50 protein-coding genes and 1 riboswitch (2 of these 51 running past the window's edge) are annotated in these 57,671 nt (G+C 35.6%); of the genes, 45 read left to right on the top strand and 5 right to left on the bottom strand.

Going from position 1 to position 57,671, the window contains the following annotated elements:
- From BM157_RS01610 to BM157_RS01530, 17 genes are all read left to right on the top strand, one after another.
- Positions 1-185, top strand: partial view of a GNAT family N-acetyltransferase gene (locus BM157_RS01610; RefSeq protein ID WP_055175119.1) — the end only. It extends 340 nt beyond the left edge of the window; 185 of the gene's 525 nt are visible here — the last part of the coding sequence; the start codon falls outside the window, past its left edge; its stop codon occupies positions 183-185.
- Positions 186-270: 85 nt separating this feature from the next.
- Complete coding sequence (locus BM157_RS01605; RefSeq protein ID WP_318255733.1) at positions 271-2,526, top strand: GNAT family N-acetyltransferase; 2,256 nt, start codon at positions 271-273, stop codon at positions 2,524-2,526.
- 147 nt (positions 2,527-2,673) lie between these two features.
- A complete protein-coding gene (locus tag BM157_RS01600) occupies positions 2,674-4,326 on the top strand; it encodes an ABC transporter ATP-binding protein (protein WP_090139721.1) in 1,653 nt (550 codons plus the stop codon).
- A 92-nt stretch (positions 4,327-4,418) separates the two neighbouring features.
- Positions 4,419-6,146, top strand: a complete 1,728-nt coding sequence (locus BM157_RS01595) for a diguanylate cyclase domain-containing protein (RefSeq protein WP_055306346.1) — start codon at positions 4,419-4,421, stop codon at positions 6,144-6,146.
- Between the two features lie 272 nt (positions 6,147-6,418).
- On the top strand, positions 6,419-7,678 hold the full coding sequence (gene codA / locus BM157_RS01590) for a cytosine deaminase (RefSeq protein ID WP_090139699.1): 1,260 nt from the start codon (positions 6,419-6,421) through the stop codon (positions 7,676-7,678).
- Positions 7,679-7,858: 180 nt separating this feature from the next.
- Positions 7,859-9,040 (top strand): PucR family transcriptional regulator, encoded by a 1,182-nt coding sequence (locus tag BM157_RS01585; RefSeq protein ID WP_022502757.1) that lies wholly within the window; start codon positions 7,859-7,861, stop codon positions 9,038-9,040.
- A 322-nt stretch (positions 9,041-9,362) separates the two neighbouring features.
- Positions 9,363-10,715: a Na+/H+ antiporter NhaC family protein gene (locus BM157_RS01580; RefSeq protein WP_070101457.1), complete on the top strand. Its 1,353-nt coding sequence runs from the start codon at positions 9,363-9,365 to the stop codon at positions 10,713-10,715.
- A 63-nt stretch (positions 10,716-10,778) separates the two neighbouring features.
- Positions 10,779-11,411: a cytidylate kinase-like family protein gene (locus tag BM157_RS01575; protein ID WP_022502755.1), complete on the top strand. Its 633-nt coding sequence runs from the start codon at positions 10,779-10,781 to the stop codon at positions 11,409-11,411.
- Between the two features lie 105 nt (positions 11,412-11,516).
- Positions 11,517-12,530, top strand: coding sequence for a J domain-containing protein (locus BM157_RS01570; RefSeq protein WP_090139696.1), 1,014 nt, complete (start codon positions 11,517-11,519; stop codon positions 12,528-12,530).
- Between the two features lie 14 nt (positions 12,531-12,544).
- A complete protein-coding gene (locus tag BM157_RS01565; RefSeq protein ID WP_022502753.1) occupies positions 12,545-12,943 on the top strand; it encodes a C-GCAxxG-C-C family protein in 399 nt (132 codons plus the stop codon).
- A gap of 482 nt (positions 12,944-13,425) precedes the next feature.
- On the top strand, positions 13,426-13,632 hold the full coding sequence (thiS, locus tag BM157_RS01560) for a sulfur carrier protein ThiS (protein WP_090139719.1): 207 nt from the start codon (positions 13,426-13,428) through the stop codon (positions 13,630-13,632).
- 68 nt (positions 13,633-13,700) lie between these two features.
- Entirely contained in the window at positions 13,701-14,474 is a 774-nt protein-coding gene (locus BM157_RS01555; RefSeq protein WP_022501877.1) for a thiazole synthase, read from the top strand.
- 32 nt (positions 14,475-14,506) lie between these two features.
- Entirely contained in the window at positions 14,507-15,739 is a 1,233-nt protein-coding gene (gene thiH / locus BM157_RS01550; protein ID WP_022501876.1) for a 2-iminoacetate synthase ThiH, read from the top strand.
- 24 nt (positions 15,740-15,763) lie between these two features.
- On the top strand, positions 15,764-16,330 hold the full coding sequence (locus BM157_RS01545; protein WP_022501875.1) for a thiamine phosphate synthase: 567 nt from the start codon (positions 15,764-15,766) through the stop codon (positions 16,328-16,330).
- Positions 16,331-16,573: 243 nt separating this feature from the next.
- Positions 16,574-16,969: a Fur family transcriptional regulator gene (locus BM157_RS01540; protein WP_090139694.1), complete on the top strand. Its 396-nt coding sequence runs from the start codon at positions 16,574-16,576 to the stop codon at positions 16,967-16,969.
- A 119-nt stretch (positions 16,970-17,088) separates the two neighbouring features.
- Positions 17,089-17,637, top strand: a complete 549-nt coding sequence (locus BM157_RS01535; RefSeq protein ID WP_055175846.1) for a rubredoxin-like domain-containing protein — start codon at positions 17,089-17,091, stop codon at positions 17,635-17,637.
- A gap of 336 nt (positions 17,638-17,973) precedes the next feature.
- Positions 17,974-19,332, top strand: coding sequence for a GGDEF domain-containing protein (locus BM157_RS01530; protein WP_090139692.1), 1,359 nt, complete (start codon positions 17,974-17,976; stop codon positions 19,330-19,332).
- A 141-nt stretch (positions 19,333-19,473) separates the two neighbouring features.
- Here the strand turns inward: BM157_RS01530 and pdxR are convergent, their stop codons facing one another.
- On the bottom strand, positions 19,474-20,949 hold the full coding sequence (gene pdxR, locus BM157_RS01525; RefSeq protein WP_090139690.1) for a MocR-like pyridoxine biosynthesis transcription factor PdxR: 1,476 nt from the start codon (positions 20,947-20,949) through the stop codon (positions 19,474-19,476).
- Between the two features lie 174 nt (positions 20,950-21,123).
- Here pdxR and BM157_RS01520 point away from each other — a divergent pair, with 174 nt between their 5' ends.
- The 11 genes from BM157_RS01520 to BM157_RS01470 all read left to right on the top strand — a co-directional run bounded on the left by BM157_RS01520 (position 21,124) and on the right by BM157_RS01470 (position 33,003).
- A complete protein-coding gene (locus tag BM157_RS01520; RefSeq protein WP_090139688.1) occupies positions 21,124-22,011 on the top strand; it encodes a DegV family protein in 888 nt (295 codons plus the stop codon).
- 127 nt (positions 22,012-22,138) lie between these two features.
- The gene (locus tag BM157_RS01515) at positions 22,139-23,239 is read left to right on the top strand and encodes an aldo/keto reductase (protein ID WP_318255728.1); all 1,101 of its coding nucleotides are present in this window, start codon (positions 22,139-22,141) and stop codon (positions 23,237-23,239) included.
- A gap of 122 nt (positions 23,240-23,361) precedes the next feature.
- On the top strand, positions 23,362-23,961 hold the full coding sequence (gene thrH / locus BM157_RS01510) for a bifunctional phosphoserine phosphatase/homoserine phosphotransferase ThrH (protein ID WP_055175941.1): 600 nt from the start codon (positions 23,362-23,364) through the stop codon (positions 23,959-23,961).
- Positions 23,962-24,027: 66 nt separating this feature from the next.
- A complete protein-coding gene (gene trkA / locus BM157_RS01505; protein WP_055175831.1) occupies positions 24,028-25,413 on the top strand; it encodes a Trk system potassium transporter TrkA in 1,386 nt (461 codons plus the stop codon).
- A gap of 21 nt (positions 25,414-25,434) precedes the next feature.
- A complete protein-coding gene (locus tag BM157_RS01500; protein WP_090139683.1) occupies positions 25,435-26,904 on the top strand; it encodes a TrkH family potassium uptake protein in 1,470 nt (489 codons plus the stop codon).
- An 89-nt stretch (positions 26,905-26,993) separates the two neighbouring features.
- Positions 26,994-27,446, top strand: coding sequence for a D-aminoacyl-tRNA deacylase (gene dtd / locus BM157_RS01495; protein ID WP_055175825.1), 453 nt, complete (start codon positions 26,994-26,996; stop codon positions 27,444-27,446).
- Positions 27,447-27,549: 103 nt separating this feature from the next.
- Positions 27,550-27,664, top strand: a riboswitch (FMN riboswitch).
- A 232-nt stretch (positions 27,665-27,896) separates the two neighbouring features.
- Complete coding sequence (gene ribD / locus BM157_RS01490) at positions 27,897-29,012, top strand: bifunctional diaminohydroxyphosphoribosylaminopyrimidine deaminase/5-amino-6-(5-phosphoribosylamino)uracil reductase RibD (protein ID WP_439655298.1); 1,116 nt, start codon at positions 27,897-27,899, stop codon at positions 29,010-29,012.
- The gene (locus BM157_RS01485; protein ID WP_090139681.1) at positions 29,013-29,735 is read left to right on the top strand and encodes a riboflavin synthase; all 723 of its coding nucleotides are present in this window, start codon (positions 29,013-29,015) and stop codon (positions 29,733-29,735) included.
- 12 nt (positions 29,736-29,747) lie between these two features.
- Positions 29,748-30,941, top strand: a complete 1,194-nt coding sequence (locus BM157_RS01480) for a bifunctional 3,4-dihydroxy-2-butanone-4-phosphate synthase/GTP cyclohydrolase II (protein WP_055306357.1) — start codon at positions 29,748-29,750, stop codon at positions 30,939-30,941.
- Between the two features lie 103 nt (positions 30,942-31,044).
- Complete coding sequence (gene ribH, locus BM157_RS01475; protein WP_022501861.1) at positions 31,045-31,512, top strand: 6,7-dimethyl-8-ribityllumazine synthase; 468 nt, start codon at positions 31,045-31,047, stop codon at positions 31,510-31,512.
- A gap of 93 nt (positions 31,513-31,605) precedes the next feature.
- Positions 31,606-33,003: a sensor domain-containing diguanylate cyclase gene (locus BM157_RS01470; protein ID WP_318255727.1), complete on the top strand. Its 1,398-nt coding sequence runs from the start codon at positions 31,606-31,608 to the stop codon at positions 33,001-33,003.
- Between the two features lie 37 nt (positions 33,004-33,040).
- Here the strand turns inward: BM157_RS01470 and BM157_RS01465 are convergent, their stop codons facing one another.
- Positions 33,041-33,688: an ECF transporter S component gene (locus BM157_RS01465; RefSeq protein ID WP_055175810.1), complete on the bottom strand. Its 648-nt coding sequence runs from the start codon at positions 33,686-33,688 to the stop codon at positions 33,041-33,043.
- A gap of 629 nt (positions 33,689-34,317) precedes the next feature.
- Between BM157_RS01465 and BM157_RS01460 the strand changes: the two genes are divergently transcribed.
- From BM157_RS01460 to BM157_RS01450, 3 genes are read left to right on the top strand one after another with little or no spacing between them, the layout of a single operon-like run.
- Positions 34,318-36,630: an ABC transporter ATP-binding protein gene (locus tag BM157_RS01460; RefSeq protein WP_090139679.1), complete on the top strand. Its 2,313-nt coding sequence runs from the start codon at positions 34,318-34,320 to the stop codon at positions 36,628-36,630.
- A 2-nt stretch (positions 36,631-36,632) separates the two neighbouring features.
- A complete protein-coding gene (locus BM157_RS01455) occupies positions 36,633-38,483 on the top strand; it encodes an ABC transporter ATP-binding protein (protein WP_090139677.1) in 1,851 nt (616 codons plus the stop codon).
- Between the two features lie 3 nt (positions 38,484-38,486).
- Complete coding sequence (locus tag BM157_RS01450) at positions 38,487-38,771, top strand: DUF1294 domain-containing protein (RefSeq protein WP_090139675.1); 285 nt, start codon at positions 38,487-38,489, stop codon at positions 38,769-38,771.
- Between the two features lie 162 nt (positions 38,772-38,933).
- Here the strand turns inward: BM157_RS01450 and BM157_RS01445 are convergent, their stop codons facing one another.
- On the bottom strand, positions 38,934-39,797 hold the full coding sequence (locus BM157_RS01445) for an undecaprenyl-diphosphate phosphatase (RefSeq protein WP_090139672.1): 864 nt from the start codon (positions 39,795-39,797) through the stop codon (positions 38,934-38,936).
- Between the two features lie 317 nt (positions 39,798-40,114).
- On the opposite strand from BM157_RS01445, the gene BM157_RS01440 reads away from it, so the two are divergent.
- From BM157_RS01440 to larC, 9 genes are all read left to right on the top strand, one after another.
- A complete protein-coding gene (locus tag BM157_RS01440; RefSeq protein WP_090139670.1) occupies positions 40,115-41,323 on the top strand; it encodes a VanZ family protein in 1,209 nt (402 codons plus the stop codon).
- 55 nt (positions 41,324-41,378) lie between these two features.
- On the top strand, positions 41,379-43,718 hold the full coding sequence (gene feoB / locus BM157_RS01435; protein WP_022501853.1) for a ferrous iron transport protein B: 2,340 nt from the start codon (positions 41,379-41,381) through the stop codon (positions 43,716-43,718).
- A gap of 310 nt (positions 43,719-44,028) precedes the next feature.
- A complete protein-coding gene (locus BM157_RS01430; protein ID WP_022501852.1) occupies positions 44,029-44,586 on the top strand; it encodes a manganese efflux pump MntP in 558 nt (185 codons plus the stop codon).
- A 39-nt stretch (positions 44,587-44,625) separates the two neighbouring features.
- On the top strand, positions 44,626-45,591 hold the full coding sequence (locus BM157_RS01425; protein WP_022501851.1) for a calcium/sodium antiporter: 966 nt from the start codon (positions 44,626-44,628) through the stop codon (positions 45,589-45,591).
- A 103-nt stretch (positions 45,592-45,694) separates the two neighbouring features.
- Complete coding sequence (locus tag BM157_RS01420; protein WP_022501850.1) at positions 45,695-46,039, top strand: LytTR family DNA-binding domain-containing protein; 345 nt, start codon at positions 45,695-45,697, stop codon at positions 46,037-46,039.
- Between the two features lie 239 nt (positions 46,040-46,278).
- Positions 46,279-47,244: a putative ABC transporter permease gene (locus BM157_RS01415; RefSeq protein ID WP_022501849.1), complete on the top strand. Its 966-nt coding sequence runs from the start codon at positions 46,279-46,281 to the stop codon at positions 47,242-47,244.
- A gap of 80 nt (positions 47,245-47,324) precedes the next feature.
- A complete protein-coding gene (locus BM157_RS01410; RefSeq protein WP_022501848.1) occupies positions 47,325-47,684 on the top strand; it encodes a DUF3783 domain-containing protein in 360 nt (119 codons plus the stop codon).
- 2 nt (positions 47,685-47,686) lie between these two features.
- The gene (gene trxA, locus BM157_RS01405; RefSeq protein ID WP_055175797.1) at positions 47,687-47,998 is read left to right on the top strand and encodes a thioredoxin; all 312 of its coding nucleotides are present in this window, start codon (positions 47,687-47,689) and stop codon (positions 47,996-47,998) included.
- 422 nt (positions 47,999-48,420) lie between these two features.
- Positions 48,421-49,689, top strand: a complete 1,269-nt coding sequence (gene larC / locus BM157_RS01400) for a nickel pincer cofactor biosynthesis protein LarC (RefSeq protein WP_022501839.1) — start codon at positions 48,421-48,423, stop codon at positions 49,687-49,689.
- A 260-nt stretch (positions 49,690-49,949) separates the two neighbouring features.
- Here larC and BM157_RS01395 read toward each other — a convergent pair whose 3' ends face one another.
- On the bottom strand, positions 49,950-50,555 hold the full coding sequence (locus BM157_RS01395) for an ATP-binding protein (RefSeq protein WP_022501838.1): 606 nt from the start codon (positions 50,553-50,555) through the stop codon (positions 49,950-49,952).
- Between the two features lie 620 nt (positions 50,556-51,175).
- Between BM157_RS01395 and BM157_RS01390 the strand changes: the two genes are divergently transcribed.
- From BM157_RS01390 to BM157_RS01375, 4 genes are all read left to right on the top strand, one after another.
- Complete coding sequence (locus BM157_RS01390; RefSeq protein WP_022501837.1) at positions 51,176-51,874, top strand: Crp/Fnr family transcriptional regulator; 699 nt, start codon at positions 51,176-51,178, stop codon at positions 51,872-51,874.
- Positions 51,875-52,105: 231 nt separating this feature from the next.
- Positions 52,106-54,358, top strand: coding sequence for a formate C-acetyltransferase (gene pflB, locus BM157_RS01385; protein ID WP_055175785.1), 2,253 nt, complete (start codon positions 52,106-52,108; stop codon positions 54,356-54,358).
- A 288-nt stretch (positions 54,359-54,646) separates the two neighbouring features.
- Positions 54,647-55,525: an MATE family efflux transporter gene (locus BM157_RS01380; RefSeq protein WP_090139667.1), complete on the top strand. Its 879-nt coding sequence runs from the start codon at positions 54,647-54,649 to the stop codon at positions 55,523-55,525.
- Between the two features lie 21 nt (positions 55,526-55,546).
- Positions 55,547-56,845, top strand: coding sequence for a zinc ribbon domain-containing protein (locus BM157_RS01375; protein ID WP_090139665.1), 1,299 nt, complete (start codon positions 55,547-55,549; stop codon positions 56,843-56,845).
- A gap of 145 nt (positions 56,846-56,990) precedes the next feature.
- Here the strand turns inward: BM157_RS01375 and BM157_RS01370 are convergent, their stop codons facing one another.
- Positions 56,991-57,233: a helix-turn-helix domain-containing protein gene (locus BM157_RS01370; protein WP_090139663.1), complete on the bottom strand. Its 243-nt coding sequence runs from the start codon at positions 57,231-57,233 to the stop codon at positions 56,991-56,993.
- Positions 57,234-57,499: 266 nt separating this feature from the next.
- Here BM157_RS01370 and BM157_RS01365 point away from each other — a divergent pair, with 266 nt between their 5' ends.
- A protein-coding gene (locus BM157_RS01365) for a P-loop NTPase family protein (protein WP_090139661.1) crosses the window boundary here: on the top strand, positions 57,500-57,671 show its 5' portion. Its footprint extends 890 nt past the window's final position; 172 of the gene's 1,062 nt are visible here — the first part of the coding sequence; it begins with the start codon at positions 57,500-57,502; the stop codon falls past the right edge of the window.

Genomic DNA, 57,671 nt, shown 5'->3' with positions numbered 1-57,671 from the left:
AAAACTTAATATCATATGCTAAGTTAGAAAACATTGAAGCCATTCATCTTGATGTAATAGATAAGAACACACTAGCTGACAAGTTATATATCAGAGCTGGCTTTAAATATGTAAGTACTGAAAACATATTTTATGAGGTGGTTGGAAACAGGCAGTTTAGAATGTATGAGTATGTGATTGAGTAGAAAGTATTAGATATGCACATATAATGAGCATTATCTACCTTACAGCAAGCTATAATGAAAAAATCATAGTAAAGAAGGAACGATTGTGAATATAAGATATGCAACAATGTCTGATTTAGATGATATTGTATCGGTTGAATCCGAGTGCTTTCCTGTTTTAGAGGCAGCAACTAAAGAAGAATTTGAGCAAAGAATAAAGTATTTTGGAAATCACTTCTGGCTTATGTTTGATGAGGGTAAACTCATTGCGTTTGTAGATGGTTTTGTTACAGATGAGGCCAATCTTACAGATGAGATGTATGAAAATGCATCAATGCATAATGAGAATGGCACATGGCAGATGATTTTTGGTGTAAATACTCTTCCTGAATATCGCAGATGCGGATATGCGAAAGAGCTGATTAAGAAGGCCATCTTAGATGCCAGAGAACAGAACAGGAAAGGACTTGTATTAACCTGTAAAGAAAGCCTTGTTCCATATTATTCCAAGTTTGGATTTGTTGATGAGGGGATAACAGATAAATCTACTCATGGAAATGTCCTGTGGCACCAGATGAGATTGGATTTTAAATTAAGAAATAATGGAGTAAATCCTTCAGATAACAAAAAAGTGACCGCAAACAAGAAATTTGCAGCCGACAGAATACTATCATATTTTAAAGAAGAGTGGAAGGTACTGCTTATAATAACAGTTTCAGGTCTTATATATAACTTTGGACTTTTGCTTGGCCCTTGGTTTGAGGGTAAGATGACAGGATGTCTTATAGATATATTAAGCCAAAATGCTGTATACAAGGATATGCTTATACTTGTAGTGTCATATATTGTATCTATTGCAGTTGTTCAGATATCAAGATATATAAAGCGTTTCTATGTAAGAAGATTTGCGAATAATGTCAACAGAAGAATGAAGAAGATATTGTATTGGACGCTTGTGTTAAAGAGCAAGACAGAACTTGAAAGTGAAGGTATGGGTGATATTATGACAAAGGCAATCCTTGATGTTGATGATTGTGCTGAGGGCATGAGAAAGTTCACAACAGAGGTGTTTGATACAGGAGTTGCTCTGGCTGCATATGCAGGAATGCTGCTTGTATATGATGTAAGGCTGGCACTTATTGCAATGATATTTCTACCGATATCTTATCTGCTTGCAGAAAAGATGAAGATTATCGTACAGAGAACAGGTGCAGAATATAAAAGACAGTCAGGAATATTAAGCAATGCCACACTAGACAGAGCTTCTAATGCCATAACTTACAGGGTATACGGAAGGGAAGAGGACAGAAGAATTGCATACGAAGATAATCTTTCATCATATGAGAAAGCTGCTATCATGGCAAATATATGGAATTCTTCAATGACACCCTTATACAGGATTATATCAATGACAGGTATAATATTTATATTATATTTCGGCAGTAAAAATGTACTTGGAACGGGGTGGAAAAGCTGGGATATCGCGGCATTTACGACATTCCTTGCCTGTTTTATAAAGTTATCGGATAAGTCTTCAAAGGCGGCAAAGCTGTTTAATGCAGTTCATAAGTCACAGGTTTCGTGGAAACGTATTAAACCGCTTATGGTTATTCAGGATAAAGATACAGATTGTAAAAATCAGACATCAGGAAAGCTTGAAGTAAAAAACTTAAGTTTTACATATCCAGATGGAAAAACTGTATATAATGATATTTCCTTTACTGCAGAGCCGGGGGAGATTATAGGCGTTACGGGTCCGGTTGCCTGCGGTAAGTCAACATTTGGAAAGACCTTCCTTTGCGAATGTCCATATAAGGGAAGTATTAAGTATAATGGAAATGAATTAAGCAGTGTTGCTGATAATGTAAGGTCGGGAATAATAAGTTATCTTGGACACGACACAGAGCTTTTTAATGACTCTATTAAGAATAACGTGCTTCTTGGTGATGATTGCAATGTATCAGAATACCTCAAGGATGTATGTATCGATAAAGAAGTTGCACAGATGGAAAATGGAGTTGACACACTTATTGGTAATGGTGGTGTAAGACTGTCAGGTGGACAGGCACAAAGAATAGCACTTGCCAGAACGCTTTGTCATAAGAAGCCGGTACTTGTGCTTGATGATCCATTTTCAGCACTGGATATAAGCACTGAGAAAAAGATATATAACAACCTTTGTGATATAGCAAAGAATAATATTGTAATTATTATGACACATCGTCTGTATATGTTCCCTAAGATGGATAAGGTTATATGGATGGATAATGGAAAGGCAATAGTTGGAACACACGAAGAGATTATGTTACAGTGTCAGCAGTACAGGAAGTTGTATGAAAATGTCAGCACACAGATGAGGTAGACGTGGCTGAACATACAGAAAAAGGTACATTACAAAATAAAAATACCAACGAAAATAAGAAAAAGGAGTTGGATAATATTGAGTAGTAATAATGTAAACAGCACAGAAGCCAATAATTATAATATTAATAACGTTGATAATAAGAAAATGAATAACAAGAATTCATACAACGTAGTTTCAATAATATTACATACTATAATAAAGAGAAAATGGCTTTCTCTTGGAATTATAATTTCAGTATGTGGTGCGGTTATAACAGCTCTTTATCCACCACTTGTACTTGGAAAAATAGTAGATACACTCACAACAGGAAGTCAGATGCCTGTATATCTTGTATTTCTTTATATGGCATTTACAGTTATTACAGGTCTTATGGAAGCCACAAGAGAAGGGCTTCTTACAGTATTTGGGCAGAAGATAACACACGCACTTAGAAGTGGACTTATGGAGCATTTTGTAAGACTTTCTACTGACTCACTTAATAAGCAGGAGCCAGGTGCTGTTGTATCAAGGTTTGTAGGTGATGTTGATACAGTTGAGAACCTTTTTACATCGGGAATTGTAAGTATGTTTGCAGATGCGTGTAAGATAATAAGTATTCTTGCAGTTATCTGGTTCAGAAATAAAGGACTTGCAACAGTGCTTATGGTGCTTCTTCCATTTTTATTCTGGTTTACAAGACATATACAGAAGAATATGCTTGATGCCCAGTTAAAAAATAGACGAGCAGTAAGCCGTGCTTCAGGACATGTACCTGAAACACTTCACAATATCCGTACGATCCATAATCTTGGCAAGGAGAAGTATATGGAGAAAAGATACGATGAATATATAAGCGACAGCTACAAAGCTATGGAAAAGACCAACTTCTACGATGCCGTATATTCACCAGTTATTCTTATATTAAATGCAGTTGTAGTGGCGGTAGTTATGTTGTTTTCAGCCTCAGGCAATGCCAAAGTCCTTACACTTTTTGGTATGTCAGCAGGTACAGCAGTAGCAGTTATTAACTATATATCACAGATATTCTCACCAGTTGAAAGTCTTGGAATGGAAATCCAGACGATACAGTCAGCGATTGCGGGCGTGAGAAGAATAAATGAATTCTTTGAACTTCCAGTACTAGATAATAATGAAGAATTACAGGCAGAAAAGACATTTGATAGTAAAAATGATACACCTTATGTCCAGTTCAATGATGTAACGTTCGGATATGAGGCTGACCACACTGTAATAGCTGATAAGACATTTGTTGTAAATAGAGGAGAGCAGGTTACACTATCAGGAAGGACAGGTGCAGGTAAGAGTACAATATTCAAGCTGCTTTTAGGTCTGTATAATCCACAGAAAGGTTCTATCCTTATAAATGATATGAATTCAGCCGCGATACCAGATAACAGAAAGAGAAAAATATTCGGTTATGTTGAGCAGTCATTCCATATTGTTCCTGGAACAGTTAAAGACCAGATAACACTTTATGACAAGTCCATATCTGACGAAGCTGTTATCAAAGCGGCAAAGCTTACAGGACTTCACGATACAATTATGAACTTTGAAAATGGATACGATACCCAGTGTACGCAGGAATTATTCTCGCAGGGACAATGGCAGTTGTTATCCATAGCAAGAGCTACAGCTGCCAACCCGGAGCTGCTTTTACTTGATGAGATAACAGCCAATCTTGATGCCAATACAGAAAGAGATGTTCTTACAGCACTTAAAGGTGTATCTGAAAACAGAACAGTTATATCAATATCACACAGGGTTACGGCAAGAACAGGACGTGTAATAAACTGTTAAATACAATATTTCATAATGACAATGACGCCAGAATGTGATAATATTTTTTGTATTGGGTAATTTAATGAATTAAAGTATATCAGGTGGACAAAGTGGAAGATATTATGTATAGCATTAACAGGTTGTTAAGCATTACAATTGGAAATAATAGGTCATATTTTGATGTGCAATATGTTAATATTGCTATGTTGGTCTGGGGTTGTGTATTCTGCTTAATAGCAGGGGTGGGAATGATTTTAAGTAAGAATTTTGACCGCCGTAAGAGGCTGTGGATGATACTTTTGCAGTTTGCAACAGCTGTTCTGTTGCTCAGTGATGCAACCGCCTGTATATTCAGAGGCTGGACGGGTATATTTGGATATTGGATTGTAAGGATAAGTAATTTTATAGTATTTCTTGACAATAATATAATATTATATTTGTTCCACAGGTATGTGTGCAGTTTTATTTTTACGGAACAGGAAGAAAGAACTTTAAAAAGAGCAACATTTATAAATATACTGTGTGCCGTGGCAGTAGCTCTGGTTATTATTTCACAGTTTACAGATTTGTATTACTATTATGATGCACAGAATGTATATCATAGAAGTGAAGGTTTTATAATATCTATTTTTATACCTGTAACAGGAATGATGGTAGAGATGTCATTTTTGATAGAATACAGAAAGAAATTAAGCAATATTACAATTTCTTCACTTGGTTCATATATTATTCTTCCAATTGTAGCGGCAATAATACAGTTCTACTTTTATGAAATTTCGTTGATTGATATAGCTGTATGTAATTCAATGATAGTTATGTATATAACTGTTATTGGTGAACAGGACAGGAAACTTAACAATCTGGAACAGAAGCAGATTAAGACAGAGGCTGAACTTGAAATATCTATGGTGCTTAACCAGTGTATAGCAGAACTGACAACTGAAGCGGATATTAACATAGCTATACATAATCTTCTTGCAATTATTAATAATTATTTTGGTGCGGACAGATGTTATATTTTTGAAAATAATTACGATGATAATACAATGGATAACACCTATGAGTATGTTAGTGATAGTATTACAGCAAAGAAGGATAAGATTCAAAAGCTTTCAATGAATATTGTAAGTTTATGGATGGAGAATTTTAAAGAGGAAAAGCCATATTATATAGCAGATGTCAGCAAGCAAAAGGAAGAACCTGTATACAATATGTTGCATGAACAGAATGTAGACAGACTTCTTGCAGTGCCATTAAAAAGAGATGGAAATATAATTGGATTTCTTGGAGTGGACAATCCGGTTAATCATTACGAGGATATGGCATTATTGTCTTCTATACAATATTTTGTTACTAATAGTCTTGAAAAGCGTGTGCAGCAGGATAGGATGCGTTATTTAAGTTACAGGGATATGCTTACAGGTTTGTACAATCGTAACAAATATATAAGCATTGTTAAAGCGGCTAAAGACCAGATACTTAAAAATGTCGGAGTTGCTTACATAGATCTTAATGGTCTGAAAGCAATTAATGATAATTATGGACACTCTAATGGTGATAAGTTCATATGTACAGCAGCAGACACATTCAAAATGGTATTCCCGGATAATTCTTACAGGATAGGTGGGGATGAATTTGTAATTATAGAGCAGAATATTGAGCGTGATAAATATGAAGAAAGAATTACAGCCTTGAAAAATATAATGCAGGATAAACAAGTAAGCATATCCATAGGAGTTCTGTGGAGAGAGTATGTTGACGATTTAGAAGAATTATTAAAGGCGGCAGATAAGCTTATGTATAAGGAGAAAGAGATGTATCATAATAACAGAGAATAAAGTTAAAATAAAAGGGATTTGGGATACACCTTCCAAATCCCTTTTGTGTTCTTTTTGTGCTGTTAAGGGATTTATATTAAAAGTTATGATGGGTATGTATCCCCAGCACAAATACAATTATAAAATGTTGTTAAAACAGCATAAAATGCTTGTTACTTTGGAACAAATGCTTGTTGTTTGTTATATTGATTGTTATAGTCAGACCATATTAATCAATGCCATTTGATATTTGAATTCAGTGTTAATATCTTAGGCAGGAAAAGAGGTATAATATGGCTGGAAAGAAATTTATTAACGCAAAGTTAAAAGGATATAATGAATTACAGGAAATACTTGTTGAGGACGGAGTATTTAAGGCAATTGCACCACATATAGATGTAGATAGTGATTGTGAAATTGAGGATTTGGGAGGCAAGCTTACACTGCCACCATATGTTGACCCACATATTCATCTTGATTATGTATTCACAGCAAGAAAGCATGGCGCAGCTAACGGAACAGGAACATTATTTGAAGGAATTCAAAGGTGGAGTGAAACTAAATCAGATTTAACAATTGATGAGATAAAGGCAAGAGCAATAAAGGCAGTTAAAATGGAGGTGTCACACGGTGTCCAGTTCATAAGAACACACGCTGATGTAACTGACCCTAACCTCACAGCCTTAAAGGCACTTCTTGAATTAAAGGAAGAATTAAAAGATATTGTAACAATCCAGATTGTATCATTTCCACAGGAAGGAATGTATTCTTACAAAGATGGCGACAAGCTTGTTGAAGAAGGACTTAAAATGGGTGCTGATTGTGTAGGTGGTATTCCACATTTTGAGTATTGCAGGGAATTTGGTGAGAAATCAATCCATAAGGTTGTTGAATTAGCTGTGAAGTATGACAAGCTTATTGATGTACACTGTGATGAGAGTGATGACCCAATGAGCAGGTTTGTGGAGCTTCTTACAGCACTTTCAATTGTTGAAGGAATCGGACCTAAGACAACAGCAAGCCATACCTGTTCATTAGGTTCAGTAGATAACAGCTACGCATTCAGAATGATGAAGAATTTTAAGAAAGCAGGACTTAACTTCATTTCCTGCCCAACAGAGAATATATATCTTCAGGGCAGACAGGATACATATCCTAAGAGAAGAGGTCTTACAAGAGTTAAGGAATTATATGAAAATGGAATAAATGTATGCTTTGCACAGGATTCAATTCAGGATCCTTGGTATCCGGCAGGCAATGGCAATCTTATGAATGTGCTTGATAATGGTATACATATAGCCCAGATGATGTCATTTGAGGAAATGGATAACTGCCTTGACCTTATAACTGTTAATGGTGCTAAGACTATGAACATATCAGACATATATGGAATTGAGGCAGGCAAGCCAGCTAACTTTATTGTTGTCGATGCCAGGAGCGAATTCGAGGCAGTATGCGAAAGAGCCGATGTTGTTGCAAGTGTCCGTAATGGTGAATATCTGTTTAAGAAAGCACCAGTGGCTTTCGAGGCTTTGAGTGAATTTATGGCATAGATAAAGAGTGAATTATGATATAATATGACTACTTCGTAGTCACTTAGAAGTTTCTTCGAAACTTCGGATGCGTGGAAAAACAACGCAGGGCATATGATATAATGAGCACAAGAGTGCTCATCTTAAAAGTTCCTTATGGCACTATAAATAATTATAACAACATAATATAGGAGCAGCAATATGTTTCAATGTAAAGATCTTCTCACTCTCCCCTCAATGGCGAAAGCCAGAATAATAGCAGGAAAGAGTGGTTTGTCCAATAGAATAAGGTGGGTATATAAGCCTGAGAATATGAATTTTGCGAAGTGGGTAAAGGGACAGGAGCTTTTGATTATAAGCACGCCTGTTATACAGAGTAAGGATTTTGACCTGCAAGCAGTTATTAAGAAAGCTAAGAAGCTTGATATGGCAGGTGCATTGCTTCTTGTTGGTGATAAGTACATTGCCAGTATAGACAGTACAATAATATCCTATTCCAATCTTAACGATTTTCCGATATTTGTCATATCAGGTGAAATTCCTCTTGTTGACATTTTTGAAGAAATCGGACACGCTATTGCGTATAATAAAGACTCAGATGTATTAAGTGATGATATTCTTTCAGGAATTATATTTGGAAAGGACATCAATATAGAAGCATTTTCTATTAAATTTGAAGAAGCTGGCTATGACATCAATGGTAATAACCGTATGTTTATGATTAATATTCATTCAGATAATAAGATAGAGAATTTTGATTATGATTTCATTATGAATAAGCTGAGGGACAGTTTTGCACAGAATAATGGAAGTCTGATTTTATCAAGATATGCTAATAACATAGTTGGCTGTTTTAATTGTTTGGAAAATGCTGATGATACACACGGTCTTATTAATCAATCTTACGAAGCATTATCTGAATATGTGCAGGGTAGGTATACGGATATAAAGCTTGTTATGGGAATTGGACGTGAATATAATGGAATATCACATTTGCAGAAAAGTTTTACGGAGGCTTCAAGGTGTGTAATCCTTTCGGAGAAGATACAGCTTAATGGAAGTGTGTTCTGGTATGAAGAAATGGGAATATATAACCTGTTCTCTGAATTTGGAGATAAAAAGCTTATACAGGACTTTGTTGACAGTACATTAGGCATAATTATTGACTATGATAAGGAGAATAATACGAATCTTTTACAGACGTTAAAAGCGTACCTTTGGAACAATAACAGCCTGCTTCACGCTTCTGAACAGTTATTTACGCATCGTAATACAGTAAAGTACAGAATACAGAGAATAACTGAGCTTACGGGCAGGAATTTTGATGATGCGATGACACGTCTGGAGTTTATGAATGCTTTGATATGTCTTGAGGTAAGATAGACATTTGTGCTGTGAGAACAAATGAAGTAATACAAGATTGTTATTAGAAGTCATAACAATAAAATATTTATAAAAGAATGTTGAAGTATATATGTCTTAGTGATATATTCTTGAACATAGACAAGAAGCAAAGGGGCTTCTGCTAATGGTAATATTAGCGGAAGTCCCTTTTTGTGTATTAGTAAAAATGTTAATCTAACTGGCAGTAAAGGCTGAAATAGAAATTACTAAAGCACATTCATTGTTTATCTTGCGGTATATAAAATGTACCGCTGGACGCGTCAGATATTAATAAATATTTATATAACAGGAGGAAATGATTATGAGCTACGGTCTTATAGCAGTAATAATTGTAATCGGTATTGTCATAGGTGCTATAGCTACTAAGAAATGTGAGCCATTTCTTATAGGCGGTTCAATTATAGGAGCAATATTTTTATATAAGCAGGATTTTATAACCGAATGGGTTAATACACTTGAAGGTGTTATGAGTGATGAAGCATACTTAATACTTGTATGTGGTTTGTTTGGAAGTATAATAGCACTTCTTACAGCCTCTAAGGGACATTTTGGATTTGCAAAGATTGTTTCAAAGATATGTAACAGCGAAAGAAAGACTTTATTCACAACATTTATATTAGGTGTAATTATATTTATTGATGATTATCTTAATGTATTATCAATAGGTACAGCAATGAAGAAGGTATATGATAAAGTAAAAGTACCAAGAGAAGCACTTGCATATCTTCTTGATAGTACAGGTTCACCAGTCTGTGTTATGTTCCCATTCTCATCTTGGGCAGCATATTTTGGAGCTATCTTCTTCGCACAGGAGAGTGTTCAGGCACTTGGTGCAAAGACCTGGATGGGAGCTTATATTAAAGCAATTCCATTTTGTATATATCCAATAGTTGCATTACTTATTGTAATTCTTTTCTCAGCAGGTGTATTTCCTAAGCTTGGCGGAATGAAGAAGGCTTATGAAAGAGTTGCAACAACAGGTAAGGTTTACAGTGATGCAAGTAAGAAGTACAATATGGACGATGGCGAAGGCGAACAGGACGGCAACATATTCAATTTCCTTGTTCCAATGCTTGTACTTGTAGTTGTAGCCTGTGTTACAGGGAACCTTGTAGTAGCACAGATTATATGTCTTGCAGTAACACTTGTTATGTATCTTGCAGAAAAGCTGATGACATTTACAGAATACTGGGATAATTTCGTAAAAGGATTTGCAGATATGCTTCCTATTATAATTCTCCTTATAGCAGCACTTACATTCCAGACGATTGCAAACCAGATGCAGATGACAGAGTTCTTCATAGATATTACACAGCCAATATTATCAGCAAAGATTTTCCCAATGCTTGCATTTATCATTACTGGTATATTAGCATTTATGATAGCCAATGCGTGGGGCGTATGTACACTTGTTGCACCAGTTCTTCTTCCACTTGGTGCAAGTGTAGGAGCCAATGCAATACTTATAATGGCAGCAATTCTTTCAGGTTGTGCATTTGGTAATCACGCCTGCTTCTACTGTGACACAACAGTTCTTGCTTCACAGGGTTCAGGTATTGATAACTTTGACCACGCGGTATCACAGCTTCCATATGTACTTATAGGAGCTGGAATAAGTATAATTGGTTTCCTTGTATTAGGATTTGTTATGTAAAATGTGTTAGTTTTATAAAATGTATATAGGAATTATAAGAATAATTTCAGAATGGAGGCAGTTATGAGTGATAAGAAATATGTTGTTACAATAGCAAGGCAGTTTGGCAGCCTTGGACGTCCAATAGCCAAGCTTATGAGTAAGAAGCTTGGAGTTGAATATTATGACAGGGATATAGTGGAGCAGGCAGCTAAGAAGCTTAATCTTCCAGTATCACAGATAGATGAACTTGAAGAAAAGGTTAAGAAGACATCAACTAATTCATATAAGAGAATGATGTATCCTCTTGGAACACAGTCAAGCACAGAGCAGGACAGAATATTTGAAGCCCAGCAGAATATTATGAAATTCTTAGTTGAGAGAGAAAGCTGTATAATAGTTGGACGTTGTTCAGATTTTGTCCTTTCTGATGAAGAAAATGCGGTGCATATATACATTTATGCTCCATATGAACAGAGAGTTAAGAACTGTGTGAATGATCTGCATTTAAGCGAAGAAGAAGCCAAGAAGATGATAAGGTCAGTAGATGAGGCAAGAGATAATTACCATATGCACTATGCAGGATTTCTTCCATCAGACCCTAAGCACAAGACTATAATGATAGACAGCAGCTCTTTGGGCGTTGAGGGTACAGCTGAGTATCTTGTGGATTTTATTCAGAAGAAATTTGATTTAAAAACATATACGCTTAACTAAGTATGTGTTATCATATGCGTAATCTAAACATTTATGGCTTACAATAGTTAATTTAATGAGTTGATAAATGCGTAACCAATAGAAAGAGCATATCAGGATAACCCTATGAAAATGAGTGTAGAACAGGCATATAAAATATTAGCAGTATCAAAAGGCACTGATATAAAAGCGATTAAGAAAAAATATAGAAAACTGATGTTAAAGGTGCATCCCGATTCATTAAAGTCAGGGAAGAATACATATCAATATAGTGCGCAGGAGATTAATGAGGCATATTCAATTATTATTAAGAATTTATCTGATAATAAAATGTCCGGTTATTTCAATAATTCCAGCGATGATAATTATTCATCAGAGTACACATATGATGGAGAATATTATCAGGACTATAATTCATATGCTTCCGATGGCGGTAATTGGGATGCACCTGTTAATGATAATGCGTATACAAGCCGTAATATATATCATTATGCAGAAGGTGCAAGAGGAAATATTACCGGAAGCTTTGTTATAGCAAAAGGCAAATATATCTGGACGTCAGAAGAAGATTTTTCATTATTCATAAAGAGTATATCAGAAAGCAGTGATAAGCTGTTATCAGGTATAGATAACAGAAGGAAAGGAAGCATATCGGATACAAGCAGGGCAGTTATAAAAGCACAGCTTGCATACCTTTTAGCCCAGCAGTATATAGATGCAACCTACACACTTAATGAACTTATCACACCGGTAAAGCAGAATAATGCACAGACATTTTATATAGACTCAATGCTTGAAATACAAGCTAATGCCCCATTTTTACGGGCAGGTATGACACTATACCCACAATCACTTAAAAATCACCGTCTATATTTAAAGACTAAATCGGGAAATGCCGCAGGCTATATATCATTCAGGGACGACAGGCTATATTACATAATAATTCCACTTCTTGAACAAAAAAGAGCACAGGTAAAAGTCCAGATTGCCACCAGGCAGGATAAGAACAACACAAGACACAATGTGAAATACAAGAATCTTGACTTTTGGATAAAAATTTCTGATAATAATTCAGGAACATTTCCTGAAAGCATAAATATGCAGATTGAGGAAATACTTACTAAATATTCTAAAATGTAATTGGAGGACAATCAATGAATAGACATATAGATAAAGCAATGCAGTTAAGAAATGAAACCCCGATGGTAAGCAACTGTGCCCAGACAATAATGAGAGCCTACGCCGATGAATTAGGAATGACCGAACAGCAGGCAGCAGCAATAGGCTGTAACTTTGGTGGCGGAATGAAATGCGGCGGCACTTGTGGAGCAATAACAAGTGCTCTTATGGTATTAGGTGCAAAAGGAATAGACTCCCCTGCCGTAATAACAGAATTCAGAAAAAGAATAGCCGCCAACCACGATGGCTTAACAGATTGCGTAGACCTTCTAAGAAACAACGCCCGGAAAGGCGGAGTAAAGAAGGAACATTGCGATAATATGATAAAAGAGTCCATAGAATTAATAGACGAAATCACCAACAAAGAAGATTAATGTTGCAAAATATTCCAACAAGTGATATAGTAATAAACAATTAAATAAAAAACAAATAGAGTGAATTTCAAAGAGTTCACGAAGGGGAGCACCACCACCGGCGCTTCCTTTCGTGAACTCTTTTTTGCGTGAGTAGCGATGAGAATACACTAACAAAGACACTTGCCGAACTCTGCTTGCAGAAGTGAGCAAGAGGCTTTGTTAGCGTATTCGAGGAGCACCGCGACAGTGACAGAGCGAAGCTCTGGAACGCGCTACTCACGCAAAAACAGTGGAGGGACGCCACCCAGCAAACCTTATCCCCTCAGTCAGCGACCCGCAGACAGAGGAAGCGAAGCTTCCAAATGTCGTCCGACAAGGCTAATTCCCCATCCCTCAGTCAGCAACTCCCAGACAGAGGAAGCGAAGCTTCCAAATGTCGTCCGTCCTACACTCCAAAAAAAAATTCACTCTCCCAATCCCCAAAGAAAGAAGGACCAGCAATGATAACAATAAAATTCAACGGCAAACCCACCCAAATCCCTACATCAACCACAATCACCACCTTCCTCACCACCCACAACTACAACCCGATCCATGTAGTAGTCGAACTCAACGAGGTCATAATCCCGAAAGACTCCTACCCCACCACAACCCTGTCACCCGATGACACCTTAGAAATCCTGACATTTATGGGTGGCGGTCAATAACCTTCCGTCATTAACCCCACCCCACCCCCCCTACCAATAAATAACCAAAAAGAAAAGAGGACAAAACAATGAACAACAACGACACATTCAAATTAGGAAAATACGAATTTACATCAAGATTTATCTTAGGCTCAGGAAAATATTCCCTTGAATTAATAGACGCCGCCGTAAAACAGGCAGAAGCACAGATAGTAACACTTGCACTAAGAAGAGCCAACGATGGCGGAATTGCCAATATTCTTGATTATATTCCAGAAAATGTAAAGCTTCTCCCTAACACATCAGGTGCAAGAAATGCAGAAGAAGCTGTAAGAATTGCAAGACTTTCAAGAGAATTATGCCACAGTGATATGGTTAAGATAGAAGTTATAAGAGATACTAAATATCTTCTTCCAGACAACTACGAAACAGCTAAAGCAACAGAGATACTTGCCAAAGAAGGCTTTGTAGTAATGCCATATATGTATCCAGACCTTAATGCAGCAAGAGATATGCAGAATGCAGGAGCTGCCTGTATTATGCCGCTTGCAGCACCAATTGGTTCTAACAGAGGTGTATGCACTAAAGATTTTATACAGATACTTATTGACGAAATTGACCTTCCAATTATTGTAGATGCAGGTATAGGTCGTCCATCACAGGCATGTGAAGTTATGGAAATGGGTGCAGCTGCGGTGATGGCTAATACAGCTATAGCGACAGCAGGAGATATTCCAGCGATGGCATCAGCATTTAAGAATGCAATAAATGCAGGACGTGAAGCTTATCTTTCAGGCCTTGGAAGAGTAAAGAAGGACGGTGCAAGTGCATCATCTCCATTAACGGGCTATATACACGAATAATAATGCAATAGATTACAGAAACGAGGATAATTATGAGCGACAGCAAAGATATGCACATCAATGAAAGTATATTGAGTGATGAAATAAGAGAAGATTTGAAGAAAAACAGAACTAACCATATGGAATATCTTCCAGATATGGAAGTACTTGAGTCAGATATACAGCAAAAAGTTATAGATGCTATGAACAATTATGACTACGATAAATATACAGCAAAGGATGTTCTTAATGCTATCAATAAAAGCAACAGGACACCAGAGGATTTTGCTGCTCTTTTATCACCAGCTGCACTTCCATATCTTGAACAGATGGCAGAGGCAGCCAAGGATGAGAAAGAAAGACATTTTGGTAATTCTATATGCTTTTTTACACCTATATATATTGCTAATTACTGCGAGAATTACTGTATATACTGTGGTTTTAACTGCCACAACAAGATTAAGAGAGCCAAACTTAATGCACAGGAAATAGAAGAAGAGATGGAAGCAATTGCAAGGTCAGGCTTGCAGGAGATACTTATTCTTACAGGTGAAAGTAAGAAAATGTCAAGTGTGGAATACATAGGAGAAGCCTGTAAAATAGCAAGAAAATATTTCAAGGTTGTTGGACTTGAAGTATATCCTATGAATTCAGATGAGTATGCTTATCTTCATAAATGTGGTGCTGACTATGTAACTGTATTTCAGGAAACCTACAATTCAGACAAATATGAGACACTTCATCTTGCAGGACATAAGAGAGTATTCCCATACAGGCTTAATGCACAGGAACGTGCATTAAAGGGAGGTATGAGAGGAGTTGGTTTTGCTGCACTTTTAGGACTTGATGATTTCAGAAAAGATGCTTTTGCTACAGGTATGCACGCATATTTATTACAGCGCAAATACCCACAGGCAGAGATAGCATTTTCTTGTCCAAGATTACGTCCAATAATCAATAATGACAGAATTAATCCTAAAGATGTACACGAAGCACAGTTATTGCAGGTCGTAACAGCATACAGATTATTTATGCCATTTGCCAGTATAACAGTATCTACAAGAGAGTGTGCACGTGTGCGTGATAATCTTATGAATATAGCGGCAACTAAAATATCAGCAGGTGTAAGTACGGGCATAGGAAGCCATTCAGAAGATATTGAAGAAAAAGACAGAGGCGATGAGCAGTTTGAAATATCAGACGGAAGAGATGTTAAGCAGGTATATGATGACCTTGTAAAAATCGGACTTCAACCAGTTATGAGTGACTATATATACTGTGGCTGATTAAGATTAAGGAGATTAGGAATTATGCAGGACGTGATTGCAATTACTAACCGCAGGCTTTGTGACAGACCATTTTTAGAACAGATAGAAAGAGTATGCAAGCTTTATCCAGCAGCTGTTATTCTAAGAGAGAAGGATCTAAGTGATGCTGAATATGCTGCACTTGCTGCAGATGTGTATTCGGTCTGTAAGAAATATAACGTAAGACTGATATTGCATACTTATGTTGCAGTGGCAGAAAAGACTGGCATTAATGCTATACATTTGTCAATTGATAATCTAAGAAAATATCATAGTCAGCTTAAAGATAGTAATGTAGCTATAAAAGGTTGTTCAATCCATTCCGTTCAGGAAGCTGTCGAAGCGGCAGAACTTGGTGCTTCATACATTACGGCAGGACATATATATAGTACGGATTGTAAAAGAGGTGTTCCACCAAGAGGCCTGGAATTTCTGAAAGCAGTATGCGAAAATGTTAATATTCCGGTATATGCCATTGGTGGAATTAACATAGATGGCAGCCGCAGGCAGGAAGTACAAGAGTGTGGTGCAAAGGGAAGCTGTATTATGTCTGGAATGATGAAGGCATAAATAAAAACAAAGCTTGCATAATAATATTATAAAAATAATATAGTAAAAATAAGTTGACTTTTTGATAGAAAATGATACACTAATATTAGTAGTTGTTACTATTATTGGTGTATCATTTTTGATTTAAATCCAATAATGAGCGTGATTTATCAAATGGATATTATGTACATATAAAATATTAAACAAGTAACAGTATATAATGACAATATTAATTTAATGTAATTTGAATAGAGGAGTTACAATATGGCAACAGTAAAAAGAAGCAGACAAAGAGATGCAATCAGGAGCTTTTTGATGTCAAGAAAAGACCACCCTACGGCAGAGGTTGTGTATGATAATGTCAGTAAAGAGTTTCCTAACATAAGTCTTGGAACTGTATACAGAAATCTTACATTCCTTGTAGACAATGGAATGGCTATGAAAGTGCCGTGTAGTGATGGTTCGGTGCATTTTGATGGCAACGTGAACCCACATTACCATTTTCAATGTGTGAATTGTGGCAAAGTTATGGATTTGAACTTTGACTCAAGGGAAGTTGAGAAGAATTTTAATGAAGCGGCGGCAAAGAATTTTGATGGTACAATTCAGGGAAATGTGACATTTTTCTATGGAGAATGTCCTGAGTGTATAGATAAGTAAAAATATTAATAGGAATTATTACTATTTTGCTTGACAAAGGAAATAAACAGTGTTATATTAAACTCACAAACAGTAATAATTACTATTTTTAATAAATTAAACAAGAAAAGGAGATTAAGATTATGAAGTATGTATGTACAGTATGCGGTTATGTTTATGAAGGAGAGTCACTTCCAGCAGATTATGTCTGTCCAGTATGTAAGGCACCAGCAGACAAGTTCTTAGCTCAGGGAGATGACAAGGTATGGGCTGCTGAGCACGTTGTAGGAGTTGCTAAGGGAGTAAGCGAAGATATTATTGAAGATTTAAGAGCTAACTTCAATGGAGAATGTTCAGAAGTTGGTATGTATCTTGCTATGGCTAGAGTTGCTCACAGAGAAGGTTATCCAGAAGTAGGTCTTTACTATGAAAAGGCAGCTTGGGAAGAAGCTGAACACGCAGCTAAGTTCGCAGAGCTTCTCGGTGAAGTTGTAACAGACAGCACTAAGAAGAACCTTGAGATGAGAGTAGAAGCTGAAAATGGAGCTACAGCAGGTAAGGTTGACCTTGCTAAGAGAGCTAAGGCTGCTAATCTTGATGCAATCCACGACACAGTTCATGAGATGGCTAGGGATGAGGCTAGACATGGTAAGGCATTTGAAGGTCTTTTAAAGAGATACTTCGGTTAATCATAAGCTGGTATATGAGTAGTATACAGTATCAGAATTAATGGTACAGTTAATTGGATAGCTTATATTAATCAATAGATTAATAAGGTATTATTACTGCCGTCAGTATTACACTGGCGGCAGTTTTTATATAATAGGAAATTTAATGTTATAAAATTCTATAGTAAGTCCCATTAAAACATTAAATGCCAGCGTGACATTTTCTCCAATATGTGCTATTGTATATTCAATTAAGAGTTTTGTAGAAAATGGTCGAATAATAATGAAGAATAAAAGCTTGTTTCTTGCAAGTTAAACAAGTGCTGTTGGTGTACAGTGCTGGAATGGAGAACTTCAATGGAGAATGATTTAGAGCTGGAAGACAGAATACTTACAATGCTGTCAACCCAATATGAGGGGATTTATCAGATTGATATTGATAATGATAGTGTTCTATGTATTTATAATAGGGGTAATAAGTTTAAGAAAGACAGTAATGTAGAGTTAGAACAGTGGGTTCAAACAATGATTGACAGGTGTCATTATGAGGACAGAGGCAGGCTGTTGGATTTAATATCAGTAGAGGCAGTTAAAGGCTTTGGCAGTAACGATGAGTTTAATAAAAAGCTTGATGTAAGACTTATGTATGATGGTAAATATAAGTGGATATTAGTGACACTTATGTATGATAAGACATTTAACCAGATAACAGTGACAGAACGTGATGTATCACACAGATATGAATATTATGAGATAATAAAGCGTAAAAATGCTGAACTTAGAAAGCTTTTGCAGACAACAGAGCAGTATAAAGACGCACTTATGTCAGAGTCAATTGTTATGTATCAGGTTAATTTTTCAAAAGATACAATAGAAAATGGCATATATCAGCGAAAGAATAATAAAATGTATAGTGCACTTGATACAGTAGGTATTAGTACATCTAGTTCTTATGATGAATATTGCAGAAGGTGGCAGAAAAGGGTTTCCAAGGATACAATTGAAGATTATTTAAAGCTTGCGACGTCAAAGAAGATTATCGAGCTATTTAATAATGGTAATACTACTGTATCTATTGATTACAGGACAATGGATACACAGGATACGGAGATGTGGATTGATAAGTCTATATATCTGTCAAAGGACAAGCTTACAGATGATATTTTAGGAATTATAAGCTTAAGAAATGTTACAGAAAGATATAGACAGGAATATTTGAAACAACGTCTGGAAAAGCAGGCATCACTTGACCTGCTTACAGGCCTTTATAATCACGTTACTGGAGAATTGCTTATAAAGAGCAGGATTGACAACAGTGCTCATATGTATTCGGCATTTGTTATATTTGATATAGACTCGTTTAAATTAGTTAATGATACTTATGGCCATTATTTTGGCGACTGTGTTATACAATATGTTGCCAAGAGATTAGCAGAATGTACAAGGGAAGATCAGGATATAGCGATAAGGTATGGAGGCGATGAGTTCGTTGTATATATTGAATATAAAGACAGCGATAATATCGAAGATATCGTGAAGAGAATATTTAATTATGTAACAGATGAGTACGATGGTTATAAGATAAGCGTAAGTATGGGGATAAGCTTATCTGTTAATTGTGGTTTACATTATTATAATATGTACCAGTGTGCAGATAAAGCGTTATATGAAGCCAAGAAATCGGGACGTGGATGTTATAGGTTTTATTCTGAATAATAACAAGGTGTCACATAAAATGAATTATTTAATGTTAGTAAGGCAGTGAATAGTTCATTCGTGTGACACCATTATTTTTATAAGAGAATATTTATTATTATTAGATTTCTTCCACCAATATGTATTGCATTAAGTAATTATTTATAAGCATATTTCTTCAAGCAATTTCGCAGTAATAGCGACATCGTTCATAGATATTCCAGAGTAGTTGACAATTGCTATATGCGAATAATTATCAGGTGAATAGCTGTTTCCAGTTATATAGTCAGAAAGAAATGATATGAGAAGTCCTTTCTTGCTGGCTTTTTGCTTTAGCTGCTCATCAGTTAATTCTGTGTCGTATTTTAGGAGAAAATGCAGTCCCGAATTTTCCTCGTATATATTAATACGGTCTTTGATACTGCTTTTCATAAGCAGACCTATAAGATTATCCCTTATGTCACGGTAATGATTGCGCATACGGTTAATGTGTTTATCAAGAAAGCCGTCTTCAATAAAATGTGCCAGAGTATATTGTTCAAAGTTAGATACTGTACAGGCATAGAAGCCAAGCTGCTGTTTGAAGCGTTCAAGGAGCGGCACAGGAAGAACCATATAACTAATTCTTATAGTTGAGGCAAGGCTTTTTGTAAATGTATTAAAATATATTACCTTGTCTGTGGCATCGATTGAAAAGAGTGATGGTATTGGCTTTCCCTGAAGTCGGAATTCACTGTCGTAGTCGTCCTCTATTATGTATCTGCCGTGCGAGTTGTTAGCCCATTGTAACAGACCATATCTTCTGCTTATAGATGTAACTATACCAGTAGGAAAATGGTGTGACGGAGATATCTGTATTATCTGGGAATTCGCAAGTCCAATGCTGTCAGGTATTACACCTTCATCATCCATATCAAGTGCGTTGACCTTGACACCTAATGAGCGGTATATATTTACGATTTTTCTGGAACTTGGATTTTCAAGTCCGTAGGCAAGGTCACGTCCAAGAAGCTGAACGATAAGCCCATATAAATATTCAGTTCCAGCACCAATAATAATCTGCTCAGGATTTACTGTAATTCCCCTGAATTCATATAGATGATGTGCAATGGCACGGCGCAGTTTCATAACGCCACCTGTGGGTGGAACATTGAGTGCATCATCGCCCTCATATGTAAGTACCTGACGCATAAGTTTTGCCCATACTGAAAATGGAAAATTATCTTTAGGGGTGTGGCTGTATACAAGGTTGACAGCTGCATTTTCCAGGGGAGCACCAGTATTTTCCAGGGAAGCACGAGCATTATTATTCACATTGTAAGGCTGGTTACTGCTTGAAATATTATTGAAAGCGGTATTCTTAAAAGAATGATTACCTGTGGTATTGTAATTATTATTAATCTCCGATACATAAAATCCCTTCTTAGGAAGTGAATATATGTAACCTTCTGCAAGAAGCTGTCCGTAGGCATTTTCAACAGTTACGACGCTTATTCCGTGATTTTTGGCAAAATCTCTTTTGGAAGGGAGCTTTGTATCGGGTGTTAATTTGCCGGATATAATATCATCTTTAATACAGGTGTACAGGTATTCGTAAAGGCTTTTTTTGTTTCTATTATTAAAAGAATATGTAAGCATATATTTATCCTCGTTAAATAAGGCAGGTTTATGGCTGCTGACCTTATAATTAATCAAATGTTTATTAAGAATAATAATATCAGATTAAATATAATAAATCAATGGACATAAGATATGATATATAATAAAATTACTGTGTATACAAATATTTATAATATGTATGGAGGCTTAGTTATGAGTGATTATATTATTTCGTGTTGTTCTACAGCAGATTTAACAGAGGAACATTTTAATAAGAGAGATATACATTACATATGCTTCCATTATGAGCTGGATGGAGCAGCTTATATGGATGATTTAGGGAAGACAATGAATTTGGATGATTTCTATAAGGCTATGTCAGAAGGTGCTGATACTAAAACATCACAGATAAATGCGGAGGAATATGAGGCATATTTTGAAGAATTCTTAAAAGAAGGAAAAGATATACTTCATCTTACACTTTCATCAGGCATATCCGGAACAATTAATTCTGCTAATATAGCGGCGGAAACACTTAAAGAGAAATATCCAGACAGAAAGATATATGTAATTGATTCTCTTGCAGCTTCATCCGGATACGGGCTTCTTATGGACAAGGTTGCTGATTTAAAAGATGAAGGTATGGGTATAGATGAGTTAAAGGACTGGGTTATTGAGAACAGATTAAAGGTTAATCACTGGTTCTTTACGACAGATCTTACATTTTTTATAAAAGGTGGAAGAGTGTCAAAGGTGTCAGGTTTCGTGGGTAATCTTCTTAATATATGCCCACTGCTCAATGTTAATTTTGAGGGAAAGCTTATACCTAGAGAAAAAATCCGTACTAAGAAGAAGGTTATTGCAGCAACTGTTGATAAGATGATTAATAATGCCGAAAATGGACTTGATTACGATGGAAAATGCTACATATCAATGTCAGCGTGCAGAAAAGATGCAGAAGCTGTTGCAAAGCTTATAGAGGAGAAATTCCCTAAGCTTAACGGCAGGGTGGAGATTAATAATATAGGTACAACAATAGGAAGCCACACAGGACCTGGAACAGTTGCATTATTCTTCTGGGGCAATAAGAGAGTTGACTAACATTGTGGTTGTATATACGGTTATTTATAGCAATAACAGCACAATAGAATTAAGTAAAATAAGAAAAGATAAATAGTATAAGAAAATAAAATATCAAAAGAGAATTAACAATCAGGAGAGAATTACAATGAATAGATTCGGATTTGGAGCGATGAGGCTTCCGTTAATCAATCCAGATGATAAACAGTCAATTGATATGGACGAGTTAAAGCGTATGGTTGATATATATATGGAAGCAGGATTTACATATTTTGATACTGCATTTCCGTATCACGACCAGATGTCAGAAACAGCGTTAAAGGAAGCTTTGGTTGACAGATATGACAGGGACAAGTATGTATTTGCCGATAAAATGCCTACAGTGCTTATAAAATCAGGTGAGGAGTATCCGTTATATTTTAATAAACAGCTTGAAAAGACAGGCGTTGGATATTTTGATTACTACCTTATGCACAATATGGGCAGGGACAGATATTATAATACGGACAAGTGGGGTGGATTTGAATTCGCTAAGAAGATGAAAGCCGAGGGTAAGATTAAGAATTTCGGATTCTCATTTCACGATGATGCACAGTTCCTTGATATGATATTAACCAATCACCCGGAAGTTGATTTTGTTCAGCTTCAGATTAATTATCTTGATTGGGAAAATGATATTATCCAGTCAAGGTTATGTTATGAAACAGCAAGAAGGCATAATAAGCCAATAGCTGTAATGGAGTCTGTTAAGGGCGGGACACTGGCGAATCTTCCAAAGGAAGCAGAGAATATTTTAAGGGAATATAACAAGGAAGCCTCGCCAGCTTCGTATGCTTTAAGGTTTGCAGCTAATCTTGATGGTGTGTTTATGGTGCTTAGTGGAATGAGCAATTGTGAGCAGGTGCTTGACAATACTAAGATTATGGCAAGACCTCAGCCGCTTAACGATAAGGAAAAGGAGCTTCTTAAAGAGGTTGTAGCAATAATTAACAAAAGAACAGCAATTCCTTGTACTTCCTGTGGATATTGTATGGAGGTATGTCCTAAGAATATTAATATTCCAGGACTGTTTGCACTTTATAATAATTATTGCATTAATGACAATTTTTCCAATATGTATTATCAGAGGCTTATATATAATAAGGGAAAGGCTTCAGACTGCATTAAATGTCACAGATGTGAGAAGAATTGTCCACAGCACATACATATACCGGACAATCTTGAGCTTATAGCAAAACTAGCCAAATAAAGCTTATATTGTAAGCTTATATGTTAAAAGGTGTTCACCAATTAAGATTATTGTGTTATAATCCAATCTTGATATTATTTAGAAAATGTGTATACTACACGGAAATGAGGGCAAATATGAGTATGAATATAGTATGTTTAGATCTTGAAGGAGTATTAGTTCCAGAAATCTGGATTGCATTTGCAAAGGAAAGCGGTATTCCAGAGCTTACAAGAACAACAAGAGACGAACCAGATTATGACAAGCTTATGAACTGGAGACTTGGAATTCTTAAGGAACACGGTCTTGGACTTAAAGAGATACAGGAAACTATTGCAAAGATAGATCCACTTCCAGGAGCTAAGGAATTCCTTGATAAGTTAAGAGAAACAACACAGGTTATTATTATTAGTGATACATTTACACAGTTTGCAGCACCTCTTATGAAGAAGCTCGGCTGGCCGACTATATTCTGTAATACTCTTGAAGTAGCTAAGGACGGAACAATTACAGGCTTTAAAATGCGTTGTGAACAGTCTAAGCTTTCAACAGTTAAAGCACTTCAGTCTGTTGGCTTTGAAACAATTGCCAGTGGTGACAGCCACAACGATTTAGGTATGATTCAGGCTAGTAAGGCAGGTTTCCTATTCAGAACAACTGACCAGATTAAGGCAGATTATCCACAGCTTGAAGCATTTGAAGAATATGATGACCTCTTTGAGGCAATAAAGAAGGCTTTATAATTAGAGAATGGAGATAAGTGCTTAGCCATGATGGGCGTACTTTGAAAAGGCACGAATGGAGATATTATGTTTGGATTAAGTAAGAAGGAAAATGGCTTAAAAATCATAATAGTAGGCTGTGGCAAGGTAGGTGCGAACCTTGTTGACCAGTTAAGTAAAGAAGGACATGATATAACTGTTATAGATAAGAAAGCAGAGAAGATACAGGATATTACCAATACCTATGATGTTATGGGACTTGTGGGTAACGGAGCAAGCTATTCAACACAGATGGAAGCTGGTATTGAAGAAACAGATCTTATTATTGCGGTTACAGATTCGGACGAGCTTAACCTTTTATGTTGTACAGTAGCCAAGAGAGTTGGCAAATGTGCAGCAATAGCAAGAGTCCGTACACCGGATTACAGTGAGGAAACAGGCTATTTAAGAGAGCAGTTAGGTCTTGCCCTTATAATAAATCCTGAGCTTGAAGCGGCAAGAGAGGTTGCACGTATATTATATCTTCCAACTGCACTTGAGGTTAATTCATTTGCACATGGACAGGCAGAGCTTGTCAAATTCAAAGTACCAGAGGGTAATCTTCTGAATGGGCTTAGCTTAGCTTATCTTGGTAAGAATATTACTAATGATATTCTTATATGCGCAGTTGAAAGAAACGGAGAAGTATATATGCCTAACGGTGATTTCGTGCTTCAGTCAGGCGATGTAGTTTCATTTGTTTCAGAACGTCATATTGCAAGAGATTTTCTTAAGCAGATAGGCTTAGCAACCAGGCAGGTTAAGGATACTATGATTATAGGTGCAAGCAAGGCAGCATATTATCTTGCTAAAGAACTTCTTAATATGGGCATCTCAGTAAAGATTATTGAAAAGGAAAAAGAGAACTGTGAAAGCTTAAGTGTTAAGCTTCCTAAAGCTATAATTATTAATGGTGACGGCACAGACCCGGATATATTGAAGGAAGAAGGTATAGAAACAGTTCAGTCATTCATTCCACTTACAGGAATAGATGAAGAAAATATTATGCTGACACTTTATGCAAAGCAGGTATCAAAGGCTAAGGTTGTAACTAAGATTAACAGGGTTAATTATAAGCAGGTTATTAATAATCTTGATCTTGGAAGCCTTGTATATCCTAAATATATTACATCAGAAGCAATTATTGCATATGTAAGAGCCAAGAAGAATTCAATGGGCAGTAATATAGAGACTCTTTATCATATGTTTGATTCAAGGGTTGAGGCAATTGAATTCATTGTTGAGGAGAATTCAAAGGTATCTGGAGTACCTATTAAGGATCTGAAGTTAAAGAAAGATGTCCTTATCTCATTTATCAACCACAATGGACATATTATCATTCCTACAGGTAATGATGAGATTGAAGACGGCGATACAGTAATGATAGTAACTAAGAATACAGGATTTACAGGTATTGATGATATTGTAAGATAGGTGTAAGCAGGTAAAATAGATATGAATAGAACAATGATTATATACATTCTGGGTTGCATACTTAAAACAGAGGGAGTGCTTATGGCACTTCCTTGTCTTGTTGCACTTATATATCACGAAAGTCAGGGAATTGCGTATGTAATTGTAGCAGTATTAAGTCTTATTGCAGGTATGCTTCTGACAATAAGGAAGCCTAAAGATTATATTATATATCTTAAAGAGGGCTGTATAGCGACATCTTTAAGCTGGATACTTATGGGAATTGTAGGTTCATTTCCATTTATGATAACTGGAGAGATTCCATCGTTTATTGATGCTTTATTTGAAACAGTTTCAGGTTTTACAACGACTGGTGCTAGTATATTAAGTGATGTTGAGAGCCTGTCACATTGCAGTATTATTTGGAGAAGCTTTACACACTGGATAGGTGGTATGGGTGTTCTTGTATTTATTATTGCGATTGTGCCACTCAGTGGTGGTTCTAATATTAATCTTATGAGGGCAGAAAGTCCGGGACCATCAGTTGGTAAGCTTGTACCGAAGGTAAGACATACAGCAAGAATACTTTATATTATATATTTTGGACTTACATTACTGGAATTCATAATACTTGTTATGGCTAAGATGCCGGTGTTTGATGCGGTTAATACATCATTTGCAACAGCTGGTACAGGTGGTTTTGGTATTAAAAATGACAGTATAGGCAGTTATTCTGTGGCTATACAGTGGATTGTCACGATATTTATGATACTGTTTGGTGTGAACTTTAATGCTTACTATCTGCTGTTCTTTGGAAGTATTAAGAAAGCACTTAGTATGGAAGAAGTAAGGGCATATTTTGGAATTATATTAGCAGCAATTACAGCTGTCACAATTAATATTTATTCTATGTGTTCTGGTGTATGGGATGCAATTACCAAGTCGGCATTTCAGGTTGGTTCAATTATAACGACAACAGGATTTTCAACGACAGACTTTAACTTGTGGCCACAGACATCAAAAACAATACTTGTATTGCTTATGTTTGTTGGTGCATGTGCGGGAAGTACAGGCGGTGGTATTAAGGTTTCAAGATTTGTAATACTTATTAAGACAATTATTAAAGAGCTTAACTCTTATATCCACCCTAGGAGCGTAAAGAAGATTAAGGTTGAAGGAAAACCGGTTGAACACGAGGTTATACGTTCTGTAAATGTGTATATGATAACATTTATATTAACATTTGTTGTATCAGTATTCCTTGTTTCATTAGAAGGAAAAGATCTGACAACTAACTTTACAGCGGTAGCGGCTACAATTAATAACATTGGACCAGGTCTTGAACTTGCAGGTCCAACACATAACTTTGGACATTTTGGCATATTAAGCAAGATAGTTATAGTATTTGATATGCTTGCAGGACGACTTGAATTATTTCCAATGTTATTATTATTCCATCCAGTGGTAATAAAGGAAATGTTAGCGGATAAGAGAAAGTACAGAGTTAAATAGAACAGATTGTATAGTTAATCAGATATTTAATATATATAGAAAGAATATTTTAGAAATACATTTAGATACTGTTAAAATGGAGAAATATAATGAAATTCGTTATACAAAGAGTTAATTCAGCAAGTGTAAAAGTTGATGGTAATGTTATAGGAAGCATAGGCAAAGGCTATCTTATACTGTTTGGTGCAGGCGAGGGTGACACAGAGGATATGCTTGTGCCATTTGCTGATAAAATATGCAAAATGAGAATATTCGCAGATGAGAATGGAAAGACTAATCTCTCAATTAATGATGTAGGTGGAGAAATGCTTATTGTAAGCCAGTTTACATTATATGCAGATTGCAGGAAAGGCAACAGACCAAGCTTTGTACACGCCTGTGAGCCGGATCTTGCCAATGAGTTATACGAGAAATTCGTAGCATTGTGCAGGGAAAGAGTTGCAAAGGTAGAAACGGGTGAATTCGGTGCGGATATGAAAGTAAGTCTTGAAAATGACGGACCATTCACTATTGTGTTAGACAGCAGAGATTTTAAATTATAAAATATAAGCTGTAAAATTAATGTTATAAATTAAATGTTGTAAATTAATGTTCAAAAGACTATTGAATTATTAGTTCTATTGTGCTATTTTATAAAAGAATTAAATAATACTTCAGGGCAGGGTGTCATTCCCTACCGGCGGTAAAGCCCGCGAGCATTATGCACGAACTGGTGGAATTCCAGTGCCGACAGTTACAGTCTGGATGGAAGAAGTAAAGTTGATATATTTAATTAGATAATCGTTGTTAAGCATATATTAAGATAATGTATTATGATAATAATATTATTAAGCTATTATAACTGTATTAGCTATTGATATTTGCAGAATATGTATTATATAGTTATTTAAGCCCTGGGAAGATTATTCTCAGGGCTTTTTTATTGATATTTTAAGAATGAAAAGCCCATTATATACATTTATTAGAGAAAGAAGGCGGGTAATATTATGGCAATGACAGATGAAGAATATATGCTAAGGGCTGTTGAGCTGGCTAAGAAAGGAACAGGCTGGACTAATCCTAATCCGCTTGTCGGTGCAGTTATTGTTAAAGGCGGCAGGATAATAGGAGAAGGGTACCATAAGAAATATGGTGGACTTCACGCAGAGAGAGAAGCACTTGCCAGTGCAAATGAGGATGTGAGTGGTGCAACGATATATGTGACACTTGAGCCATGCTGTCATTATGGTAAACAGCCACCCTGTGTTAATGCAATTATTGAGGCGGGAATAAAAAGAGTGGTGATAGGTTCTTATGACCCTAACCCATTAGTTGCAGGGAAAGGCGTGGATATTTTAAGAGAACATAACATAACTGTTGATGACAAGCTTGTGTGTAGTGAGGAATGTAAAAGCCTTAATTATGTATTTTTTAATTACATAAAAGAAAAAAAGCCATATGTGATATTAAAGTATGCACAGTCCCTGGACGGAAAGATTGCAACGCATACAGGATTGTCACAGTGGATAACAGGGGAAACAGCAAGAAATAAAGTTCATATGGACAGGCATAGATATTCAGCCGTAATGGTTGGTGTTGAAACTGTTATAAAGGACAATCCTATGTTGACGTGCCGCAGTAAAGATATTGTTAATATCAACCAGCCGGCAAGAGTAATATGTGATACTAATCTCAGGACACCGCTTGATTGCAATATTGTACGGAGTGCGAAGCTGTACACAACATATATAGCTACAAGCTGCAAAGACGATGATAAGTGCAGGAAATACACTGAGGCAGGCTGTAAACTTATATATGTCAATAAAAATGATAATGATAATAATTCTCATATAGATATAAAAGAACTGATAATAAAGCTAGGACAGCTTGGCATAGACAGTATTGTGTGCGAGGGTGGAGCGACACTTAACTGGAGTGTTCTGGCAAGTGGTATGGTAGACAGAATACAGGCTTATATAGCACCTAAAGTATTGGGTGGTGTAAATGCTCTTTCACCAGTAGGTGGAATTGGTGTTGATACTCCCGATAAAGCATATGAGCTTGATGATTATACGGTTACAAGATTGGGAAAGGATATATTAATTGAGGGGAAAGTGAGGTGTATATAATTGTTTACAGGAATTGTTGAAGAAATCGGACATATAGTATCTGTTCAAAGACACGCATTTTCTCAGATTATAACTATAAGTGCATCAGATATTCTTTGGGGAACCAATATAGGTGACAGTATAGCAGTTAATGGCGTGTGCCTGACAGTAACGTCAATTGGCAGTAAACAGTTCAGTGCAGATGTTATGCACGAAACTATTAATAAGTCATCACTTGGAAATCTGCGGGCAGGAATGGCTGTTAATCTTGAAAGAGCAATGCCAGCTAATGGCAGATTTGGCGGACATATAGTAAGTGGACATATAGATGGTGTTGGCAGAATAACAAAGATAAGCAAGGATGATAACGCTGTCTGGTACACAATTAATGCAGGTAAAGAGATTATGCAGTTAATAGTTCCAAAAGGTTCAATAACAATTGATGGAATAAGCCTTACTGTAGCAGGGGTTAATGATGATAGTTTTAAAGTATCTGTAATTCCCCATACAAGGCAGGTGACAACATTATCACAGCGTAGAATCAACGATTGTGTCAATCTTGAGAATGATATTGTAGGGAAATACATAAAAAGATTGTTACAGACAGGCGAAAGTCTTGATGTAACAGCGGATGGACTGGGCGAGATATCCACAAGGCAGGATGTGTCAGTAAAAGCACAGTCATCACAAAGACAGAATACATCAGGGATAACAAGAGAGTTTCTTGGTAAATATGGATTTTAAAAAGGAGGATATATGTTTGAGTTTAACACAGTAGAAGAAGCAGTTGAAGATTTAAAAGCAGGTAAGATTATACTTGTCACAGATGATGAGGACAGGGAGAATGAAGGTGATTTCATATGTGCCGCTGAGTTTGCAACAACAGAAAATGTTAATTTTATGGCAACATATGGAAAAGGTCTTATATGTATGCCAATGAGTGAGGAGATAAGCAAAAAGCTATATTTCCCACATATGGTAGCAGACAATACAGATAACCACGAAACAGCATTTACAGTATCAATAGACCATGTTGATACAACTACAGGGATATCTGCAAAAGAAAGAGCCTATACAACAAGAATGGTAGTAAGTGATGATGCCAAGCCGGAGGACTTTAGAAGACCGGGACACAATTTTCCACTTATTGCAAGGAAGAATGGAGTTCTTGAAAGAAACGGACACACAGAAGCAACAGTTGATTTGATGAGGATTGCAGGACTTAAAGAATGTGGCTTATGCTGTGAGATTATGAAAGATGATGGCACAATGATGAGAAAGAACGACCTCATTGAACTTGCCAGAAAATGGAATTTAAAATTCATAACAATAAAGGCAATTCAGGAATACAGAAAATGCAACGAAAAGCTTGTAGAGTGTGTGGCAGTAACTAAAATGCCTACAAAATATGGAGAATTTGTTGCACATTGTTACATTAATAAATTAAATGGAGAACATCACGTTGCTTTAGTAAAAGGTGATGTTGGTAATGGAGAAGACCTTTTGTGCAGGGTTCATTCAGAGTGTCTTACAGGTGATGCTTTTGGTTCATTAAAATGTGACTGCGGACAGCAGTTTGCGGCGGCTATGACACAGATTAATGAGGAAGGCAGAGGAATACTGCTATATATGCGGCAGGAAGGCAGAGGCATAGGTCTTGTTAATAAGCTTAAGGCATATGCACTTCAGGACGAAGGAATGGATACGCTTGATGCTAATCTTGCCCTTGGATTTCCAGGAGATATGAGAGAATACTACATTGGAGCACAGATATTAAAGGATCTGGGTGCTAAGACATTACGTCTGCTTACCAACAATCCGGATAAGGTATACCAGTTATCTGATTTTGGAATGAAGATAAGTAAAAGAATTCCAATTAAAATGGAAAAGACAGCTTATGATGGATTTTATCTTAACACTAAGAAGATAAGAATGGGTCATATGTTATAGATTTCATATGATTGAAAGTTGAAAAAATCCGACATATAGCAGTATTGATGATTTATGAAAATTGTAATGAAATTAAATTAAAAAGACGAGGAGATTAATAGTTATGAGAGTATTAGAAGGAAAATTAGTAGACAATGGAACAAGAGTAGGTATTGTAGCGGCAAGATTTAATGAATTTATTGTATCAAAGCTGGTTGCAGGTGCACAGGACGGACTTATAAGACACGGAGTAAGCGATGACAATATAGACCTTGCGTGGGTTCCTGGTGCATTTGAAATACCACTTATTGCTTCTAAAATGGCAAAGAGCGGAAAATATGATGCAGTGATATGTCTTGGTGCAGTTATAAGAGGAGCTACAAGCCATTATGATTATGTTTGTGCGGAGGTTTCTAAAGGAATAGCTAATGTATCACTTAATACAGATATTCCAGTGATGTTCGGAGTGCTTACTACAGATACAATTGAACAGGCAATTGAGAGAGCAGGAACAAAGGCAGGTAATAAGGGATTTGAATGTGCAGAGGGTGCTATTGAGATGGTAAATCTTTCCCGTGAGCTTGAAAAATAACAAATTAATTGATTTTATCATCTGTCAAGGGTATATTGAAAGTAATGATAATATGTCTGTCTGGTTATTAACCAGTGTTAAGGGGTGATACCAATGATGATGAAATTAAAGAACAGAATATTAGGAATATTACTTTTGTTTATCCTGCTTCCACTAAGCATTTTTGGTGGATTTTCAATTTACCAGACGAATAGGAAGATTGACGATATGACAGAGTGCAATCTTGCGACGGTGAGTGAGAATCAGAGAATTAATATTAAGAATTTCTGTGAGGACAGGAAGTCCGAAATGGAGATGGTTGCTAATTATGCTATGACACAGGCGGCAATCAAAGAAAGTGTAGGAGAGCCAAGTCCTTATGATGCAGGTAAAGTTGATTTAGAGTATATTAACAATGTGTTGAAGGAACGAAAGAAATATGGAGTGTTTGTTGCAAGTATATCTATATTGGACAAGGATTTCAGGGTAGTAGCCTCAAGTGAAAGTTATGAGGCAGGTGATACAAAACAGAAGAAAAGTCTTTCACATTTTGTGACTGACAGCTCTGAACGTAACAGTTTCCAGAAAGCCTGGGATGAGGTTGACCATAACAGTAACCCGGTTGGTAAAATATATTATAAATACAGGGGTGATAGTTATGTAACTTATTATTCTGATGTTGATAACACTAATTGGGGAATGAGACTTACTGAGAATCTGAGTGCACAGAGGCAGACAGGCAGGTCATACACAGTTATGTTATGTCTTGCGTTTGTATTCTTTGTCCTTGCTATATTTATTGTGCAGATATTTATTACAAAGAATGTATTAGCACCAATAGAACAGATAATGAATGTGTTTAATGATATCAAGGCTACACAGGATTATTCAAAGAGACTGCCTAAATCAAATAGTGTTGAGATGAACCAGCTTTCCGATGAAATTAATGGACTTCTCACACATATAGAAGATGAGAATATTCAGGAAAAGGAAAGGCAAAGACATTTAAGAGAACTTGCTGAGTGTGATCCACTTACTGGAATTAATAATAAAAAAGCGATTGAGCAGAAAATGCTTGCTATGGTTCAGAGTGCAACTGATAAAAAAGTGCGTATAAGTGTTGGATTTCTTGATATTGATGATTTTAAAGATTACAATACTAATTATGGACATCAGGAAGGCGATAATGTAATCAAATTTGTTGCCAATACATTAAAGGATAATTTTAAAGGTGAAGTTGGACGAAATGGCGGAGATGAATTTGTATTTGGTTATGAAGGGGATATAAGTAAAGAGGAACTTGATAGGAAAGTAAAGAAGGTCTATGATATTCTTAACAAGGGCTATAAAAGAGGCGATTTGCTAAAGAATATGTCTGTTCCTTGTAGTATAGGTATTGTAACTGCGATAGGTGGAAGCTTTGATTATGCCAAGCTGTTAAAAGAAGCAGATAATGCAATGTATGATGCTAAGATTAATGGAAAGAATACATATGTAATAAGGGAGTTATAGGAATATTATTCCTATAACTCCCTTGGTTTATATAGTTTTAAGCATTTTTTACAAGTACAGCATAAAGTGTTCTTGAAAGAATACTTGCGACAACAAAGCATACAACAGCTTCAATTGCACCCTGTGTTCCGACAAATGCGATAACGAAAGTAAATGGATTGCTTGCAGCGAATTTAGTTACATAAGTCTGAATAAAATCAGTTCTATAGAAAAGTGCAACAAGTGTACTCATAAAGAGCAGTGTGTTAAGAAGTGGGCAGGCAAGGCTTGCGATGTAGTAAGATACCTTCTGTACACTGCGGATATTATGAAGTCCCTTGAATATAAGTCCTGTAAGAAGTCCCTCAAGTGTTCTTGGAACAACTGTAAGAATAATAGTGAATACAGGGCTGATATTAAATAATGCAAATGTAAATACAGAGCCGCCAGTTACTGCCTGATAGAGGCTTGTAAGTCCGAAAGTAAGACCACATATAAGTCCACCAACAGGACCAAGAATTATAGCACCAACAGCTACTGGAATTGTCAAAAATGTGATAGTAAGACCTGGAAGTTTAATGTATCCAAGTGGTGTAAAAGCCATAATGATAATAATTGCTATCATAGCGGCAAGTTCAACCATATATTTGGTTGTAAAAGTTTTGTTGGCAGTATTATTAACTGCACTTGTCTGGTTGTTATTCATAAAATCTCCTTTTCGTCTGATAAAACGGCAATCCTGTCTTTCAGACATTTTTAATTGTAGCGTTATGACAGATGGGATAAACACGAATAAGTGTATACAGATACCAAAATATCTCATATTAGTGTAAGTACATAAATAATGTAGATATACAGACTGGTATAAATTGATATACTATATTGTATATCAATCAAAATGAAATCAGAATATTAATTCAGCATATTTAAAAGTAAAAGTTCAGAATAAAATCTTGTTACACGCCAATTGAGGTCGCACATCAATTCTTTCTTCTACCATTAAAAAACTTCCTTGAAATAATTAAATAAATAATCCAATAATTATAAACTATAAATACCAATGATTACAGGTGATAATAATTACTGGCAGCTGATACATTTTCATCCGAATAACGCTCACGCGTATAATATCATACTTGATAATACAGGGCAATACATAGATTGGTTAAAATTGTATACAATGTTTATAAAGTATTAATAAATGTTTCTTATTTCCTTAATTTACATATTTTCTCAATAATGATAAGATAAGAAAATATCGTGGCAGACTACTTTATGTTATTGCCTGATTTGAAGAGATATAGTTTATGAAGAGTTTAATAGAAAGGAAGAATTATGAGCAGAATATTGAAAAGTATTGCCCCATACTGGAAATCAATAATAATTATTCTGTTGTTACTTGTGTTGCAGGCGAATTGTGATCTTGCACTTCCACAGTACACATCGAATATTATTGATGTTGGTATCCAGAATGGTGGTATAGGACATAGTATTCCAGAGAAGATTACTAAAGATGAATATGATATAGCGAAGATGTTTATGACGGACGAAGAGATAAGCATATGGGAGAAATGTTTTGAGGAACAGGATGACTTATATGTCCGTACAGAAAATAATGATAAAAGGTTAGATGAATATGATGATACACTTGCTATGGCACTGATTATTAATAATCAGATGTCATCAGTTACAGTCACACAGTTCAAACAGCAGATGGCGGCACAGATGGGCGTTGATGTATCTGAACTTGAGAACGTTTCAGTTGCAGACCTTGGAAAGAGAATGGGTGTGGAACTTGAAACATTTACTAAGGATATTGAAGATGCTGATGGTAATGAAGTTCCAACAGAATGTGTAGATATGAGAATTATATTTAAGGTAATGTATGATAATGGTGCAATGTCTAAAGATACGTTTATATCTATGAGAGATGAATTCCAGTCAACATTTGATACAATGGGTTCAACCCTTATATCTTCAATGGGAAAGGCTTACGCTAAGTCAATGGATGCAAAGGCTGGAATGGATATGAAGGCCATACAGAAAAGATACCTTTGGATATCTGGTGCTAAGATGGTAGGAATGGCACTTCTTATTGCGGTATGTACTGTATGTGTTGCATTCTTTGCATCAAGGGTTGGTGCTGGAGTTGGACGTGATTTAAGAGGAAAAGTATATAAGAATGTAATGAGCTTTTCTAATGCAGAGCTTGATAAGTTCTCAACAGCTTCACTTATCACACGTACAACTAATGATGTACAGCAGATACAGCTCGTATGTGTTCTTATATTAAGAATGGTTCTTTATGCACCTATTATTGGTATCGGTGGAGTTATAAAGGTAATGTCAACAGGTGCTGGAATGGAATGGATAATAGCCCTTGCAGTTCTTGTAATTATTGGCTTTGTACTTTTACTTATGGCAGTTGCAATGCCTAAGTTCAAGCTTATGCAGAAGCTTGTTGATAATGTCAATCTTGTATCAAGAGAGATACTTACAGGTCTTTCTGTTATCCGTGCATTCGGTAGAGAGAAGAAGGAAGAAGAAAGATTTGATAAGGCTAATAAAGAGCTTACAAAGACAATGCTTTTTACTAACAGGGTAATGACATTTATGATGCCGGTTATGATGCTTATAATGAACTGTCTCTCAGTAGGTATTGTATGGGTAGCAGCTCACAGAATTGACAGCGGTGTTATGCAGGTAGGTTCAATGACAGCATTTATTACATATGCTATGCAGATTGTAATGTCATTCCTTATGCTTACAATGTTGTCAATTATGCTTCCAAGAGCGATTGTAGCAGCAGACCGTATAGATGAAGTTATTAATACAAAGTCATCAATAACAGATGCAGAGTCACCTAAGAGTATAAGCAATCCTAAAGGACTTTTAGTATTTGACCACGTTAACTTTAAGTATCCGGGTGCTAATGAAAATGCTCTTGAAGATATCAATTTTGTGGCTGAACCGGGGAAGACAACAGCTATTATAGGAAGTACAGGATGTGGAAAGTCTACACTTGTTAATCTTATTCCAAGACTTTATGATGCAACAGAAGGTTCAATAACTCTTGATGGTGAGAATATCAAGAATATCTCAATGAAGGAATTAAGAGATGAACTTGGTTATGTACCACAGAAGGGAATATTATTCTCAGGTACTATTGAGTCTAATATCAAATTCGGTGCACCAGAGGCTTCCATGGATATAGTAAAGGAAGCAGCTGAGATTGCACAGGCAACTGAATTTATTGAAACTAAGTCAGCAAAATATGAAAGTCCAATCGCACAGGGTGGAACTAATGTATCTGGTGGACAGAAGCAAAGACTTTCAATTGCAAGGGCTATTGCTAAGAATCCTAAGATATTTATATTTGATGACAGCTTTTCAGCACTCGATTTAAAGACAGATGCGGCACTTAGAAAGGCACTTGCTTCTAAGGTTACAGACAGTACAGTTATCATAGTTGCACAGAGAATAAGCACAATACTTCACGCGGACCAGATTTTGGTTATGGATGAAGGTAAGATAGTAGGAAAGGGTACTCACGAGGAACTTCTGAAGAATTGTGAGGTATACCAGCAGATAGCCAAATCTCAGATGTCAGCTAAGGAACTGGGAATTGACGGAAAGGAGGAAGCATAATTATGGCAGATAATAACTCATATAAGCAGACTCCAAGACGAAGAGGTCCAGGAGGCGGTATGGCTCCTGCAGAAAAAGCCAAGAATTTTAAAGGCTCAATAAGCAAGCTTATGCAGTATATTGGCAGATATAAGATTGCTATATTGGCAGTTATGATTATGGCGGCGGCTTCTACAGTATTTACAGTAATAGGACCTAAGGTATTAGGTAAGGCAACAACAGGTCTTTCAGAAGGCCTTATGAAAAAGATTACAGGAACTGGTGGAATTGATTTCTCATATATTGGAAGAATTCTTATAATTGTACTCTGTCTGTATGTGTGCAGTGCAATATTCAGCTTTATTCAGGGCTGGATAATGACAGGTGTTTCACAGAAGGTGTGCTACAGACTTCGTAAAGAGATATCAGAGAAGATTAACCGTATGCCTATGAAGTATTTTGAGAGCAGGACATACGGAGAAGTTCTTTCAAGAATAACTAACGATGTTGATACATTAGGAATGGGTCTTAACCAGAGTATAACAACAATTATTACATCAGTTGCTACAATGATAGGTGTTCTTGTAATGATGTTAAGCATTTCACCACTTATGACAATTATTGCGATAGTTATTCTTCCAATATCCGTTGGTCTTGTATCATTTGTTGTTAAGAAGTCACAGAGTTACTTTAAGACACAGCAGGAATATCTTGGACATATTAATGGACAGATAGAAGAAACATATGGCGGACATATGGTTGTTAAGTCGTTCAATAAAGAGAAGGATATGGTGGATACATTTGACAAGACTAATGCTGTATTATATTCATCAGCCTGGAAGTCACAGTTCTTCTCAGGAATGATGCAGCCTATTATGATGTTTGTTGGTAACCTTGGTTATGCAGGTGTTGCACTTTCAGGTGGTATGCTTGCTATCAATGGAGTTATCACAATTGGTGATATTCAGGCATTTATACAGTATGTTAAGAACTTCACACAGCCAATAACACAGATTGCACAGGTTATTAATCAAGTACAGTCTATGGCAGCAGCTTCTGAGAGAGTATTTGAATTCCTTGAAGAAGAGGAAGAAGAACAGATAGCTGCCAATCCAGTACCTACAGATAATATCAGAGGTGAAGTTGAGTTTAAGCACGTTAAGTTCGGATATAAGGAAGACCAGATTATTATTAAGGATTTCTGTGCCAATGTTAAGCCAGGACAGAAGGTTGCTATCGTTGGTCCAACTGGTGCAGGTAAGACTACAATGGTTAAGCTTCTTATGAGATTTTATGATGTTAATTCAGGAGAAATCCTTATTGACGGACATAATATCAAGGACTTTAACAGACGTGAATTAAGAGATGCATTTGGAATGGTTCTTCAGGATACATGGCTTTATAAAGATACTATTATGGAAAATATCAGATATGGAAAGCTTGATGCTACTGATGAAGAAGTAATCGCTGCGGCTAAGGCAGCACACGCACATCATTTTATAGAGACTCTTCCGGGTGGATATAATATGGAACTTAATGAGGATGCAAGTAATGTGTCACAGGGACAGAAGCAGCTTCTTACTATTGCAAGAGCTATTCTTGCTGACAACCCAATCCTTATCCTTGATGAGGCGACAAGTTCTGTAGATACAAGAACAGAGATTCAGATACAGAATGCTATGGATAATCTTATGAAGGGCAGAACGAGCTTCGTAATTGCCCACAGATTATCAACTATAAAGGATGCTGATATTATACTTGTTATGAAAGAAGGAGATATCGTAGAGCAGGGCAATCACGAAGAATTACTTGCTAAGGGTGGTTTCTATGCTGACCTTTATAACTCACAGTTTGAGGAGGCAGAAGCATCTTAAGCTATGAGAGATACATTTATAGAATGGCTTATTTTAATCAATATAATAACATTTGTTATATATGCACTGGATAAATATAAAGCAGTACATCATCTTTGGAGAATACCTGAAAAGACGCTTATATTCTTAGCAGTTATAGGTGGTTCTCCAGCGGCACTACTTGCTATGTATACAATAAGACATAAGACAAGGCATATTAAATTCACACTGGGTGTACCAGTTATACTTGTTATTCAGATAATCGTGCTTTATATTCTTTATACAAGATATGGTATATTTACAGGGTGAATATGAAGATTAAAGAAGTAATATGTTAAAAAAGTATAGATATAATATAGGACTGTAAATAAAAAAATCTGGGTTTTACGATTAACATACCGTTATGTGAGTTGATCATAAAATCCAGATTTTATTAATTGAAATTATATAATAAGTATTATAAGCGTCTGATTATCCAATAACGCCAACTAATCCGCATATCAGCACGATTATACCAAGTACAATTCTGTACCAGCCGAACACCTTGAAATCGTGTTTCTTAATGTATCCCATAAGAAATCTGATAACGAAAAGAGATACAACGAAAGCTACAAGCATACCAACAAGGAGAATTATTCCTTCCTGTGAAGTCATTGAGTTATGAAGAAGGAACTTAACACCCTTAAGAAGGCTAGCTCCGAACATAACGGGTACTGCAAGGAAAAATGTATACTCAGCGGCAACAGTTCTTGAAACACCAAGAATCAAAGCGCCAACAATAGTTGCACCAGAACGTGATGTTCCAGGGAATATAGCAGCGATAAGCTGGAAAAGACCTATATATGCAGCAAGCTTGTAATCAATGCCTTCAATAGTTCTCACCTTGGCTTTCTTGCCGTGGTGCATAGTCTCTACAATAATAAATGCAATACCAAAGATTATAAGCATAATGGCTACAGTTGTGTAGTTATAGAAGAGTTCTTCAAGCTTTTCATCAAATAATACGCCAATAATTGCGGCAGGTATGCACGAAACAAGAATGTGAAACCAGAGCTTGAATATATCACACTTGATATAAGCACCTGCACCCTCAGATGAGAGTGGTTCTTTATTATTGTTCTTTCCAAATGGCCATAACTTGTTCCAGAATAGTATAACAACTGCCATAATAGCACCAAGCTGGATAACTACCTCAAACATACTATAGAATGCATCAGATACTTTTAATGGCATAATTTCATTTAAAAGTATCATATGTCCTGTGCTGCTTATAGGAAGCCATTCAGTGATACCTTCGACAATACCAAAAAGTATCGCTTTTAAAATCTCTAACATTATTCCTCCAATCGGATACGGATATTGTATCATAAATATATGTATAAAAAATCTGTAAAATTCTTATATCCGTTCACTTTATTTTTTCTTAGAATTAATAATATGTTGTGATTATAATTCTGTTTCAGTTAGTATTCTCTCATTGCATAGAGATACTGTCAACTGTGAATTATCTAATTTACAACAAATTTTTATAAATTTCACTTTACACCGGTTATTGATAAAAAATATTGATAAGAGCCAATATGCGTGTTAAACTTATTCGGATATTTGATAATTACTAAAGCATATTTAATAAGATAACAAGGAGTCAGTTAATGGAAGTATATTTAAAACCAATAATATCAGCCTGCTATGTGTTTCCTATACTTGCTGTAATATTTACAATACCTTACATATTATATGAGTATCACAAATATGGTTCAATCCTTATACTTAGAACGGGGATTGTATATACATTTATATTCTATATGCTGACATCATATTTTATGACAGTGCTTCCACTTCCTCCAAGAAGCTCGGTTACACCAGATACTGCGAGTGTCCTGCTTGTTCCGTTTGATGCAATAAGGAGAATTATAGCTACAGCCAATGTCACTTTGTCACAGCCATCTACATATGTTAACCTGTTTAAATGTTTTGATTTCTGGCAGGCTGCATTTAATATACTGCTGTTATTTCCGTTTGGAGTATATCTTAGATATTATTTTAAAAGACCCTGGTGGCAGGTGCTTATATTTTCATTTGGGTACAGCCTGTTCTTTGAATTGACACAGATTTCAGGACTGTATGGAATATACAGATATCCATATAGGTATTTTGAGGTTGATGACCTTATATGTAATACATTAGGTGGAGTATTAGGTTATGTATGCACACCGCTTATAGTGTTTATGCTTCCGAAAAGGGATAGACTTGATGAGGCTGCATATAAGAGAGGGCAGATTGTATCTGAATTCAGGAGAGGTGTTGCGTGGATAATTGATATGGTAATTATAATGATTCCAGTGCTGGCGGCTATGCTGTTGCTTTGGCACGAGCATATAATTACCAGGAAAATGGTGCTGGGTTCGGTATATGATGTGAGATATGTAGTTATTTTATCGCTGTATATCGTTATTGTGTTCACACTTGTGACAAAGCTTACAAGAGGGCGGACAATAGGCAAGGCACTGGTTAATATACGTCTTATAGACTGCAAAGATACTGTTCTTAATATTAATAAAGTTCCACATATAAAAATGTATAAGCTGTTTATAAGATATTTTATAATATATACAATAAGTGTACCCTCATTACTATATGCGTATAACTTTTATCGTATGGCGATTGAACTTGAAGGGGTAAAATTATGGGCAGTTACAGCAGGATGTGTGATATGTATTTTAATTACAATATATATGGCATTTGATTTATTATTGTGTCTGTTTAGCAGCACAAGAAATATGCTATATGACAGAATAACAGGAATTACGCATAGAAGTGACATAATAAGCAGACAGGATAATACAAATTTAACAAGTTAAAGATAATATTTAGCCGAATAAGATACATTTCGAATATATAACAGGAGGTACGATTGTGACAATAAAAGATTTGCCAGCAGGTAAAAGTGCTACAATATTAAAAGTAGGTGGAGATGGTGCATTAAGACAACATTTTCTGGATATGGGACTTATTCAGGGTGCAGAAGTTACAGTTATAAAATATGCTCCTATGGGTGACCCTGTTGAATTAAGAATTCATAGCTATGAGCTTACCATAAGACTTTCAGATGCAGAACAGATAGAGGTAAGTGAGCCTTATTGTATTGATAATAAAGCTGTGGAAAATGTTAAAATGAATAGTATAGTAAAGGAACATCCGGGATTTGGTGAAGGAGGCAGGTATCACGATAAGGAAAATGAAAATCCTCTTCCAGATGATGAAAAGCTGACATTTGCACTTGTAGGCAACCAGAATTGTGGAAAAACAACCCTTTTTAATGTATTAACAGGCTCCAATCAGCATATAGGTAATTTTCCAGGTGTTACAGTTGATAGAAAAGACGGAGTTATAAAAGGTTATCCTGATACACTTATAACAGATTTGCCAGGAATATATTCAATGTCACCATATAGCAGTGAAGAAATAGTAACAAGGGAATTTCTGCTTATGGACAAACCTAAAGGTATTATTAATATATTAGATGCTACTAATATTGAAAGAAACCTTTATCTGTCAATGCAGCTTATGGAATTAGGAATTCCTATGGTAATTGCACTTAATATGATGGATGAGGTAAGAGTCAATGGAGGTTCTGTAAGAATTAACGCAATTGAGGAATTGCTTGGAGTTCCGGTTATACCAATATCAGCGGCTAAAGGTGAGGGCATAGAAGAACTGGTAAGTCATGCCATTCACGTTGCAAAATATCAGGAAAAACCACAGATATCAGATTTTTGTTCCAAGGACAGTGCGGTTCATAGATGTATACATGGCATTATGTCGCTTATAAGTGACCATGCAGACAAAGCAGGATACCCTGAAAGATTTGCAGCCTCCAAGGTTGTTGAGGGGGATTCACTTGTACTTAAGCATCTTGAACTTGAGCAGAATGAAAAAGAAATGATTGAACACATTATAGTACAGATGGAAGAAGAATGTGGAATGGATAGAGCCTCAGCTATAGCAGATATGAGATTTGCTTATATTGAAGATGTCTGTAAGAATACGGTTGTAAAGCCAAGAGAAAGTAAGGAAAGAATACGAAGCCAGAAGATTGATAAGCTTCTTACTGGTAAATATACAGGTATCCCAATGTTTATAGCAATTATGGGACTTGTGTTTTATCTTACATTTAATGTTATAGGTGCGGCACTCTCCAATGTACTTGATATTTTAATTACATTTGTTACAAATGGGGTTGATAATCTTCTGACAGCAATGAATGTTAATTCGGTATTGCATGCACTTATCATAGATGGAATATTCAATGGGGTTGGTAGTGTATTAAGCTTTCTTCCGATAATCGTAACATTATTCTTCTTTTTATCAATTCTTGAAGATAGCGGTTATATGGCAAGAGTCGCATTTATTATGGATAAGCTCTTACGTAAACTTGGATTATCAGGAAGAAGTATAGTGCCTATGTTAATTGGTTTTGGATGTAGTGTTCCAGGAGTTATGGCAAGCCGTACACTTTCATCTGAAAGAGACCGTAGGATGACAGTTCTTTTAACACCATTTATGAGTTGTTCAGCAAAAGTACCTATATATGCCTTTTTCTCAGCAGCATTTTTCCCACATTATGCAGCGCTTGTTATGATAGGTATGTATTTTATAGGAATTATTGTTGGAATAATTATGGCGTTTATATTTAAAAAGACATTATTTAAGGGAGAACCAGTTCCATTTGTTATGGAGCTTCCTAATTACAGAATGCCTGGTGCTAAGAATGTGGTACATTTGTTATGGGAAAAGGCAAAGGATTTCTTACAGAAAGCATTTTCTATTATATTTATTGCAACAATACTTATATGGTTTATGCAGAATTTTGATATAAGACTTAACGTTGTGGCAGATTCAAGACAGAGTATACTTGCTGTATTAGCAGGTATGATTACTCCGTTGTTTAAACCATTAGGATTTGGGGACTGGAGACTTGTAACAGCTATACTTACAGGCGTAATGGCAAAGGAAAGTGTAGTATCTACGATATCAATTCTATTTGGAAGTACGATAGAGATGGTATCTGTTATATCAGCTGCGGGTGCAATGTCATTTCTTGTGTTCTGCCTTTTGTATACACCTTGTGTTGCGGCAATTGCCTCAGTTAAAAAAGAACTTGGAGGTAAATGGGCAGCATATGTTGTAGTTATTCAGTGTGTTGTAGCATGGATTGCGGCATTAATTACATATATTATTGCTGGAATTTTATAACTCTGATAAATATGTATGCGAAAAAAAACATTGCAAAATCAGACTATTGATGATAAATTATCAATAAGCTAATTCCTAGAGGGAGTAATCGGCATATTTATATATGCAGTTATATCGACATAATGGCTTATAAGCCCGGTATTACTTTAAATGATGAGACTCGTGGACAGTATCAGTACTGTCTGCGGGTCTTTTTTATATAACTGGAATTCGTTTTCGTTAAAACATCAATTATTATATATGATATGACAATTGGTTATAATCTTTCTTGGAGCAACAGATAAAATATAGAAATGAGGACAATTAAGAAATGAGTATTGTTGAATTATTTATACTGGCAGTAGGACTTTCAATGGATGCTTTTGCTGTATCTATATGTAAGGGCTTGTCGCTTGGAAAGATAAAGCCTAAGCATATGTGCATTGCCGGTGCGTGGTTTGGTGGATTTCAGGCATTGATGCCGCTTATTGGCTATTATCTCGGAAGTCTGTTTGCCGATATGGTTACCAGATATTCACACTGGGTTGCATTTGCACTTCTTCTTGCAATTGGTGGTAATATGATTAAGGAGTCATTAGGGGAAGAAGAAAATGTCAGCAATGATATGGGATTTAAGAGTATGTTATTACTTGCAATTGCAACAAGTATTGATGCACTTGCAGTAGGCGTGTCATTAGCATTCCTTAAGGTTGCCATTCTTCCAGCGGTATTATTTATAGGCTGTATTACATTTGTCTGTTCAGCGGCAGGTGTTAAAATTGGAAGTATATTTGGTGATAAATATCAGTCTAAAGCAGAACTTTGTGGAGGGATTATTCTTATTCTTATAGGAATTAAGATATTACTTGACGGTTTGGGAATACTTTAGTTATAATATTATAATTAAGTAAGAAATGAGGATTAATATATGAAAGAAATGTTATTGGCATTATTACTGCTTATTATAGGTTTTGTGCTTCTTATAAAGGGAGCAGATTTCTTTGTTGACGGAAGTTCGTCAGTTGCGAAAAGATTAAAAGTACCTTCAATGATAATCGGACTTACAATTGTAGCTATGGGTACAAGTCTGCCAGAATGTGCAGTTAGTGTTACAGCTTCACTTAACAATAATAATGCTTTAGCTGTAAGTAATGTAATAGGTTCTAATATATTTAACCTTATGGTTGTGTGTGGTGTATGTGCATTATTTACACCATTGGCGGTATCAAAAGATACTTTAAAGAAAGAATTTCCATTTTCTATCATATGTGCCATTCTTCTTGCGGCACTTGGTGCTGTTGGAATGACACTTGGAAGAATTGACGGAATAGTATTTCTTGTAATATTCGCAGTTTACCTTTGCTTGATGATTGTATCAGCTAAAAATGCACGTAACGAGGCACTTAATAAAGAACTTGAAGAAGAGGTTGATGAAGAGATAAAAATTCTTCCAGTATGGCAGTGTATTGTATACATTATTGGTGGAGCAGTAGCTATTAAGTTCGGTGGTGATTTTGTTGTTGATGGAGCTTCCACAATTGCAACTGGATTTGGTATAAGCCAGAATCTTATCGGACTTACAATAGTTGCACTAGGAACAAGTCTTCCAGAGCTTGTTACATCAATCGTTGCGGCTAAGAAGAATGAAGTGGATATGGCATTGGGAAATGTCATCGGCTCTAACATTTTTAATATTCTTCTTGTATTGGGTGTTGCTGGGGCAATAAGTCCTGTAGCATTTGTAACAGAAAATCTTATCGACATTGCTATTCTTGTTGTTATGAGTGTGGTTGTATGGATATTCGCGTGGTCAAAGAAAAAGCTTGTCAACTGGCATGGTGCAGTTATGCTTGTATCATATGTGGCTTACCTTGTATACATTTGCATAAGATAAATATTGCATATAAGGCTGTTTACGTCATATATGAATTGTAATAAAATTATATATGGCAGTTCCGATTTCACCGCATCACTAAAGATAAGGAGAGGGACGGAATATGAACACATATAAGATGGTTCTTAATGAGGATACCAGAGTATTAATATATGGTAATAGCATTAAAGTAGTACGCATCAGAATTGATGAAATCAACTATATAAGCTGTGCCAACAGAATTATTATGATTCATACGAATAATGCCAGTGATAGATTTTATGGGAAGATGAAGGATGTATATAATTTATTGGGGAAATATGGGTTTGAGTACATTAATGAGTCGGAGATAGTTAATTGTATGAATGTGAGTAGTATGACGGTTAATTCGATAATATTAAGAGAGGGAACAGAACTAATATGTAGTAAAAAATTCAAACAAAAGTTCAGAAATCTTATGTGGAACTAAATTCATACCAAAGTTAAAGGTGAATTCCTGTCGGGTGCTATAAGGTACTGGCAGGAATTTACTTTTATATAACAGGAAATATATATAACCTAAGAAAGCGGAATGTCAGAATATTAAAAAAGTATAAATAACAAGTTTTTTAAGGCTTGGCTGTTTGTAATTAATAATTATAAGTGGTAAAATGTTACATATTTTATATTGTAATTATTATGTTGTAATTAATAGAAATGGAGGCTACAATGCAGGCATATACTGTATCGCAGTGGTTATTATTCTTTTATATATATTGTTTCTTTGGTTGGGTATGGGAATGTTGTTATGTATCAGCCAGAAAAGGAAAGTGGGTAAACAGGGGATTTCTTCATGGACCAGCACTTCCAATATATGGTTCAGGTGCAATGGTAATATTGGTAAGTACTATAGGAGTAAGGGATAATATAGCTTTAATATTCCTGTTTGGAATGATATCATCAACAATACTTGAATTTGTTACAGGATATTGTATGGAGAAAATGTTCGGCGTAAGATACTGGGATTACAGTAATCAGCCATTAAATTTAATGGGACATATATGTCTGTTCGTATCATTAGGCTGGGGTGTGTTCTCTGTTCTTCTTGTAAGAATTGTACACAGACCTATAGAGGGCATTGTATATATGCTTCCAGATACAATTACGGACATAATAGCATTTGTCTTGACAATAGCTATGGCAGTTGACTTTACACAGTCATTCAATGAAGCTATGGATTTGAAGGCTGCAATTGAAAAGCTTGCTAATAGTAATGAACAGATAAGAATTCTTGCCAAAAGACTTGAGGTTGCCTCAGCATTTGTTGAAGATGATTATAATAAAATGAAAGAAAAATTCGCTGAAGGTAAAGCAAGTGTTATGAATAAGGCAGGTTCAGTGGGTAAGCTTAAGGGTAGAATTTCATTCGAGAATGATATGAATGAAAGAAAAGGTGTTAAGCTTGCAACCTTACAGAGAATGACAGAGGCTGTTAAAGAGAGTCTTAAGAATAAGATTATGGACGAGAAGGCGGCTAACCAGCTTTTAGAAACACTTGAAAATGAAAAGGTAAATCTTAAGGCTGATACTGGAAGAAACTACAAGAGCGTATTCAGAATTATGAAACGTAATCCGGGTGCTATTTCAAGAAAGCACGAGGAAGAACTGAATGAAATTAAGAGAATGATTAAGTGATTTTAATGTGAGTTCCGGGCTGCTGGTGATTTTAGGAATTGTATTAATTAAATAAAATGTTTGGATAATGAGGATTGTATATGGAAAAGATTATAATATATAATGTAGCTGATGCCAGAAAGATTATAACAATGGCGGCTAATATGCGAATAAAAAGCATAGTTATTGACAATACTAAGCTTTCAGATACATTAGAAAATGTACTGGCATATAGTCAGGATTACAGAACTGATGATATTATGCCATTTATTAATAAAGATAAAAGCATAGTTATATTCTGTGATGTTACACAGAAACATCTGGACAAGCTTTTATTTGGTATCAGAAACAACAATCTTAATGTCGATTACAAGGCTGTTATGACTAAGACTAACAAGTCGTGGACATTGAATAAAATATTATATCATATGGAGATTGAAAAGAAAAACGAAAGGAGATAATTATGGAGATTATTCACGTTACAGAAGCAACATTTAAACAGGAGGTACTTGAGTCGGATAAGCCAGTGCTTGTAGATTTCTGGGCAACATGGTGTGGACCTTGCCAGATGCTTGCACCAGTCCTTGAGGAAGTAGCGGCAAAGCAGGACGATGTAAAGATATGTAAGATTGATACAGATAAGGAACTTAATCTTGCATTACAGTATAAGGTAGCTTCAATACCAACCCTTCTTTTATTTAAGAACGGAGAAGTTGCTGCAACTAATATAGGCTTTATAGGTGAAGAACAGGTTATGGAATTCATAGGCCAGTAAATAAATGTTAACTATTTGCGCAGCTTTTCAGCGCATCTGAAGTTTCGAAGAAACTTCTAAGTGACTACGAAGTAGTCATATTATATCATATTTTCTGCGTTGTTCTTCAACGCATCTGAAGTTTCGAAGAAACTTCTAAGTGACTACGAAGTAGTCATATTATATCATAATTTCTGCGTTGTTTTTCAACGCATACGAAGTTTCGAAGAAACTTCTAAGTGACTACGAAGTAGTCATATTATATCATATTTTCTGCGTTGTTCTTCAACGCATCTGAAGTTTCGAAGAAACTTCTAAGTGACTACGAAGTAGTCATATTATATCGTAAACAAGGAAAGGGCAGGCACAGCATCAGATTTATTATCTAGATGAATGATGCTTGCCTTTTTACTACATTTGCTAAGAAATGAGGTTATACATATATGAGAGAATTATATCTTGAATGTTATTCAGGAATAAGCGGAGATATGTCTGTTGCGGCACTTCTTGATGCCGGAGCGGATAAAGAATATTTGTTAAAAACACTTGCAACTATGCCTCTGACAGGTTATGAGGTTAAGATAACAAGAGTTAAAAAGAATGGTATAGATTCGTGTGATTTTAATGTAGTGCTGGACAGCGGACACGAGAACCACGACCACGATATGGAATATCTGTATGGACATCTTAATGGCGAAGGGCATACGCACAATTTTGAAAATGTACATTCGCATACTCATTCAGCACATCACAGCCACAGGGGGCTGAAAGAAATATATTCTATTATAGAGCAGACACAGCTTACTGAGAATGCAGAAAAGCTTGCTAAGAAAATATTCAGAATATTAGCAGAAGCAGAAGCCAAGGCACACGCTACAGATATTGAAAATGTTCATTTTCACGAGGTTGGTGCAGTAGACTCGATTGTGGATATAGTGGCGTTTGCTGTATGCTTCGATAACCTGCATATAGACAGGGTGTATGTTCCAGGTATCAGCGAGGGAACTGGAACAATAAGGTGCCAGCACGGAATAATTCCAGTACCAGTGCCAGCGGTTCTTAATATAACATCAGCTTATAATATAGAATTAAGCAATACCAATATTAAAGGCGAACTTGTAACGCCAACGGGAGCGGCGATTGTAGCGGCTGTAAGAACAGATACAGCACTTCCACAGCATTTTACAATAAAGAAGACTGGATATGGTGCAGGCAAGAGAGAGTATGAGCTTCCGGGAGTATTAAGGGCAATGCTTATTGAGAGTAATAGTGAAAGCTTAGACGAAAATGCTGACTTAATATATAAGCTGGAAACGGATATTGATGACTGTTCGTCAGAGATATTAGGATACACTATGGAGCGCCTGTATAAGGCGGGTGCAAGAGAAGTGCATTTTCTTCCTATATATATGAAAAAGAACAGACCTGCATATGAGCTTGTTGTAATATGCTGCAAGGAAGATATTACGACTATGGAAAATATCATATTTGAGGAAACAACGACAATAGGAATAAGACGTTGTGCAATGAAGAGAACAATTCTTCCAAGAAAAATTGAAAAAGTCAGTACACCATATGGTGAAATTGACGTAAAGGTGTGTACGCTTCCTAATGGCAAAGTTAAGAGATATCCTGAATATGAAACTATTAAGAGCATATGTGAGGCAGAAAATGTGCCATTGAGGGATATAATTGGGAATATAGGAGAATAAAAAATAATTAAAGACTGTTACAAGAAATTATATGCTGGCATTATATAGAACATAGAAATATAAAAGTCCTGAGTAATGTCAGCATATTAAAATATAAGTTTCGTGTGACAATCTTATATTATAAACCTGGAAAAGCATTTCGATATTATACATTTGCAGAGGCAGAGTTATGGTTAATATATTTTATTGATATGGGAAAATGATATAGCCGTCACCTGTATTTTTATAGTTGTACTATATCACTAAGCATTACAGAAAAATTAATTAACACGGTTGCCATCAGTACCAATAGTTACAACTCTTACAGGAATTGTCTTGCCGCTGTCAGCTACAGCCTTTTCAACTGCATACTGCAATCCACCACAGCAAGGTACAGTCATACGTGTTACAGTTATGCTCTTTATGTTATTATTCTTGAATATCTCGGTTAATTTCTCAGAATAGTCAACCATATCAAGCTTTGGACATCCGATAAGTGTTATGTGGTTACGCATAAAATCGTGGTGGAATGTACTGTAGGCATAAGCTGTACAATCTGCTGCAATAAGAAGGTCAGCTCCATTAAAGCATGGTGCAAAAGGAGATACAAGCTTAATCTGTACAGGCCAGTTGTTAATCTGGTTTCCACTTGCCGCTTTGTTAGCAAGTACTTCAGCTTCATTATATTCAGGAGCTTCACGCTCAATAAAACGAATTGCATTCATAGGGCAGGCTGGCAGACAGTCGCCAAAACCGTCACAATAATCATCTCTTAAAAGCTTAGCCTTTCCGTCAACAATTCCAATAGCTCCCTCGTGACAGGCGTGTGCACATAAGCCACAGCCGTTGCAGAGTTCTTCATTAATTTCTATAATCTTTCTTATCATAATCAAATAAATCCTCCTATTTATAGTAGTATTTTTATTTAATAGAAAATTCTGATAAAAATTCCTGTTAAATAAAAAGCCCTCTGGGCAGATTCACCATACGGCGGTAATGTAGATGCCACTAAAGTGTTCCGCCATAGGTGGAGAATCCTGTGAAACAGGATTCTATCCTGCAGACCCGCTAAAATGTCTTAATAAGTATATGTTGTGGTTATTTTCAGCCATATTTTCATAGCTGGCTGATTAGTTTGAATTATATCTTAACTACCTGGTAAGTATAATATTAAATATTAATAAAGTATGTTGTAAATACAACAAAAATAAGATTATAATGTAATGAGTGCAAAAGAAAAGGAAGCGGCTGCGAAGCAGACATTTACTTTTCTTGCACCATTAACGAACGAATATCCTGTGAAACAGGATAAAGAGTGCGGAAGCACGAATTCGTGAGTGTAGGATATGCTAGGTTATAGTACAGGTGTGTAGTATATTAAGTTAATAGTGCGAAAAGATAGAGATTGGCAAATGAGTGCAAAAGAAAAGGAAGCGGCTGCGAATAGACACCGTAGATTTTATAGATTATTTTATGAATAATATAGAGAAGAATAGGATTGAAGAATATGGGCAGAATATTATATGACATTTCACAGGATTATATGGGAGTTATACAAAAGAGCAGGCTGTTTAGCGGTATAGAACCAGACGAGGCTAATGGAATGAGCAAATGCCTTGAGATAACATTTCGCGAGTATGACAAAGAAGAAGTTATATTTAATGAAGGCGATAAAATATCCAAAATAGGTATGGTGATTCAGGGCAATGTGAGCATAGAAAAGGCTGATTACTGGGGCAACAGGCATATTATGACATATGTGTCAGCGGGTGAAATATTCGGAGAGGCATATGCATGCAGTAACGACAAGACATCCAATGTAGAGGTTGTTGCGGCAGATAAATGTATAGTTGCATTTCTTGACACATACAAGGTTATGACGGTATGCAGTTCATCGTGCCAGTTCCACAGTAAGCTTATTCATAATCTTATATATATGCTTGCTGACAGGTGTGTGGTTATGAACGAGAAGATTACACATTTATCCAAACGAAGCACTAAGGAGAAAGTATTGTCATATTTATCAGCAAGAGCCGCCAAATGTGGGAGTGATGAGTTCGATATACCATTTAACAGGCAGCAGTTGGCTGATTATCTTTCAGTTGACAGGAGTGCAATGTCAGCAGAATTAAGCCGTATGAAGAAAAATGGAGAAATTGATTTTAGGAAAAATCATTTTATTATAAAATGTCGTGATAAACAATAATCTGCCGCTGTAAAGACACATAATTTGGAAGAAAATGTTAATTTAAGCCGTCATTGTATAAAACTAAAAACAACTAAAAAATGTATTGAAATTAATTGACAGGGGTGTTAATATACCCTTGCGAGAGATAGTTAAGAAATTAACATTTCGCTTTATATTTTTGAGAGTTTTGTATACAATATACAAACTATTATACAAATTAACAGTTATTTTATTAAGGAGGAACCAATAATGGTAAATTTTGATCAGTGGAATGGTTTCAAAGGCAGACTTTGGAAAGAAGAGATCAATGTAAGAGATTTCGTTCAGAACAATTACAAGCCATATGATGGAGATGAAAGTTTCCTTGAAGGACCTACAGAAGCTACTAACAAGCTTTGGGGAAGACTTCAGGAATTACAGAAGGAAGAAAGAGCTAAGGGCGGCGTACTTGATATGGAAACAAAAGTTGTTGCTGGTCTTACAGCTTATGGTCCTGGATATATAGATGAATCTATGAAGGAGCTTGAACAGGTAGTTGGTCTTCAGACAGATAAGCCACTTAAGAGAGCATTTATGCCTTATGGTGGTATCAAGATGGCAGAAGAATCATGCAAGAACTATGGTTATGAACCAGATCCAGAACTTCATAAGATCTTCACAGAATATCATAAGACACATAACCAGGGTGTATTCGATGCTTATACACCAGAGATGAGAAAGGCTCGTCACAGCCATATCATCACAGGTCTTCCAGATACTTATGGACGTGGACGTATCGTAGGTGACTACAGAAGAGTTGCCCTTTACGGTATCGACTTCCTTATGGAAGAAAAGAAGAAGGATCACGCTAACTGTGGTTGTGGAACAATGACTGATGACGTTATCCGTTTAAGAGAAGAAATATCTGATCAGTACAAGGCACTTGCAGGTATGAAGAAGATGGCTGAAAGCTATGGTTATGATATCAGCAAGCCAGCTACTAACGCTAAGGAAGCTGTTCAGTGGTTATACTTTGGATATCTTGCAGCTATCAAGACACAGAATGGTGCTGCTATGTCTGTAGGTCGTGTATCTACATTCCTTGATATCTATATTCAGAGAGATCTTGAAGCTGGTACTCTTACAGAGAAGGAAGCTCAGGAACTTATTGATCATTTCGTTATGAAGTGTAGAATGGTTAAGTTCGCAAGAATTACATCATACAACGAATTATTCTCAGGAGATCCTACATGGGCTACTCTTGAAGTTGGTGGTACAGGTATCGATGGACGTTCAATGGTTACAAAGAACGATTTCAGATTCCTTCATACACTTGAGAATATGGGACCTTCACCAGAACCAAACCTTACAGTACTTTATTCTTCAAGACTTCCAGAAAGCTTCAAGAAGTATGCTGCTAAGATTTCTGTTGATACATCTTCAATCCAGTATGAGAACGATGATGTTATGAAGGTAACATGGGGCGATGATTATTCAATCTGCTGCTGTGTATCTGCTACACAGACAGGTAAGGAAATGCAGTTCTTCGGAGCTAGAGCAAACCTTGCTAAGTGCTTACTTTACGCTATCAATGGTGGTGTAGATGTTAAGAACAGAGAACAGGTTGGTCCTGCTTATAAGCCAGTTACTTCAGAATATCTTGATTATGATGAAGTTGTTGATAAGTTCGATGCTATGATGGATTGGTTAGCTGATCTTTATGTTAATACACTTAACCTTATCCAGTATATGCATGATAAGTATTACTATGAAGCTGCTGAGATGGCTCTTATTGATACAGATGTTAAGAGAACATTTGCTACTGGTATCGCTGGATTCTCACATGTTGTAGATTCACTTTCAGCTATTAAGTATGCAAAGGTTAAGACAGTACGTGATGAGACAGGTATCGTTGTAGATTACGAAATCGAAGGCGACTTCCCTAAGTATGGTAACGATGATGACAGAGCTGATGATATCGCTGTATGGTTACTTAAGACATTCCTTGAGAAGATTAAGAAGAGACATACTTACAGAAATTCAGAGCCAACAACATCTATCCTTACAATTACTTCTAACGTAGTATATGGTAAGTACACAGGTGCTATGCCTGATGGACGTAAGGCTGGTACTCCACTTGCTCCTGGTGCTAACCCAAGTTATGGTGCAGAGCAGAATGGTCTTCTTGCTTCACTTAACTCACTTACAAAGCTTCCTTACGAGTGGGCATTAGATGGTATTTCTAATACACAGACAATGAACCCAGACGCTTTAGGACATAACGAAGAAGAAAGAATTAACAACCTTGTTAACGTTATGGATGGATACTTCGATCAGGGCGCTCATCACCTCAATGTTAACGTATTCGGTAAGGATAAGTTACTTGATGCTATGGAACACCCAGAAAAGCCAGAATATGCTAACTTCACAATCCGTGTATCTGGTTACGCTGTTAAGTTCATCGACCTTACAAAGGAACAGCAGATGGATGTTATTTCTAGAACATTCCACGACAGAATGTAATTATAACTTATAGATATAAATTTGATATTAAAATAAAAGTCCACATACTTGTGTTAGTGCAGGTATGTGGGCTTTTTTGTGCAATTATGAATTTGCAGGTTGGGATTAGAAAATAATACTATCTTATCAGTTATATATTTCAATAAAATAGCAATGGCTAATATTGCAATTGCAAACTACAATATTGCAAAAAGCGACACGATATGATAAAATTCTTAATAAATTATAAAATTATTATTATTTTATAATTATATTATGAATTTATTTTTAATATGAAGGGAGAACAATATGAAATATTGTAGTAAATGTGGAAGACAGCTTATGGATGGAGAAATTTGTAGCTGTGACCAGCAGGCTGGTATGCAGTATAATGCCAATTATGGTGATTTTAATCAATATCCATATGGACAGGAACAGATGCAGGATGTGGTAAAGCAGACTGCTAAGGGATCTTTTAATCAGATAATTGAATTATTAAAAAGTCCGATAGAACAAGGAAGGAATTTTGTATTTGCAGGCAATGTTGCCACATCAGTGATACTGATATTGATTCAGGCAATCGCATCTGGATTGTTTGCAATAGTAATGAGTACTAAAGCTCAGGATCTTTTTGATAAAGTAATAGGGATGATGTCAAGTTCGTCAAGTGCTTCTGAGATAATGCAGATGAAAACAATGTTAAAAGTACCAGTGTTAAAAGCATTTTTATTAACATTAGTTATATCCGTAGTTCTTACAGTTATATTAGCGGCAATTATTATGTTATTTAATACTATTTCTCATAGTCAGTTAATATTTAATAATGTAATAGCACTTGTATCTTTAAGAAGTATTGTAGCAACAATAATGATTTTACTTGGATGTATAGTTTCATTTATAAATATATATGCAGGAATTGCAGTATTTGCAATTGGCAATATTGCAGGCTTTATGTTAATTGCAGTAGTATGGTCACATAGCTGTCAAGAAACAGCAGATAAACAGATTTATATGATGGTTATTATATACATTGTATTTATGATTATATATATGTTGGCAATACGTATGTGTTGGAAAATGTATTTACCAGACGTATTAAAAATTGCATTAAATCAGATGCAGTCACAATTAAAAACATTGGGAAGCCCAAATGAAATATTCAAGCAAATTATAAACTCAATATATTAAAAGAAAACGGAGTGAAAATATATGAAGTATTGTGAAAATTGTGGTGCACAGTTAGCAGATGAAGATGTATTTTGCTTTAATTGTGGTGTTAGACAAGTTGAAGTACAACAACAGCAGCAACCTTTACAACGGACGGTACCGGTACAAAGTACAACACCGGTACAGCAGCCAGTGAAGCGAAAGATAAATAAAAAAATTATGATACCGCTTGCAATTGTGATTGTTGCAGTTATCGCAATAATTGCAGTATTATCTCAGATTAAAAAAAGAGTAAACTTAAATCAGTATATTTCAGTTGAATATACTGGTTATGATACTGTGGGAAGAGCTTATTATAAAATAGATAGAGAAGGTCTTGCAAAAGCTATATTAAAGGCACAGGGAAAAAAGGATAGTCAAATTCTTACAGATGAGTCAACATTAGATACAGTATATGGTACATTACGTGATTATATGGATGTTTCAATAGATAATGATAATAATTTATCAAACGGCGATACCGTTACATTGAAGATAGAATGTAATGAATATGCTAATTCAATGTTAGGTGTTAAGCTTATTTATAAAGATAAGGAATATAAGGTTGAAAATCTTAATGAAGCACGTCGTGTAAATGTATTTGATAATATAAGTGTGAGCTTCAGTGGAACATCGCCAAATGCAAAGGCAACAGTAAAGAATGATGCTTCAGACTCTTATTTATCAGGTTTGAAATTGACTCTTTCAAAATCATCTGGGATTAAGACAGGAGATAAAGTTACAGTAACAGTTTCATATAGTGAAAAAGAAGCACTTAGTAATGGTTATATTTTAACAGAAACATCAAAAGAATATACTTGTGATAAGTTAGATGCATATATTTCAAATGTTGATGAATTATCATCTGCTCAACAGGAAGAATTAAAAAAAGCAGCTAAGGATAAGATAGAGGCGTATTGTGCACAGAATAATATTAGTCAGGCAAATTTAAATTATGCAGGCACATATACACTTGTTCCTAAAAGTAGTAGTTATTATGGAAATTCAAATCAGATATATGAAATTTATAATGTAGATATAACAGCCAAAAAAAATTATTCTGGTACAGAAACTGTAACACAGTCTGTATATATGGCAGTTAATATAGGAAATGTTTTATTAAAATCAAATGGCTCTATTTCATATAATTCATCTATGTCATTATCTGGAAGAACAACAATTGGAAATACATCTGTAAGTTGTTATGCTAAAGGTGAAGAACTTTATCGTTCTTTAATTACAAAGCAGAAAGATACATATACATATAGTGTAAGTGGAGGCATTAAACAATTTGGAGAGTGATTCTCAAGGAAAATATTAGCTGAAAATAAAGCTGGTAAAGCCATAATGACTTTACCAGCTTTTATAATATAAAGTTAATAGTTAATTTACTTGAAATAATTACATATAATATTTTATTTTTGATTTTAATAAATGTTTTCTGTAATCATACATCTTCGTTTCGAAAGGAAAGCAAGTATGCTGCTGGAACATCTAATGCTTCAGAGATATCGAATAATTTTTCTAATGAAATGGATGTTGGCATATTGGGGGCTTCTATATTACTGATATGTGTCCGACTGACATTGACTAGTTCTGCAAGCTGCATTTGAGATAATCCTTTTAATTTTCTATAGTATGCGATATTTAATCCGATTATTTTGAAATTTTTTTTATATTTATCGTCCATAATGTCACCTTAAATATAATAATGATAAAAAATGTTACTGATAGGTATTTTACAAATTGCCTAAAGTTGCATAAACAATATATTAGTTTGCATATGCAAACTAATATATTGCAAAATACAAAACGATGTGATAAAATTCTTAACGAATTATAAAATTATTATTATTATTTTATAATTACATTTTTATTTGAATTATATACATTTGGGGACTAACACATAACAAAGGGGAATTGTTAAGTTAATATGTCTAAAGAGGTGAATAAATAATGAAAATCAAATTAGCAATTATAGAAAAAGATAAAAATTATCTTAATCGTATTATTTCTGTTTTTAATACCAAATATTCAGATAAATTTGAAATATATTCTTTTACAGAAATAGAAGTGGCATTTGAAACATTAGAACATTCCAAAGTAGATATTGTACTTGTTGATGAAC

It is taken from the genome of [Lactobacillus] rogosae (assembly GCA_900112995.1).
In the GTDB taxonomy this organism is placed as follows: Bacteria; Bacillota; Clostridia; order Lachnospirales; family Lachnospiraceae; genus Lachnospira; species Lachnospira rogosae.
This window is presented reverse-complemented; position numbering and strand designations above follow the sequence as displayed.

Coding starts and splice junctions, on each gene's coding strand:
- BM157_RS01600 (WP_090139721.1), top strand. CDS start 2,674: ATGAATAACAAGAATTCATACAACGTAGTTTCAATAATATTACATACT.
- codA (WP_090139699.1), top strand. CDS start 6,419: ATGGCTGGAAAGAAATTTATTAACGCAAAGTTAAAAGGATATAATGAA.
- BM157_RS01585 (WP_022502757.1), top strand. CDS start 7,859: ATGTTTCAATGTAAAGATCTTCTCACTCTCCCCTCAATGGCGAAAGCC.
- BM157_RS01580 (WP_070101457.1), top strand. CDS start 9,363: ATGAGCTACGGTCTTATAGCAGTAATAATTGTAATCGGTATTGTCATA.
- BM157_RS01575 (WP_022502755.1), top strand. CDS start 10,779: ATGAGTGATAAGAAATATGTTGTTACAATAGCAAGGCAGTTTGGCAGC.
- BM157_RS01570 (WP_090139696.1), top strand. CDS start 11,517: ATGAAAATGAGTGTAGAACAGGCATATAAAATATTAGCAGTATCAAAA.
- BM157_RS01565 (WP_022502753.1), top strand. CDS start 12,545: ATGAATAGACATATAGATAAAGCAATGCAGTTAAGAAATGAAACCCCG.
- thiS (WP_090139719.1), top strand. CDS start 13,426: ATGATAACAATAAAATTCAACGGCAAACCCACCCAAATCCCTACATCA.
- BM157_RS01555 (WP_022501877.1), top strand. CDS start 13,701: ATGAACAACAACGACACATTCAAATTAGGAAAATACGAATTTACATCA.
- thiH (WP_022501876.1), top strand. CDS start 14,507: ATGAGCGACAGCAAAGATATGCACATCAATGAAAGTATATTGAGTGAT.
- BM157_RS01545 (WP_022501875.1), top strand. CDS start 15,764: ATGCAGGACGTGATTGCAATTACTAACCGCAGGCTTTGTGACAGACCA.
- BM157_RS01540 (WP_090139694.1), top strand. CDS start 16,574: ATGGCAACAGTAAAAAGAAGCAGACAAAGAGATGCAATCAGGAGCTTT.
- BM157_RS01530 (WP_090139692.1), top strand. CDS start 17,974: ATGGAGAATGATTTAGAGCTGGAAGACAGAATACTTACAATGCTGTCA.
- pdxR (WP_090139690.1), bottom strand. CDS start 20,949: ATGCTTACATATTCTTTTAATAATAGAAACAAAAAAAGCCTTTACGAA.
- BM157_RS01520 (WP_090139688.1), top strand. CDS start 21,124: ATGAGTGATTATATTATTTCGTGTTGTTCTACAGCAGATTTAACAGAG.
- BM157_RS01515 (WP_318255728.1), top strand. CDS start 22,139: ATGAATAGATTCGGATTTGGAGCGATGAGGCTTCCGTTAATCAATCCA.
- thrH (WP_055175941.1), top strand. CDS start 23,362: ATGAATATAGTATGTTTAGATCTTGAAGGAGTATTAGTTCCAGAAATC.
- trkA (WP_055175831.1), top strand. CDS start 24,028: ATGTTTGGATTAAGTAAGAAGGAAAATGGCTTAAAAATCATAATAGTA.
- BM157_RS01500 (WP_090139683.1), top strand. CDS start 25,435: ATGAATAGAACAATGATTATATACATTCTGGGTTGCATACTTAAAACA.
- dtd (WP_055175825.1), top strand. CDS start 26,994: ATGAAATTCGTTATACAAAGAGTTAATTCAGCAAGTGTAAAAGTTGAT.
- ribD (WP_439655298.1), top strand. CDS start 27,897: ATGACAGATGAAGAATATATGCTAAGGGCTGTTGAGCTGGCTAAGAAA.
- BM157_RS01480 (WP_055306357.1), top strand. CDS start 29,748: ATGTTTGAGTTTAACACAGTAGAAGAAGCAGTTGAAGATTTAAAAGCA.
- ribH (WP_022501861.1), top strand. CDS start 31,045: ATGAGAGTATTAGAAGGAAAATTAGTAGACAATGGAACAAGAGTAGGT.
- BM157_RS01470 (WP_318255727.1), top strand. CDS start 31,606: ATGATGATGAAATTAAAGAACAGAATATTAGGAATATTACTTTTGTTT.
- BM157_RS01465 (WP_055175810.1), bottom strand. CDS start 33,688: ATGAATAACAACCAGACAAGTGCAGTTAATAATACTGCCAACAAAACT.
- BM157_RS01460 (WP_090139679.1), top strand. CDS start 34,318: ATGAGCAGAATATTGAAAAGTATTGCCCCATACTGGAAATCAATAATA.
- BM157_RS01455 (WP_090139677.1), top strand. CDS start 36,633: ATGGCAGATAATAACTCATATAAGCAGACTCCAAGACGAAGAGGTCCA.
- BM157_RS01450 (WP_090139675.1), top strand. CDS start 38,487: ATGAGAGATACATTTATAGAATGGCTTATTTTAATCAATATAATAACA.
- BM157_RS01445 (WP_090139672.1), bottom strand. CDS start 39,797: ATGTTAGAGATTTTAAAAGCGATACTTTTTGGTATTGTCGAAGGTATC.
- BM157_RS01440 (WP_090139670.1), top strand. CDS start 40,115: ATGGAAGTATATTTAAAACCAATAATATCAGCCTGCTATGTGTTTCCT.
- BM157_RS01430 (WP_022501852.1), top strand. CDS start 44,029: ATGAGTATTGTTGAATTATTTATACTGGCAGTAGGACTTTCAATGGAT.
- BM157_RS01425 (WP_022501851.1), top strand. CDS start 44,626: ATGAAAGAAATGTTATTGGCATTATTACTGCTTATTATAGGTTTTGTG.
- BM157_RS01420 (WP_022501850.1), top strand. CDS start 45,695: ATGAACACATATAAGATGGTTCTTAATGAGGATACCAGAGTATTAATA.
- BM157_RS01415 (WP_022501849.1), top strand. CDS start 46,279: ATGCAGGCATATACTGTATCGCAGTGGTTATTATTCTTTTATATATAT.
- BM157_RS01410 (WP_022501848.1), top strand. CDS start 47,325: ATGGAAAAGATTATAATATATAATGTAGCTGATGCCAGAAAGATTATA.
- trxA (WP_055175797.1), top strand. CDS start 47,687: ATGGAGATTATTCACGTTACAGAAGCAACATTTAAACAGGAGGTACTT.
- larC (WP_022501839.1), top strand. CDS start 48,421: ATGAGAGAATTATATCTTGAATGTTATTCAGGAATAAGCGGAGATATG.
- BM157_RS01395 (WP_022501838.1), bottom strand. CDS start 50,555: ATGATAAGAAAGATTATAGAAATTAATGAAGAACTCTGCAACGGCTGT.
- BM157_RS01390 (WP_022501837.1), top strand. CDS start 51,176: ATGGGCAGAATATTATATGACATTTCACAGGATTATATGGGAGTTATA.
- pflB (WP_055175785.1), top strand. CDS start 52,106: ATGGTAAATTTTGATCAGTGGAATGGTTTCAAAGGCAGACTTTGGAAA.
- BM157_RS01380 (WP_090139667.1), top strand. CDS start 54,647: ATGAAATATTGTAGTAAATGTGGAAGACAGCTTATGGATGGAGAAATT.
- BM157_RS01375 (WP_090139665.1), top strand. CDS start 55,547: ATGAAGTATTGTGAAAATTGTGGTGCACAGTTAGCAGATGAAGATGTA.
- BM157_RS01370 (WP_090139663.1), bottom strand. CDS start 57,233: ATGGACGATAAATATAAAAAAAATTTCAAAATAATCGGATTAAATATC.